Annotated in this window: 50 protein-coding genes, 4 tRNA genes and 1 pseudogene; 20 read left to right on the top strand and 35 right to left on the bottom strand. The window is 68.7% G+C overall.

The window, feature by feature from the left end:
* Positions 1 to 1,010 (top strand): M48 family metalloprotease (locus ITI46_RS06835; protein ID WP_247745574.1); only part of this gene is annotated, 1,010 nt, incomplete at its 5' end.
* 101 nt (positions 1,011 to 1,111) lie between these two features.
* Here ITI46_RS06835 and ITI46_RS06830 read toward each other — a convergent pair.
* The 10 genes from ITI46_RS06830 to ITI46_RS06785 form a co-directional block, all read right to left on the bottom strand.
* Positions 1,112 to 5,011, bottom strand: a complete 3,900-nt coding sequence (locus tag ITI46_RS06830) for a DNA-directed RNA polymerase subunit beta' (protein WP_209238487.1) — start codon at positions 5,009 to 5,011, stop codon at positions 1,112 to 1,114.
* 95 nt (positions 5,012 to 5,106) lie between these two features.
* Positions 5,107 to 8,589 carry a DNA-directed RNA polymerase subunit beta gene (gene rpoB, locus ITI46_RS06825; protein WP_209238486.1) on the bottom strand — a complete coding sequence of 1,161 codons (3,483 nt, stop codon included), beginning with the start codon at positions 8,587 to 8,589 and terminating at the stop codon, positions 5,107 to 5,109.
* A gap of 530 nt (positions 8,590 to 9,119) precedes the next feature.
* A complete protein-coding gene (gene rplL / locus ITI46_RS06820) occupies positions 9,120 to 9,509 on the bottom strand; it encodes a 50S ribosomal protein L7/L12 (protein ID WP_209238485.1) in 390 nt (129 codons plus the stop codon).
* Positions 9,510 to 9,640: 131 nt separating this feature from the next.
* The gene (gene rplJ / locus ITI46_RS06815; RefSeq protein WP_209238484.1) at positions 9,641 to 10,213 is read right to left on the bottom strand and encodes a 50S ribosomal protein L10; all 573 of its coding nucleotides are present in this window, start codon (positions 10,211 to 10,213) and stop codon (positions 9,641 to 9,643) included.
* A 289-nt stretch (positions 10,214 to 10,502) separates the two neighbouring features.
* Entirely contained in the window at positions 10,503 to 11,381 is an 879-nt protein-coding gene (locus ITI46_RS06810; protein WP_209238483.1) for an SCO4651 family lipoprotein, read from the bottom strand.
* A gap of 192 nt (positions 11,382 to 11,573) precedes the next feature.
* Entirely contained in the window at positions 11,574 to 12,296 is a 723-nt protein-coding gene (gene rplA / locus ITI46_RS06805; protein ID WP_209238482.1) for a 50S ribosomal protein L1, read from the bottom strand.
* Positions 12,297 to 12,381: 85 nt separating this feature from the next.
* Positions 12,382 to 12,816 carry a 50S ribosomal protein L11 gene (rplK, locus tag ITI46_RS06800; protein ID WP_070017400.1) on the bottom strand — a complete coding sequence of 145 codons (435 nt, stop codon included), beginning with the start codon at positions 12,814 to 12,816 and terminating at the stop codon, positions 12,382 to 12,384.
* 185 nt (positions 12,817 to 13,001) lie between these two features.
* Positions 13,002 to 13,883 (bottom strand): transcription termination/antitermination protein NusG, encoded by an 882-nt coding sequence (gene nusG, locus ITI46_RS06795; RefSeq protein WP_209238481.1) that lies wholly within the window; start codon positions 13,881 to 13,883, stop codon positions 13,002 to 13,004.
* A 72-nt stretch (positions 13,884 to 13,955) separates the two neighbouring features.
* Positions 13,956 to 14,237, bottom strand: a complete 282-nt coding sequence (gene secE, locus ITI46_RS06790) for a preprotein translocase subunit SecE (RefSeq protein WP_209238480.1) — start codon at positions 14,235 to 14,237, stop codon at positions 13,956 to 13,958.
* Between the two features lie 112 nt (positions 14,238 to 14,349).
* Positions 14,350 to 14,422, bottom strand: a tRNA-Trp gene (locus ITI46_RS06785).
* Positions 14,423 to 14,636: 214 nt separating this feature from the next.
* Between ITI46_RS06785 and ITI46_RS06780 the strand changes: the two genes are divergently transcribed.
* The gene (locus ITI46_RS06780; RefSeq protein WP_209238479.1) at positions 14,637 to 15,875 is read left to right on the top strand and encodes a pyridoxal phosphate-dependent aminotransferase; all 1,239 of its coding nucleotides are present in this window, start codon (positions 14,637 to 14,639) and stop codon (positions 15,873 to 15,875) included.
* Between the two features lie 165 nt (positions 15,876 to 16,040).
* Positions 16,041 to 17,078 (top strand): adenosine deaminase, encoded by a 1,038-nt coding sequence (locus ITI46_RS06775; protein WP_209238478.1) that lies wholly within the window; start codon positions 16,041 to 16,043, stop codon positions 17,076 to 17,078.
* A gap of 69 nt (positions 17,079 to 17,147) precedes the next feature.
* On the opposite strand, the gene ITI46_RS06770 is transcribed toward ITI46_RS06775, so the two are convergent.
* From ITI46_RS06770 to ITI46_RS06745, 6 genes are all read right to left on the bottom strand, one after another.
* A complete protein-coding gene (locus ITI46_RS06770) occupies positions 17,148 to 18,170 on the bottom strand; it encodes a UDP-N-acetylmuramate dehydrogenase (protein WP_247745583.1) in 1,023 nt (340 codons plus the stop codon).
* A 155-nt stretch (positions 18,171 to 18,325) separates the two neighbouring features.
* Complete coding sequence (locus ITI46_RS06765) at positions 18,326 to 18,760, bottom strand: MaoC family dehydratase (protein ID WP_209238494.1); 435 nt, start codon at positions 18,758 to 18,760, stop codon at positions 18,326 to 18,328.
* Between the two features lie 5 nt (positions 18,761 to 18,765).
* On the bottom strand, positions 18,766 to 19,245 hold the full coding sequence (locus ITI46_RS06760; RefSeq protein WP_209238476.1) for a MaoC family dehydratase N-terminal domain-containing protein: 480 nt from the start codon (positions 19,243 to 19,245) through the stop codon (positions 18,766 to 18,768).
* Between the two features lie 220 nt (positions 19,246 to 19,465).
* Positions 19,466 to 19,630 (bottom strand): 50S ribosomal protein L33, encoded by a 165-nt coding sequence (gene rpmG / locus ITI46_RS06755; protein ID WP_019354206.1) that lies wholly within the window; start codon positions 19,628 to 19,630, stop codon positions 19,466 to 19,468.
* Between the two features lie 90 nt (positions 19,631 to 19,720).
* Positions 19,721 to 19,793, bottom strand: a tRNA-Met gene (locus ITI46_RS06750).
* A 40-nt stretch (positions 19,794 to 19,833) separates the two neighbouring features.
* Positions 19,834 to 19,906, bottom strand: a tRNA-Thr gene (locus ITI46_RS06745).
* Between the two features lie 271 nt (positions 19,907 to 20,177).
* On the opposite strand from ITI46_RS06745, the gene ITI46_RS06740 reads away from it, so the two are divergent.
* Entirely contained in the window at positions 20,178 to 21,497 is a 1,320-nt protein-coding gene (locus tag ITI46_RS06740) for an amidohydrolase family protein (protein WP_209238475.1), read from the top strand.
* A 96-nt stretch (positions 21,498 to 21,593) separates the two neighbouring features.
* Positions 21,594 to 22,274, top strand: coding sequence for an NAD(P)H-binding protein (locus ITI46_RS06735; protein ID WP_209238474.1), 681 nt, complete (start codon positions 21,594 to 21,596; stop codon positions 22,272 to 22,274).
* A gap of 133 nt (positions 22,275 to 22,407) precedes the next feature.
* On the opposite strand, the gene ITI46_RS35415 is transcribed toward ITI46_RS06735, so the two are convergent.
* A complete protein-coding gene (locus ITI46_RS35415; protein WP_280634728.1) occupies positions 22,408 to 22,533 on the bottom strand; it encodes a hypothetical protein in 126 nt (41 codons plus the stop codon).
* A gap of 289 nt (positions 22,534 to 22,822) precedes the next feature.
* Between ITI46_RS35415 and ITI46_RS06730 the strand changes: the two genes are divergently transcribed.
* Both ITI46_RS06730 and ITI46_RS06725 read left to right on the top strand, forming a co-directional pair.
* Positions 22,823 to 24,511 (top strand): protein kinase domain-containing protein, encoded by a 1,689-nt coding sequence (locus ITI46_RS06730; RefSeq protein WP_209238473.1) that lies wholly within the window; start codon positions 22,823 to 22,825, stop codon positions 24,509 to 24,511.
* Between the two features lie 845 nt (positions 24,512 to 25,356).
* A complete protein-coding gene (locus ITI46_RS06725; RefSeq protein ID WP_247745572.1) occupies positions 25,357 to 27,264 on the top strand; it encodes a pentapeptide repeat-containing protein in 1,908 nt (635 codons plus the stop codon).
* Positions 27,265 to 27,307: 43 nt separating this feature from the next.
* On the opposite strand, the gene ITI46_RS06720 is transcribed toward ITI46_RS06725, so the two are convergent.
* Positions 27,308 to 27,568: a hypothetical protein gene (locus ITI46_RS06720; RefSeq protein ID WP_209238472.1), complete on the bottom strand. Its 261-nt coding sequence runs from the start codon at positions 27,566 to 27,568 to the stop codon at positions 27,308 to 27,310.
* A gap of 172 nt (positions 27,569 to 27,740) precedes the next feature.
* A complete protein-coding gene (locus ITI46_RS06715; RefSeq protein ID WP_209238471.1) occupies positions 27,741 to 27,965 on the bottom strand; it encodes a hypothetical protein in 225 nt (74 codons plus the stop codon).
* 820 nt (positions 27,966 to 28,785) lie between these two features.
* On the opposite strand from ITI46_RS06715, the gene ITI46_RS06710 reads away from it, so the two are divergent.
* Positions 28,786 to 29,547, top strand: coding sequence for a GntR family transcriptional regulator (locus ITI46_RS06710; RefSeq protein WP_209238470.1), 762 nt, complete (start codon positions 28,786 to 28,788; stop codon positions 29,545 to 29,547).
* Between the two features lie 100 nt (positions 29,548 to 29,647).
* Here the strand turns inward: ITI46_RS06710 and ITI46_RS06705 are convergent, their stop codons facing one another.
* Positions 29,648 to 30,193, bottom strand: a complete 546-nt coding sequence (locus ITI46_RS06705) for a hypothetical protein (protein ID WP_209238469.1) — start codon at positions 30,191 to 30,193, stop codon at positions 29,648 to 29,650.
* Between the two features lie 309 nt (positions 30,194 to 30,502).
* Here ITI46_RS06705 and ITI46_RS06700 point away from each other — a divergent pair, with 309 nt between their 5' ends.
* A complete protein-coding gene (locus tag ITI46_RS06700; RefSeq protein ID WP_209238468.1) occupies positions 30,503 to 30,796 on the top strand; it encodes a hypothetical protein in 294 nt (97 codons plus the stop codon).
* 366 nt (positions 30,797 to 31,162) lie between these two features.
* Here ITI46_RS06700 and ITI46_RS35725 read toward each other — a convergent pair whose 3' ends face one another.
* The 4 genes from ITI46_RS35725 to ITI46_RS06685 form a co-directional block, all read right to left on the bottom strand.
* Positions 31,163 to 31,633 carry a cytidine/deoxycytidylate deaminase family protein gene (locus ITI46_RS35725; RefSeq protein WP_307808080.1) on the bottom strand — a complete coding sequence of 157 codons (471 nt, stop codon included), beginning with the start codon at positions 31,631 to 31,633 and terminating at the stop codon, positions 31,163 to 31,165.
* Positions 31,630 to 32,313 carry a RibD family protein gene (locus ITI46_RS35720; RefSeq protein ID WP_307808079.1) on the bottom strand — a complete coding sequence of 228 codons (684 nt, stop codon included), beginning with the start codon at positions 32,311 to 32,313 and terminating at the stop codon, positions 31,630 to 31,632. Before ITI46_RS35720 ends, ITI46_RS35725 begins: the two co-directional genes overlap by 4 nt.
* 48 nt (positions 32,314 to 32,361) lie before the next feature.
* A complete protein-coding gene (locus ITI46_RS06690; RefSeq protein WP_209238467.1) occupies positions 32,362 to 33,786 on the bottom strand; it encodes a helix-turn-helix domain-containing protein in 1,425 nt (474 codons plus the stop codon).
* 164 nt (positions 33,787 to 33,950) lie between these two features.
* Complete coding sequence (locus ITI46_RS06685; protein WP_209238466.1) at positions 33,951 to 34,310, bottom strand: GntR family transcriptional regulator; 360 nt, start codon at positions 34,308 to 34,310, stop codon at positions 33,951 to 33,953.
* Positions 34,311 to 34,602: 292 nt separating this feature from the next.
* Here ITI46_RS06685 and ITI46_RS06680 point away from each other — a divergent pair, with 292 nt between their 5' ends.
* The 10 genes from ITI46_RS06680 to ITI46_RS06635 all read left to right on the top strand — a co-directional run bounded on the left by ITI46_RS06680 (position 34,603) and on the right by ITI46_RS06635 (position 43,911).
* Positions 34,603 to 34,956 (top strand): hypothetical protein, encoded by a 354-nt coding sequence (locus tag ITI46_RS06680; protein ID WP_209238465.1) that lies wholly within the window; start codon positions 34,603 to 34,605, stop codon positions 34,954 to 34,956.
* A gap of 99 nt (positions 34,957 to 35,055) precedes the next feature.
* Positions 35,056 to 35,334, top strand: coding sequence for a hypothetical protein (locus tag ITI46_RS06675; protein WP_209238464.1), 279 nt, complete (start codon positions 35,056 to 35,058; stop codon positions 35,332 to 35,334).
* Between the two features lie 35 nt (positions 35,335 to 35,369).
* Positions 35,370 to 36,389 (top strand): DUF2637 domain-containing protein, encoded by a 1,020-nt coding sequence (locus tag ITI46_RS06670; protein ID WP_307808078.1) that lies wholly within the window; start codon positions 35,370 to 35,372, stop codon positions 36,387 to 36,389.
* A gap of 101 nt (positions 36,390 to 36,490) precedes the next feature.
* On the top strand, positions 36,491 to 38,677 hold the full coding sequence (locus ITI46_RS06665; RefSeq protein WP_209238463.1) for an FtsK/SpoIIIE domain-containing protein: 2,187 nt from the start codon (positions 36,491 to 36,493) through the stop codon (positions 38,675 to 38,677).
* Positions 38,678 to 38,817: 140 nt separating this feature from the next.
* Positions 38,818 to 39,069, top strand: coding sequence for a hypothetical protein (locus ITI46_RS06660; RefSeq protein WP_209238462.1), 252 nt, complete (start codon positions 38,818 to 38,820; stop codon positions 39,067 to 39,069).
* Between the two features lie 21 nt (positions 39,070 to 39,090).
* Positions 39,091 to 39,285: a hypothetical protein gene (locus ITI46_RS06655; RefSeq protein WP_209238461.1), complete on the top strand. Its 195-nt coding sequence runs from the start codon at positions 39,091 to 39,093 to the stop codon at positions 39,283 to 39,285.
* Positions 39,286 to 39,538: 253 nt separating this feature from the next.
* Entirely contained in the window at positions 39,539 to 39,925 is a 387-nt protein-coding gene (locus tag ITI46_RS06650; RefSeq protein ID WP_209238460.1) for a hypothetical protein, read from the top strand.
* An 88-nt stretch (positions 39,926 to 40,013) separates the two neighbouring features.
* Positions 40,014 to 41,987 carry a DUF3987 domain-containing protein gene (locus tag ITI46_RS06645; RefSeq protein WP_372451856.1) on the top strand — a complete coding sequence of 658 codons (1,974 nt, stop codon included), beginning with the start codon at positions 40,014 to 40,016 and terminating at the stop codon, positions 41,985 to 41,987.
* A 353-nt stretch (positions 41,988 to 42,340) separates the two neighbouring features.
* The gene (locus tag ITI46_RS34610) at positions 42,341 to 42,544 is read left to right on the top strand and encodes a helix-turn-helix transcriptional regulator (protein WP_247745571.1); all 204 of its coding nucleotides are present in this window, start codon (positions 42,341 to 42,343) and stop codon (positions 42,542 to 42,544) included.
* Positions 42,541 to 43,911 carry a tyrosine-type recombinase/integrase gene (locus ITI46_RS06635; protein WP_209238459.1) on the top strand — a complete coding sequence of 457 codons (1,371 nt, stop codon included), beginning with the start codon at positions 42,541 to 42,543 and terminating at the stop codon, positions 43,909 to 43,911. Before ITI46_RS34610 ends, ITI46_RS06635 begins: the two co-directional genes overlap by 4 nt.
* Positions 43,912 to 44,077: 166 nt before the next feature.
* On the opposite strand, the gene ITI46_RS06630 is transcribed toward ITI46_RS06635, so the two are convergent.
* Positions 44,078 to 44,159 (bottom strand) — tRNA-Tyr (locus ITI46_RS06630).
* A gap of 283 nt (positions 44,160 to 44,442) precedes the next feature.
* On the opposite strand from ITI46_RS06630, the gene ITI46_RS06625 reads away from it, so the two are divergent.
* Positions 44,443 to 44,931 (top strand): YajQ family cyclic di-GMP-binding protein, encoded by a 489-nt coding sequence (locus tag ITI46_RS06625; protein ID WP_209238458.1) that lies wholly within the window; start codon positions 44,443 to 44,445, stop codon positions 44,929 to 44,931.
* A 145-nt stretch (positions 44,932 to 45,076) separates the two neighbouring features.
* Here the strand turns inward: ITI46_RS06625 and ITI46_RS06620 are convergent, their stop codons facing one another.
* The 10 genes and pseudogenes from ITI46_RS06620 to ITI46_RS06575 all read right to left on the bottom strand — a co-directional run.
* Positions 45,077 to 45,481, bottom strand: coding sequence for a YccF domain-containing protein (locus ITI46_RS06620; protein WP_209238457.1), 405 nt, complete (start codon positions 45,479 to 45,481; stop codon positions 45,077 to 45,079).
* Positions 45,478 to 46,344 carry a zinc metalloprotease HtpX gene (gene htpX, locus ITI46_RS06615; protein ID WP_209238456.1) on the bottom strand — a complete coding sequence of 289 codons (867 nt, stop codon included), beginning with the start codon at positions 46,342 to 46,344 and terminating at the stop codon, positions 45,478 to 45,480. Before htpX ends, ITI46_RS06620 begins: the two co-directional genes overlap by 4 nt.
* A gap of 154 nt (positions 46,345 to 46,498) precedes the next feature.
* Complete coding sequence (locus ITI46_RS06610) at positions 46,499 to 48,079, bottom strand: NADH-quinone oxidoreductase subunit N (RefSeq protein WP_209238455.1); 1,581 nt, start codon at positions 48,077 to 48,079, stop codon at positions 46,499 to 46,501.
* Complete coding sequence (locus ITI46_RS06605; protein WP_247745575.1) at positions 48,076 to 49,638, bottom strand: complex I subunit 4 family protein; 1,563 nt, start codon at positions 49,636 to 49,638, stop codon at positions 48,076 to 48,078. The genes ITI46_RS06610 and ITI46_RS06605 overlap by 4 nt, the downstream gene beginning before the upstream one ends.
* A 25-nt stretch (positions 49,639 to 49,663) precedes the next feature.
* A complete protein-coding gene (locus tag ITI46_RS06600; RefSeq protein ID WP_209238453.1) occupies positions 49,664 to 51,748 on the bottom strand; it encodes an NADH-quinone oxidoreductase subunit 5 family protein in 2,085 nt (694 codons plus the stop codon).
* Complete coding sequence (gene nuoK / locus ITI46_RS06595; protein ID WP_209238452.1) at positions 51,745 to 52,197, bottom strand: NADH-quinone oxidoreductase subunit NuoK; 453 nt, start codon at positions 52,195 to 52,197, stop codon at positions 51,745 to 51,747. Before nuoK ends, ITI46_RS06600 begins: the two co-directional genes overlap by 4 nt.
* Positions 52,197 to 52,772, bottom strand: coding sequence for an NADH-quinone oxidoreductase subunit J family protein (locus ITI46_RS06590; protein ID WP_209238451.1), 576 nt, complete (start codon positions 52,770 to 52,772; stop codon positions 52,197 to 52,199). The genes nuoK and ITI46_RS06590 overlap by 1 nt, the downstream gene beginning before the upstream one ends.
* Complete coding sequence (locus tag ITI46_RS06585; RefSeq protein ID WP_209238489.1) at positions 52,769 to 53,416, bottom strand: 4Fe-4S binding protein; 648 nt, start codon at positions 53,414 to 53,416, stop codon at positions 52,769 to 52,771. The genes ITI46_RS06590 and ITI46_RS06585 overlap by 4 nt, the downstream gene beginning before the upstream one ends.
* Positions 53,417 to 53,547: 131 nt before the next feature.
* The gene (locus ITI46_RS06580; RefSeq protein ID WP_372451855.1) at positions 53,548 to 54,504 is read right to left on the bottom strand and encodes a complex I subunit 1/NuoH family protein; all 957 of its coding nucleotides are present in this window, start codon (positions 54,502 to 54,504) and stop codon (positions 53,548 to 53,550) included.
* Positions 54,504 to 54,876, bottom strand: a pseudogene (locus ITI46_RS06575) (hypothetical protein); the annotation flags it as partial. The gene ITI46_RS06580 and the pseudogene ITI46_RS06575, both read right to left, overlap by 1 nt.

The following is a 54,876-nucleotide window of genomic DNA, read 5'->3' as shown; positions in this document are numbered from 1 at the left end:
CACCCGACCCGTCCCAGCAACCGCACCCCCACGAAATGGAGTTCGCCCAGCGCCGCATCCACGTAGCCGCGCACCAGCGCGGCATGGACGCCACCGCGGTCGGCGGACTGCTGCTCTACATCCCGCACGTACTGTGCAGCCTGGTTGCCGTCCTGCTGATCTCGCTGCTGCTCGGGGAGCTGTGGTTCCTGCTCCTGCTGGCCTGGCTGGCCAGTGGGGCGCTGGTGTTCCACCGGCCCACCGAGTCGGTGCTGGCTCGCTGGCTCTTGCGGCTGCGCTACCCGACGCCGGAGGAACACGCCCGGTTGGAACCGGTGTGGCGGGAGGTGACGGCCCGGGCAGGCGTCGACGGCCGCAACTACCAGCTGTGGGTGGAGGACAGCCGCGATCTCAACGCCGTCGCCGCCGCGGGGCACATCGTCGGTGTGACGAGCTTCGCACTGCACCGCATCCCCTCCGGCCAACTCGCCGCCGTGCTCGCGCACGAGCTGGGCCACCACGTCGGCGGCCACGCGTGGTCTTCGCTGCTGGGCTACTGGTACTCGCTGCCGGGTCACGCCGCGCTGCGCCTGTGTCGGGCATTGCTGCGCCTGTGCGGGGCTGTGCTGTATGGGGTGCTGAGGGCCTTCCCCTTCGCCGGCCTCATCTGCGGGATCGTCCTGTTGGTGCTGTTCACCGGGCTAGCCTGGGCCACGATCGCCACCCTGTACGGGCTGCCGCTGCTGATACCCGCCGTCCCTTACCTGCTGGCAGCGGTGGGCCGTCGGTCCGAACTGCGCGCCGACCAGCAGGCAGCGGCGCTCGGATTCGCTCCGATGCTCGCCGAGGTGCTGCGCCAGAGCATGCCCGTGGCCCAGCCCGCCCAGGGCCAGTACGGCACGGCGGCCCTGACCCCGGCCAGCGGTCTCCCGCCGGACCAGCGGGGCACGCTCGCCCGGCTCCTGGACACCCACCCTCCATACCACGTCCGGCTGCATCACCTGCGGCCGTATCTGGAGCCCCGGAGCTGACCCGGTGGTGGCGCAACCGTCCGGTAATACGCCGAAGGGCGGCCACCCGTGCGGGGTGGCCGCCCTTCTCAGAAGGCTCGCGCACTCAGGCGCAGGCCGACTCAGGCGTTGTACGGCCCGTAGTCGTAGTCCTCCAGCGGGACCGCCTGGCCGGAGCCGGTGCCGAAGGGCGAGTAGTCGATGTCGTCGTAACCGACGGCCGAGTACATCGCTGCCTTCGCCTCCTCGGTGGGCTCGACCCGGATGTTGCGGTAGCGGGACAGGCCCGTACCGGCCGGGATGAGCTTACCGATGATGACGTTCTCCTTGAGGCCGATCAGGGAGTCCGACTTGGCGTTGATCGCCGCGTCGGTCAGAACCCTGGTCGTCTCCTGGAAGGACGCCGCCGACAGCCACGACTCGGTGGCCAGCGACGCCTTGGTGATACCCATCAGCTGCGGACGGCCGGAGGCCGGGTGGCCGCCCTCCTGCACCACGCGCCGGTTCTCACCCTCGAACTTGGTGCGCTCCACCAGCTCGCCCGGCAGCAGCTCGGCGTCGCCGGACTCGATGATCGTCACGCGGCGCAGCATCTGCCGGATGATGATCTCGATGTGCTTGTCGTGGATCGACACACCCTGCGAGTTGTAGACCTTCTGGACCTCGCCCACCAGGTGCACCTGGACCGCGCGCTGGCCGAGGATACGGAGCACGTCGTGCGGGTTCTCTGTACCGACGGTCAGCTTCTGGCCGACGGCGACGTGGTCGCCCTCGCCCACCAGCAGCCGGGCGCGCTTGGAGACGCTGTAGGAGGTCTCGTCCGAGCCGTCGTCGGGGGTGACGATGACCTTCTTGGTCTTCTCCGTCTCCTCGATACGGACCCGGCCGGCCGACTCGGAGATCGGCGCGACGCCCTTGGGCGTACGGGCCTCGAACAGCTCGACCACACGCGGCAGACCCTGGGTGATGTCGTCACCTGCCACACCACCGGTGTGGAAGGTACGCATCGTCAGCTGGGTGCCGGGCTCACCGATCGACTGGGCCGCGATGATGCCGACGGCCTCGCCGATGTCGACCAGCTTGCCGGTGGCCAGCGAGCGGCCGTAGCACATGGCGCAAGTGCCCACGTGCGACTCGCAGGTGAGGATCGACCGCGTCTTGACGATCTCCACACCGTGCCGGACCAGCTCGTCGATGAGCACGTCGCCCAGGTCGGTGCCGGCCGGGGCCAGCACCATGCCGTCCACGACGATGTCCTCGGCGAGGCAGCGCGCGTACACGCTGGTCTCGACGTCCTCCGCCTTGCGCAGCACGCCGTCCTCGCCCTTGGAGGCGATCCGCAGCTTGAGGCCGCGGTCGGTGCCGCAGTCCTCCTCGCGGATGATGACGTCCTGCGAGACGTCGACCAGACGACGGGTGAGGTAACCCGAGTCCGCGGTACGCAGGGCTGTGTCGGCGAGACCCTTACGGGCACCGTGCGTGGAGATGAAGTACTCCAGCACGGAGAGACCCTCACGGAACGACGCCTTAATGGGCCGCGGGATGGTCTCGTTCTTCGCGTTCGACACCAGACCACGCATACCGGCGATCTGACGCATCTGCATCATGTTCCCTCGGGCGCCCGAGTCCACCATCATGAAGATCGGGTTCGTCTTCGGGAAGTTCTCGTTCATCGCCTCGGAGACCTCGTTGGTCGCCTTGGTCCAAATGGCGATGAGCTCCTGCGTGCGCTCGTCCTTAGTGATCAGACCGCGCTCGTACTGCTTCTGGACCTTCTCGTCCTGCGCCTCGTAACCGGCGATGATCTCCGGCTTGGCGTCCGGGACGACAACGTCCGTGATCGCGATGGTCACACCCGAACGGGTCGCCCAGTAGTAACCGGCCGACTTCAGGTTGTCGAGCGCCGCGGCGACGACGACCTTGGGGTAGCGCTCGGCCAGGTCGTTGACGATCTGGGAGAGCTGCTTCTTGCCCACCGTGTAGTCGACGAACGGGTACTCCTCGGGCAGCAGCTCGTTGAAGAGCGCACGGCCCAGCGAGGTCCGCAGCCGGAACGGGTCACCGGGCTGCCACTCGGGCTCGCCCTCCTCCGGCGCCGGCGGGGTCCAGCCCAGCGGCGGGGTGGTGCCGGCCGGGAAGCGGATGTCGATCTTCGCCTGGAGCGACAGCTCCCCGGCGTCGAACGCCATGATCGCTTCCGCGGTGGAGTTGAACGAGCGGCCGTCGCCCTTGGTGACGCGCTGCTCCTCGTCCGTGGTGAGGAAGAACAGACCCAGGACCATGTCCTGCGTCGGCATCGTCACCGGCCGGCCGTCGGCCGGCTTGAGGATGTTGTTCGAGGACAGCATCAGGATGCGGGCCTCGGCCTGCGCCTCGGCGGACAGCGGCAGGTGCACGGCCATCTGGTCACCGTCGAAGTCCGCGTTGAACGCGGTGCACACGAGCGGGTGGATCTGAATGGCCTTGCCCTCGACCAGCTGCGGCTCGAACGCCTGGATGCCGAGGCGGTGCAGCGTGGGCGCACGGTTCAGCAGAACCGGGTGCTCGGCGATGACCTCTTCCAGCACGTCGTAGACGACCGTGCGGCCGCGCTCGACCATCCGCTTGGCGCTCTTGATGTTCTGCGCGTGGTTGAGGTCCACCAGCCGCTTCATCACGAACGGCTTGAACAGCTCCAGCGCCATCGCCTTGGGCAGACCGCACTGGTGCAGCTTGAGCTGCGGGCCGACGACGATCACGGAACGGGCCGAGTAGTCGACGCGCTTACCCAGCAGGTTCTGCCGGAAGCGGCCCTGCTTGCCCTTGAGCATGTCGCTGAGGGACTTCAGCGGACGGTTGCCGGGACCGGTAACCGGACGGCCGCGACGGCCGTTGTCGAAGAGGGCGTCAACAGCCTCCTGAAGCATGCGCTTCTCGTTGTTGACGATGATCTCCGGGGCACCGAGGTCCAGGAGCCTCTTGAGACGGTTGTTGCGGTTGATGACCCGGCGGTACAGGTCGTTCAGGTCGGAGGTCGCGAAGCGGCCACCGTCCAGCTGCACCATCGGACGCAGGTCCGGCGGGATCACCGGCACGCAGTCGAGCACCATGCCCTTGGGGCTGTTGCTGGTCTGCAGGAACGCGGAGACGACCTTCAGCCGCTTCAGCGCACGGGTCTTCTTCTGGCCCTTGCCGGTACGGATGATCTCGCGGAGCCGCTCCGCCTCCTCGTCCAGGTCGAAGGTCTCCAGGCGCTTCTGCAGCGCGGCAGCGCCCATGGAGCCGTCGAAGTAGGTCCCGAAGCGGTCGCGCAGCTCGCGGTAGAGCAGCTCGTCGCCCTCCAGGTCCTGCACCTTGAGGTTCTTGAAGCGGTTCCAGACCTCGTCCAGCCGGTCCAGCTCACGCTGGGCGCGGTCGCGGATCTGCTTCATCTCGCGCTCGGCGCCCTCGCGCACCTTGCGGCGCACATCCGCCTTGGCGCCCTCGGCCTCCAGCTCGGCCAGGTCGCTCTCCTGCTTCTTGGCGCGGGCTTCCAGGTCGGCGTCGCGGCGCTGCTCGATCTGCTGGCGCTCCACACCGACGTGCGCCTCCAGGGAGGGCAGGTCGCGGGTGCGGCGCTCCTCGTCGACGTACGTGATCATGTACGCCGCGAAGTAGATGACCTTCTCCAGGTCCTTGGGCGCCAGGTCGAGCAGGTAGCCCAGGCGGGAGGGAACACCCTTGAAGTACCAGATGTGGGTCACGGGAGCGGCAAGCTCGATGTGGCCCATCCGCTCACGGCGCACCTTGGCGCGGGTCACCTCGACGCCACAGCGCTCACAGATGATGCCCTTGAAGCGGACGCGCTTGTACTTGCCGCAGTAGCACTCCCAGTCCCGGGTCGGACCGAAGATCTTCTCGCAGAAGAGTCCGTCCTTCTCGGGCTTGAGGGTGCGGTAGTTGATGGTCTCCGGCTTCTTGACCTCGCCGTGCGACCACTGACGGATGTCGTCAGCGGTGGCAAGGCCGATTCGCAGTTCGTCGAAGAAGTTGACGTCGAGCACTCTCGTCAATCCCTCTCAGGGTCGTATGTCAATGGTCTGAACGGGTCGCGGGGCTGGCCGGGGCGTACGCGGGGTGTGCACCCCGGCCGACTCCGTCAGACCTCTTCGACGCTGCTCGGCTCGCGCCGGGACAGGTCGATTCCGAGCTCCTCCGCAGCGCGGAAGACGTCCTCGTCGGTGTCGCGCATCTCGATCGACATGCCGTCCGAGGACAGCACCTCCACGTTGAGGCAGAGCGACTGCATCTCCTTGATGAGCACCTTGAAGGACTCGGGGATGCCCGGCTCGGGGATGTTCTCGCCCTTGACGATGGCCTCGTAGACCTTCACGCGGCCGGTGACGTCGTCGGACTTGATGGTCAGCAGCTCCTGCAGTGCGTACGCGGCGCCGTACGCCTCCAGGGCCCACACCTCCATCTCGCCGAAGCGCTGGCCACCGAACTGGGCCTTACCACCCAGCGGCTGCTGGGTGATCATGCTGTACGGACCGGTCGAGCGCGCGTGCAGCTTGTCATCGACCAGGTGGTGCAGCTTGAGGATGTACATGTAGCCGACCGAGATCGGGTCCGGGAACGGCTCGCCCGAGCGGCCGTCGAACAGCTGGGCCTTGCCGGAGGGCTGGACCATACGGTCGCCGTCCCGGTTCGGCAGCGTGGACTCGAACAGACCGGCGATCTCGTCCTCGCGGGCACCGTCGAAGACCGGCGTCGCCACGTTGGTCTTCGGCGCCACGTCGTCCGCGCCGATCGCCTGCAGGCGCTGCATCCACTCCTCGGAGCCCTCGACCTTCCAGCCCTGGGAGGCCAGCCAGCCCAGGTGGATCTCCAGGACCTGGCCGGGGTTCATCCGGGAGGGGACGCCCAGCGGGTTGAGGATCACGTCGACCGGGGTGCCGTCCTCCAGGAACGGCATGTCCTCGACCGGCAGGATCTTCGAGATGACGCCCTTGTTGCCGTGCCGGCCCGCGAGCTTGTCACCGTCAGTGATCTTGCGCTTCTGGGCGACGTAGACGCGCACCAGCTGGTTGACGCCCGGAGGCAGCTCGTCGCCCTCCTCCCGGTCGAAGACGCGGACGCCGATGACCTTGCCGGTCTCGCCGTGCGGCACCTTCAGCGAGGTGTCACGGACCTCGCGCGCCTTCTCACCGAAGATCGCGCGGAGCAGCCGCTCCTCGGGGGTCAGCTCGGTCTCACCCTTCGGGGTGACCTTGCCGACCAGGATGTCGCCCGCCTCGACCTCGGCGCCGATGCGGATGATGCCGCGCTCGTCGAGGTCGGCCAGCACCTCTTCGGAGACGTTCGGGATGTCCCGGGTGATCTCCTCGGGGCCCAGCTTGGTGTCGCGGGCGTCGACCTCGTGCTCCTCGATGTGGATCGAGGAGAGGACATCGTCCTGCACCAGCCGCTGGGACAGGATGATCGCGTCCTCGTAGTTGTAGCCCTCCCACGGCATGAAGGCCACGAGCAGGTTCTTGCCGAGCGCCATCTCACCTTCGTCGGTGGACGGGCCGTCGGCCAGCACCTGGCCCTCCACGACGCGGGCACCCTCGTCCACCAGCACCTTCTGGTTGAAGGAGGTGCCCTGGTTGGAGCGGGTGAACTTGGCGACCCGGTAGGTGGTGTAAGTGCCGTCGTCGTTGGCCACCGTGATGTAGTCCGCGGAGACCTCCTGGACGACACCGTCCTTCTCGGCCTTGATGACGTCACCGGCGTCGACCGCGCAGCGGTACTCCATACCGGTGCCGACCAGCGGCGCCTCGGCCTTGATGAGCGGCACGGCCTGCCGCATCATGTTCGACCCCATCAGCGCGCGGTTGGCGTCGTCGTGCTCCAGGAACGGAATCATGGCCGTGGCCACCGACACCATCTGGCGCGGTGAGACGTCCATGTAGTCCACGTCGTCGCCCGGGATCAGGTCGACCTCGCCGCCACGGCGGCGGACCAGCACCCGGTCCTCGGCGAACCGCATCTCCTCGGTGAGCGGCGCGTTCGCCTGGGCGATGACGAAGCGGTCCTCTTCGTCGGCGGTGAGGTAGTGCACCTCGTCGGTGACGACGCCGTCGACCACCTTCCGGTACGGCGTCTCGACGAAGCCGAACGGGTTCACGCGGCCGTACGAGGCGAGCGAGCCGATCAGACCGATGTTCGGTCCTTCCGGCGTCTCGATCGGGCACATCCGGCCGTAGTGCGAGGGGTGCACGTCACGGACCTCGAAGCCGGCCCGCTCACGGCTCAGACCACCCGGGCCCAGCGCGTTGAGGCGGCGCTTGTGGGTGAGACCCGAGATCGGGTTCGTCTGGTCCATGAACTGCGACAGCTGGCTGGTGCCGAAGAACTCCTTGATGGAGGCGACGACCGGCCGGATGTTGATCAGCGTCTGCGGCGTGATCGCCTCGACGTCCTGCGTCGTCATCCGCTCCCGGACGACCCGCTCCATACGCGCCAGACCCGTACGGACCTGGTTCTGGATCAGCTCGCCGACGTTGCGCAGACGGCGGTTGCCGAAGTGGTCGATGTCGTCGGTCTCGATGACGATCGTGTCGCCCTCGGCGGACTGCGACTCGGTCTCGCCGGCGTGCAGCTTCACCAGGTACTTGATCGTGGCGATGATGTCGGCGTTGGTCAGCACGCCGGAGTCCAGCGGCTCGTCACCGCCGAGCTTCTTGTTGACCTTGTACCGGCCGACCTTGGCCAGGTCGTAGCGCTTCGGGTTGAAGTAGAGGTTCTCCAGCAGCGTCTGCGCGGCCTCGCGCGTCGGCGGCTCGCCCGGACGCAGCTTGCGGTAGATGTCCAGCAGCGCGTCGTCCTGCCCCTGGGTGTGGTCCTTCTCCAGGGTGGCGCGCATCGACTCGTACTGGCCGAACTCCTCGAGGATCTGCTCGGTGGTCCAGCCGAGCGCCTTGAGCAGTACGGTCACGGACTGCTTACGCTTGCGGTCGATGCGCACACCGACCATGTCGCGCTTGTCGATCTCCATCTCCAGCCAGGCACCCCGGGACGGGATGATCTTGGCGGAGTAGATGTCCTTGTCGGACGTCTTGTCGATGGAGCTGTCGAAGTAGACACCCGGCGAGCGGACGAGCTGCGTGACGACGACACGCTCGGTGCCGTTGATCACGAAGGTGCCCTTGTCGGTCATGAGCGGGAAGTCGCCCATGAAGACCGTCTGGGACTTGATCTCACCGGTCTCGTTGTTCGTGAACTCAGCGGTGACGAAGAGCGGAGCAGCGTAGGTGAAGTCGCGCTCCTTGCACTCGTCGATGGAGTTCTTCGGGGGCTCGAAGCGGTGGTCGCGGAAGGTCAGCGACATCGACCCGGAGAAGTCCTCGATCGGCGAGATCTCCTCGAAGATCTCTTCCAGACCGGACTTGGTGGGGACGTCCTGTCCACTGTCCAGCGCGGCCTCGACGCGAGCCTTCCAGGCGTCATTGCCGAGCAGCCAGTCAAAGCTCTCGGTCTGGAGCGCGAGAAGGTTCGGAACCTCGAGGGGCTCCTTGATCTTCGCAAAAGAGATACGCAGCGGGGCAGTGCTGGCGCCGTTGTTCGAATTGGCAGTCGAGGCAGTGCGCGAGGCGGCCAAGAGGGGGTCCTTCCGAGGGCTCGGACTCTCTACACGCATACCGGTCCCCCTGGTGACGGGCAGGGGGCAGCTAATAGGCAGCGCAAAGGGTCAGTGTAGCCCCATGGCCCACTGATGTCCAGAAAGGATTACGGGAAACCGGCTCACGCCCCGGTCTCCACCTCCTGTGATTGTTCTTCTCGTTTCCGCCCCCGTCCCCGGCGGCCTCGATACGCCGGGACGGACGTGCTGTGCTGCGGCTCGTCGTGCCTGCCGCAACCATTCCCGCTTCGCCGCCGATCCATGCCTCGGAGTTCGGATCGATGTGACGACGCGTCCCGAGAATTGCGCGCTGTGTGCCGTTCGTCAAGGCCCCCAGGAGCAACGAAGATCACCATACCCGCCGTCGCCCACCCCGGACGCGACCGTCCAGCAACGGCGAAGGGCGACCACCCGTCTGGGTGATCGCCCTTCGCTGCACAGCTACCCGCGCGGGGTAGCCCGCGGTCTACCGCGATGACTCCGCGAGCCGGTGGCTCATCGGGCCTGCGTCACTTGACCTCGACCGAGGCGCCGGCGCCCTCGAGGGACTCCTTGGCCTTGTCGGCGGCGTCCTTGGCGACCTTCTCGAGGACCGGCTTCGGGGTGCCGTCCACGAGCTCCTTGGCCTCCTTCAGACCCAGCGAGGTCAGCTCCCGCACGACCTTGATGACCTGGATCTTCTTGTCGCCGGCGCCGGTCAGGATGACGTCGAACTCGTCCTGCTCGGGCTCGGCCTCGGCGGCGGCACCGCCACCACCCGGGGCGGCGACGACGGCGGCAGCCGGGGCGGCGGCCTCGACGTCGAACTTCTCCTCGAACTTCTTCACGAAGTCGGAGAGCTCGATGAGGGTCATCTCCTCGAACTGGGCAAGCAGTTCGTCCTGGCTGAGCTTCGCCATGGTTTTGGTCCTTCCACTTCAGTCGGCTGGTGCCGGATCAATATGTCGGCGGGCTTACGGCCCGCTGTGACCGAGTGCGGTCGGTTGCCGTGTCATCGGTCACCCGCGGTGAGGGTGGCCGGGGACGGCACTTACTCGGACTCGGCCTCGGCGGGAGCCGTGGTGTCGGCACCGCCCTGCTCTTCGACCTTGCTGCGAAGCGCATCCGCGGTGCGGACGAACTTCGAGAGCGGGGCCTGGAAGGTCGCCGCGGCCTTCGCCATGGACGCCTTCATGCCACCGGCCAGCTTGGCGAGCAGCACCTCGCGGGACTCGAGGTCCGCGAGCTTCTTGAGGTCGTCGGCGCCGTACAGCGCGCCGTCGACGATGCCGCCCTTGATCACCAGGGCGGGGTTCTCCTTGGCGAAGTCACGAAGACCCTTCGCCGCCTCGACCGGGTCACCGGTCACGAAGGCGACAGCCGAGGAGCCCGACAGGAACTCGTCGAGCTCGTTGATCCCGGCCTCCTTGGCCGCGATCTTGGTCAGCGTGTTCTTCACCACTCGGTACTGAGCGTTGTCACCGAGCGCACGGCGCAGCTCCTTGAGCTGGGCCACGGAGAGTCCGGTGTACGCGGTGACCACAGCCGCGTTGGAACCACGGAACTTGTCCGTGATCTCGTTGACGGCTGCGATCTTGTCGGGAGCGATCTGGTCCCTCGCCATGGGCCTCGGCCTCCTTCCGGGTGATGAGGACCGCTCGGAAGGGGCTGAACACGGCAAACGCCCCAGCGCAGGCGCATGGGGCGTCGACTCGACCGAAATGCGTGCGGCACCTCGGGAGTTCTTCCTCAGTCACCTGCGCGGGTCGTCCGCAGCGAGCGGATCCTTCGGCCGTCGGCGCTCTGTGCGCGCACGACGACGACCAGCGGTCTTTGGCTTCGTAGGGAGAGTACGCGAACGGGCCCGGGACCGGCAAATCCGGCCCCGGACCCGCTGGAGGTCCCTGCTGAGGTCAGCTGAGGCCGCCGCCGCTCTTCATCAGCTGCGCGGCGTCCGACGTCTCGCCGACGGGGGGAGCGGTCACGTTCACCGGCGTGCCGTAGTCCGAGTAGTAGTTGGTGGCGTCGACGCCGGTGGCGCCGTCGGTGCTCTTGGCGACCTCGTGCTTCTTGACCAGCAGATCGTTCTCATCGATCCACAGATCGATCTTCTCCTTCTTCAGCCCCTGCTGCTTGAACTGCTGCTCCAGCGACTGCAGGTCCTCCTCCGAGAGGTCCTTCGACTGCATCCGGGTCAGCTCGGAGACGGAGATCGTGCCGGAGTAGTGCGTGGTCTTCTTGCCGCGCACCGTCTCGGTGCCGAGCGCCTTGACCTTGCCCGAGGCCAGGACGAGCTGGACCGAGCGGGCCGGGTTGTTGTTCTGCATCTGGTCCTTGAGCATGGCGCCCGAGGCGCCGCCCTTCTCGGCCAGCGCGTCGTAGTCGTACTTCATCCACTTCTTGCCGCCGGGGGCACCGGTGGAGGGGGCCACGTACATCGCGTCGGGCAGATAGCGGGCCTTGGCCGTCTGGCCGCCGGCGGTGCCCATGGTGAGGTCCGCCTCGCCCTTCATTCCGCCGCCGGACCAGTCGAAGGCGCCGTTCATCCTGGTCTCCATGGTCCTGCCCTGGCTCGTCTGCTCGTTGACGCCCTCGACCTTGGCGGAGTTCTGCTTGTCGGTGGCCGTCGACGCCTTCTTCAGGGCCGTCAGAGCGCCCTGCAGGGCCGAACCGCCCCCCTTGCCGTCGCCGCCCTTGCTGCCGCCGCCGTCGGCCTTCTCGGTGCCGCAGGCCGTCAGGCCCGCCATCAGCGCGATGCCCGCGGCAGCCGCCGCCATCCGTGTCCTGCGCATGGACTCCCCCTCGTGTGGGCGGGCCCCGACGGGCCCCCGTTTATCGGCTTATCCGCACCTTATGCAACGAGGGAGACGACGTGTGCACCGGGACGGGTTCCCCGGCGCCCGGTCGTGCGGAGAACGGCGAAGGCCGGTGCCCGCCCCATGGGGAGCGGACACCGGCCTTCGGACAGCTGCGCCGGTCGCGGATCAGACCGCGGCCGGGTCCTCCTCGACCAGGAGGTTGCGGGTGCGGTTCGGGTCGACCGGGATACCGGGGCCCATCGTGGTGGTGAAGGAAGCCTTCTTGATGTACCGGCCCTTCGCCGCCGCTGGCTTCAGCCTGGTGATCTCCTCAAGGGCAGCGGCGTAGTTCTCGACGAGCTGCTCCTCGCCGAAGGACGCCTTGCCGATGATGAAGTGCAGGTTGGCGTGCTTGTCGACGCGGAACTCGATCTTGCCGCCCTTGATGTCGCCGACGGCCTTGGCCACGTCGGGGGTGACGGTGCCGGTCTTCGGGTTCGGCATCAGACCACGCGGACCGAGCACGCGGCCGAGGCGGCCGACCTTGCCCATCAGGTCCGGGGTGGCGACGACGGCGTCGAAGTCGAGACGGCCGCCCGCGACCTCCTCGATGAGCTCGTCGGAGCCGACGATGTCGGCCCCCGCGGCCTCCGCCGCCGCAGCACGGTCGCCGGTCGCGAAGACCAGGACCCGGGCGGTCTTACCGGTGCCGTGCGGGAGGTTGACGGTGCCGCGGACCATCTGGTCCGCCTTGCGCGGGTCGACGCCCAGACGCATGGCGACCTCGACGGTCGCGTCGAAGTTCTTCGTGGAGGTCTCCTTGGCGAGGCGGACGGCCTCCAGCGGCGCGTACTGACGCGTCCTGTCGATCTTCGTGTCCGCTTCGCGGAGAGTCTTGCTGCGCTTCACTGCTGCTCCTGACGGTATGGAGTCGTGGTGCGGGCCAGCGCTTGGCCCTGCCACGGGGGTGGGGAGAGGTGCCGGTGCCGGGGGCTCAGCCCTCGACGGTCACACCCATGGAACGGGCGGTACCGGCGATGATCTTCTCCGCCTGGTCCAGGTCGTTGGCGTTGAGGTCGGGCATCTTCGTCGTGGCGATCTCGCGCACCTGGTCACGGGTGATCTTGGCGACCTTGGTGGTGTGCGGGGTGCCGGAGCCCTTCTCGACGCCCGCGGCCTTGAGGATCATCTTGGAGGCCGGCGGCGTCTTGGTGATGAAGGTGAAGGAGCGGTCCTCGTAGACCGTGATCTCCACCGGGATCACCCAGCCACGCTGCGACTCGGTCGCCGCGTTGTACGCCTTGCAGAACTCCATGATGTTGACGCCGTGCTGACCCAGCGCCGGACCGACCGGCGGAGCCGGGTTGGCTGCGCCGGCCTGGATCTGGAGCTTGATCAGCCCAGCGACCTTCTTCTTCTTGGGAGGCATGTTCTCTCCGGGTCCTGGTGAGTTGCGACTCTCCCCCACCCTTCACCCGGGCGGAGGCATACCGCACAACGATAGCCCGTACCGTTACGCGGCTTGAAACCGAGCAGGCCAGGAGAGCGCGAGCGCCTTCCTGACCTGTCCGGAAGCTGGTGTTCCCGCCCCTGGATTTCCGCCGGGGCCGGGGGTCAGTTTTTCTGGATCTGGTCGAAGCTCAGCTCGACCGGGGTCTCGCGGCCGAAGATCTCGACAAGGCCCTTGACCTTCTTCGAGTCGGCGTTGATCTCGTTGATGGTCGCCTGGAGGGTGGCGAACGGGCCGTCGGTGACGGTGACCGAGTCGCCGACCTCGAAGTCGAGCACCTGGACCTCGACCTTGCGGCCGGGCGCGCCAGCCGGCTTGCCCTCCTCCTCGGCGGCGGCGGCCTTGGCGGCCTTCTCCTCGGCCTCGGGGGCGAGCATCTTGACGATCTCGTCGAGGGTCAGCGGGTACGGGTCGTAGGCGTTGCCGACGAAACCGGTGACGCCCGGCGTGTTGCGGACGACGCCCCACGACTCGTTGGTGAGATCCATCCGGACCAGCACATAGCCGGGCAGCTTGTTCTGGCGCACGGTGCGGCGGTCGCCGTTCTTGATCTGGACGACCTCTTCCTGCGGCACCTCGGCCTGGAAGATGAAGTCCTCGACATTGAGCGAGACGGCGCGCTGCTCCAGGTTGGTCTTCACGCGGTTTTCGTAGCCGGCGTAGGTGTGGATCACATACCACTCGCCGGGCAGGAAGCGCAGTTCCTCGCGGAGCTGGGCGACGGGGTCGGCCTGCTCCTCCTCGGCTTCCTCGGCCTCTTCGCCCTCGGCAACCTCTCCGGCCCCGGCCTCGGCCTCGGTCTCCTCGGCGGACTCGGCTGCGGCCTCGTCCTCCTCGTGGACGGCGGCCTCCTCGGCGGGCTCACCGGCAGCGGCCTCGGCGGCTTCCGCCCGGTCGACGCTGCTGTCCGCTGCCTCGACGATGTCGCGCGCCGTGTCATCACCCTCTGCGGGCTCGACGGCATCGTTCATGTTCGGCTCAGACACGGTGGCTGCTTCTTCCTGGCTTCAAGGGGTCGAACATGCGGAAAGCCCCGCGGAGGGGGCTCTGCGCGGAGGTCAGCCGAAGACGTGTTTCATGACTTCGGTCAGCCCATAGTCAATCACGAACACCAAAGCGATGATGATGATGACGAAGACGATCACCACGCTCGTGTACGTGGAGAGCTGCTGCCGCGTCGGCCAGACGACCTTCCGGAGCTCCGCGATGATCTGGCGGTAGAAAAGGGCGAGCCGGGCCATCGGCCCCTTCTTCGCCCGCTTTCCGCCCTTTCGGGGCCTCTTGCCTTCGGACGACCCTCCGGGCTCGGGGACCTCGGTGGTATCCGTGATCTCCGTCACTCGTCCTCACCTGATCCGGGTCGTGGCCCTGCGGCGTCCGGCCCGGCCGCACGGCGGTGCAATTCAGTGCATTCTACGTACGCAAGCACACACCTTGGCGACGTGTGTGTAGCAGGGCCGGAGGGACTCGAACCCCCAACCGCTGGTTTTGGAGACCAGTGCTCTTCCAATTGAGCTACGACCCTTTGTGTCCGCCTCAACCTACCGCATCCACGCCGTTGCATGGAGTGCGCACCAAGAGTGCGCTATCAGTGACGGTTGAAGGCCAACGACGTGAAAGTGTACGTGCTCCGCGGCCGGGCGTCGAACAGGATCAGCCCCGCCCGCCGCAGCCGAGTGTGATCCGGTCGCCGCCAAACCCCGGTGCCCTGGTACTGCCGGGTCTGGGAACATGCCTGTATGACCGCAGCGACTCCCTCTGCACAGTCCCCGTCCGAGCGACGTCTGTCGGCCCGTATCAGCGCGATCTCCGAGTCCGCGACGCTGGCCGTGGACGCCAAGGCAAAGGCGCTGAAGGCCGCCGGGCGCCCCGTGATCGGGTTCGGCGCCGGCGAGCCCGACTTCCCGACGCCCGGCTACATCGTCGAGGCGGCCGTGAAGGCAGCGCACGACCCCAAGAACCACCGCTACTCCCCCGCCGGCGGACTCCCCGAACTCAAGTCCGCGCTGGCCGACAAGACGCTCCGCGACTCCGGCTACGAGATCGACGCTTCCCAGGTGCTCGTCACCAACGGCGGCAAGCAGGCGATCTACGAGGCGTTCGCCGCGCTGCTCGACCCGGGCGACGAGGTCATCGTGCCCGCGCCCTACTGGACCACCTACCCCGAGTCCATCCGGCTCGCGGGCGGCGTCCCGGTGGACGTCGTGGCGGACGAGACGACCGGATACCGGGTCTCGGTCGAGCAGTTGGAGGCCGCGCGCACCGAGAAGACCAAGGTGCTGCTGTTCGTCTCGCCCTCCAACCCGACCGGCGCCGTCTACCCGCGTGAGCAGGTCGAGGAGATCGGCCGCTGGGCGCTGGAGCACGGGCTGTGGGTGCTCACCGACGAGATCTACGAGCACCTGGTCTACGGCGACGCGCAGTTCACCTCGCTGCCGGCCGTCGTGCCCGAGCTGCGCGACAAGTGCGTGGTCGTCAACGGCGTGGCCAAGACGTACGCCATGACGGGGTGGCGCGTGGGGTGGCTGATCGGCCCGCAGGACGTCATCAAGGGCGCGACGAACCTCCAGTCGCACGCCACGTCCAACGTGAGCAACGTCTCGCAGGCCGCCGCGCTGGCCGCCGTATCCGGCGATCTGGACGCCGTGGCGGCGATGCGCGAGGCATTCGACCGGCGCCGCCGCACGATCGTGCGGATGCTGAACGAGATCGACGGCGTGCTCTGCCCGGAGCCCGAGGGCGCGTTCTACGCCTACCCGTCGGTCAAGGCACTGCTGGGCAAGGAGATCCGCGGCAAGCGGCCCGCGACCACCGTCGAGCTGGCCGCGCTGATCCTGGAGGAGGTCGAGGTCGCCGTCGTACCGGGCGAGGCCTTCGGCACCCCCGGCTATCTGCGGCTGTCGTACGCGCTGGGCGACGAGGACCTGGTCGAGGGCGTCTCGCGGATCCAGAAGCTGCTGGCCGAGGCACGCGACTGACGCGACCGCTCCTGCGCGGTCCTTCCGCGAGGCTTCCGCGCAGCGACGAAGCGGGCCCGGGCTCACTGCCCGGGCCCGCTCGCGTTTTCGGAGTGTCCCCTTGATGAGAACCGGTTGAGGGGAACCGGCTACCTTCCCGGCCGGGAGATACGGCAGGATCTGGGGATGTTGCACTCTTCCGGAGAGCGGGATCTGCGTACGCTGCCGAAAGCCCATCTGCATCTGCACTTCACCGGGTCGATGCGCCCCTCCACGCTGCTGGAGCTGGCCGACAAGTACGGCGTGCACCTGCCGGACGCGCTCAGCGGGGGCGAGCCCCCGAAGCTGCGGGCCACCGACGAGCGGGGCTGGTTCCGGTTCCAGCGGCTGTACGACATCGCGCGGTCCTGTCTGCGGGAACCGGAGGACATCCAGCGACTGGTGCGGGAAGCCGCGCAGGAGGACGTACGGGACGGTTCGCGCTGGCTGGAGATCCAGGTCGACCCCACCTCGTACGCACCGCGGCTCGGCGGACTCACACCGGCGCTGGAGATCATCCTGGACGCCGTGGAGGCGGCCTCCCGCGAAACCGGGCTCGGCATCCGCGTACTGGTGGCTGCGAACCGGATGAAGCACCCGCTGGACGCCCGCACGCTGGCCCGGCTGGCGGTGCGCTACCGGGACCGGGGCATCGTCGGTTTCGGGCTCTCCAACGACGAACGGCGCGGCTTCGCCCGCGACTTCGACCGGGCCTTCACCATCGCCAGGGAGGGCGGGCTGCTGGCGGCGCCGCACGGCGGCGAGCTGTCGGGGCCGAGCAGCGTACGGGACTGCCTGGACGATCTGCGCGCCACCCGGGTCGGCCATGGGGTGCGCGCCGCAGAGGACCCCTGGCTGCTGGCGCGGCTGGCCGAACGGCAGGTGACCTGCGAGGTCTGCCCCGCCTCCAATGTGGCGCTGGGCGTCTACGACAAGGCGGAGGACGTGCCGGTGAGGGCGCTGTGGGACGCCGGTGTGCCGATGGCGCTCGGCGCCGACGACCCGCTGCTGTTCGGCTCCAGGCTGGCGGCGCAGTACGAACTGGTGCGCCGCGAGCACGGTTTCTCCGACGCGGAGCTGGCGGAGCTGGCCCGGCAGTCGGTGCGGGGCGCCTCGATGCCGCGCGACGTACGCGACGAGGTGCTGGCCGACATCGACGCCTGGCTGGACACCGAGCCGGGCTGACGCGCTCCGCGACGGTCCGTCGCCCGCGGTCGCCCTACAGCGCGCGGTCGCGCTACAGCCTGCGTCGCCCTACAGCGTGCAGCCCACCATCACCGGCTCGTTGGTGAGGGTGACGCCGAAGGCGGCCCGCACGCCCTCGCGCACTTCGCGGGCGAGCGCGAGCAGGTCGGCCGTGGTCGCCGAGCCGCGGTTGGTGAGCGCCAGGGTGTGCTTGGTGGAGATGCGGGCCGGGCCCTGGCCGTACCCCTTGGTGAAGCCGGCCTTGTCGATGAGCCAGGCTGCCGAGGTCTTGGTCCGTCCCTCCCCCGCGGGGAAGGCCGGGGGCGCCACCTCGGGCCCGAGCCGCTCGGTGACCCGGTCCACGAAGGCGGCGAACTCGGCGTCGTCCAGGATCGGGTTGGTGAAGAAGGACCCGGCCGACCAGGTGTCGTGGTCGGCCGGATCGAGCACCATGCCCTTTCCGGCGCGCAGCCGCAGCACGGCCTCCCGCGCGGTGGCGGCCGGCACCCGGTCGCCCGCCTCGACTCCGAGGACGCGCGCGGTCTCCGGATACTTGATCGGCGCGGAGAGCCCTTCCGCGTCCTCCAGCTCGAAGCGCACCCGCAGCACGACATGGCGCGCGGGGTCGGCCTTGAAGCGGCTGTGCCGGTAGGAGAAGCCGCACTCGGCGTTGGTGAGGGTGACCGTCTCGCGGGTCTGCCGGTCGTAGGCGACGACCTCGGTGAGCGTGCTGGAGACCTCCTGGCCGTACGCGCCCACGTTCTGGATCGGCGTGGCGCCGGCGGAGCCCGGGATTCCGGCCAGGCACTCGATGCCCGCCAGCCCTGCCTCGACGGTACGGGCCACGGCGTCGGACCAGTTCTCGCCCGCCGCCAGCTCCAGGCTGGTGCCGGAGAGCGAGAAACCGCTGGTCGCGATGTGCAGGACCGTTCCCTCGAAGCCCTCGTCGGCGATGACGAGATTGCTGCCGCCCGCGATGATCAGCAGCGGGGTGCCGCTGTCGTCGGCCTCGCGGACCGCCTCGATCACCTCGTCGTCGGTGGTCGCCGTGACCAGCCGCTGCGCCGGCCCGCCGAGACGCAGCGTCGTCATCGGGGCGAGCGAGACCAGAGGGACACCGGAGTCAACATAGAGTTCCTGCACGCGCTCCAGAGTACGGGTGAGCGCCCGCCGCTCTGCCGCAGGCCGGGCGGAAGGCAGGGCCTGGAGGGCTCAAGGGGCCGAGAGCGCGAGGGGAGCCGAGCGGGTCAGGCCAGCTCGACCACTGCGCGGGACATGCCCAGCACCTTGGTGCCCGCGCTGGTGACCGTCAGATCCACCTGGACCGTACGGGCCTCGTCGTCCAGCTTCTTGGCGACCTTCGCCGCCACCTCGATGGCCGCGCCCTTGTCGTCGTCCGGGACCACGACCGGCTTGGTGAAGCGCACGCCGTACTGCAGCAGCGCGCCCGGGTCGCCCGTCCAGTCGGTGATCACCCGGACGGCCTCGGCCATGGTGAACATGCCGTGCGCGATGACGTCGGGCAGCCCGACGTCCTTGGCGAACCGCTCATTCCAGTGAATGGGGTTGAAGTCCCCGGAGGCCCCGGCGTACCGCACCAGCCGGGCACGGTCCACGGGGAAGGTGCGGGAGGGCAGCTCCGTGCCCACCTCGACGTCGGCGTAGGCGACCCGCGCTGTCATCTCCGTCACTTCCCCTCTACCGCTTCGGCCGCTTCGGCCGCTTCTACGGCACGCGCCACCAGCTTGGTGTGCACGGTGACCACCGGCGCCCCGGCCGCGTCCTGGACATCACCGCGGACGTCGAGCACCTCGTTGCCCGCCAGCGACTTGATGGACTCGATCGTGGAGGTGACCGAGAGCACGTCACCGGCCCGGACGGGGCGGTGGTAGGCGAACCGCTGGTCGCCGTGGACCACCCGGTCGTAATCCAGCCCCAGCTTCGGGTCCCGCACCACGGCGGACGCCTCCTGGAAGGTGACGGAGAAGACGAAGGTGGGCGGTGCGATCACGTCCGGGTGGCCGAGCGCCTTGGCCGCCTCGACGTCGGTGTAGGCGGGGTTGTCGTCGCCGATGGCCTCCGCGAACTCGCGGATCTTCTCCCTGCCGACCTCGTACGGCCTGCTGGGCGGGTACGTCCGTCCGACGAAGGACTGATCGAGTGCCATCGGCGGCGCCTCCTGCGGCAGTGTGGCGGTTTCACGACGAGTGTTCACGGCGGGTGTTCACGGCGGGTGTTCACGGCGCGAACGGCTGCTTCGCGGATACCCGTTTCTTCGCGGCGGATACGCGCCGCGAATGCGGCTTCGCGGGCGCCCGGAACCGGGAGCCGGACACAGCACGAGGCCGACCCCGACTGGCGGGGACGGCCTCAGAGCATGAGAGGAATCAGCGCGTCTCGCGGTGCACGGTGTGCCGGTTGTCGCGGGGGCAGAACTTCTTCATCTCAAGCCGGTCCGGGTTGTTACGCCGGTTCTTCTTCGTGATGTAGTTCCGCTCCTTGCACTCCACGCAGGCCAGCGTGATCTTCGGGCGGACGTCTGTGGCAGCCACGTGAGTGCTCCTTGACGAACGGACGGGTTTTAACGCAGAAAGAGTAGCCGATCGGAGGACCGACCCCACAACCGGCTACTGTCGGTGAAGTAGCGGTGACCGGACTTGAACCGGTGACACAGCGATTATGAGCCGCTTGCTCTACCGACTGAGCTACACCGCCACGATGCGGCGACCTCCCGACGGAAGATCTCTCACATCAGAGCCCCAAAACGGAATCGAACCGTTGACCTTCTCCTTACCATGGAGACGCTCTGCCGACTGAGCTATTGGGGCGAGCGGTGAAGACATTACACGTCCCGCCGCCAAACGTGAAATCGGTATTCGCGCCGCCGACGCTCCCCGATCCCGCCCCGGATCATGCCCCGGGACGCCCCCGCGCATGCCCGGTATCACCCGGGATCCCGCCGGTCACGTCCACACCACGGGTACCGCGCAACGGCCGCCTCAACCGGCTCCGGCACCACACCAGTACGACTATTCGCCTCCTCCCGGCCGCCGGTCACCGGGCGTCCTACGCTCGTCCCAGATGCGATGTGGGAGCCAGATGACCGACAGCGAGCCGCAGGAACCGGGAAAGGCGGAGCGGGATTTCCGCGACGCCGGCGCCCGGCATTCCGCCCGCCCGGCGCGCTCCCTCGTGCTGTGCGGCGCACGGCTCGCGGACGGCCGCACCGTCGACGTACGGCTCGTCGGCGAACGCATCGAAGCCGTCGGCACGGCCGGCAGCCTCGGCACCGGGCAGGACAGCGCCACCCGTATCGACCTGTCGGGCTATCTGCTGCTCCCCGCACCCGCCGAACCCCACGCGCACTACGACACCGCGCTGACAGCCGAACCCCCGGCCCGGCCAGAACCCGGGCGGCACAGCAGCAGCGCCGGCCCCGGTGACCCCGCAGCGGAGGACGTGCAGCGGCGTACGACGGAGGCGGCGCTCCTCCAGCTCAGTCAGGGCGCCACCGCGCTGCGTACGCATGTGCACATCGGCGACGTCGCAGGGCTGCGCTCCCTGGCCGCTGTGCTCCAGGCCCGCAGGGCGCTGCGCGGTCTGGTGGACCTGAGCGCCGTCGCCGTGCCCCGGCTGCTGACCGGCGCTGCGGGCGCCGAGGGGCTGTCGATGCTGCGGGACGCGGTGAAGATGGGCGCGGCGGCGGTCGGCGGCTGCCCCGATCTCGACCCCGATCCTGGCGGCTATGTGGAAGCGGTGCTGGAGGTCGCCGCCGAGCACGGCTGCCCGGTCGATCTGCACACCGACGGAAGCGACCCTGCGCGCCTGGCCCGGCTCGCCGCCGCGGTGGGCGGGCTGCGGCCCGGCGTCACGATCGGCCCGTGCGGCGGCCTCGCCCGGCTGCCGCACCAGGTCGCACAGCGCGCCGCTGGGCAACTGGCCGCGGCCGGGGTCACCGTGGTGTGCCTGCCGCAGGGCAACTGCGGTGTCCTGGAGCGCCCCACCCCCACCGTTCCTTCCCGGACGGCGCCCGTACGGGTGCTGGCGGCGGCCGGGGTCGCGGTGGCCGCGGGCAGCGGCGCGCTGCGGGACGCCGCCAACCAGGTTGGCCGGGGCGACCCGCTGGAGGCCGCCTATCTGCTGGCCTCGCACGGTGAAGCCCGCCCCTACAGCGCCTATGAGGCCGTCAGCTCCCGGGCACGTGCCGCCATGGGGCTGCCCGAAGTGCGGGTGGAGGCAGGCTTCCCCGCCGAGCTGCTCGCGGTCCGCGGCACCGAACTGGCCGGCGCGCTCTCGCTCGCCTACAGCCGGATCGTCGTCCACCGGGGGCGCGTGGTGGCGCGCACCAGCGCCGTACGCGAGTACTGCGACCTGGTCGGAGTACGCGAGTTGGGGCTGCCGCGCCAGTCGCAGGGGTGACCGGACTCGCCGGCGCGCGGCCCCTGGCGGAAGGGTGCTCCCCTCCCGGCGGGCCGGGTGCGCCGCTGACCGGCGCGGTGGGCGTACGGTCGAGGGATGCGCACAGTTATCGCTGGTGGACACGGTCAGATCGCGCTGCGGCTGGAGCGGTTGCTCGCCGGGCGCGGGGACAGGGCGGCGGGCATCGTGCGCCGCCCTGAGCAGGCGAGCGACCTCCTGGCGGCGGGCGCCGAACCCGTCGTATGCGACCTGGAGACGGCGGGCGTCGAGGAGGTCGCGCGGCATCTGGAGGGCGCCGACGCGGCCGTCTTCGCGGCCGGGGCCGGGCCGGGCAGCGGCAGCGCACGCAAGGAGACGGTGGACCACAAGGCTGCCGTCCTGTTCGCCGACGCCGCCCAAGCGGCGGGCGTACGGCGCTATCTGATGGTCTCCGCCATGCGCGCCGACGCCTCCCTGCAGGGCACGCCCGAGGGCATGGACCCCGTCTTCGCGGACTATCTGCGCGCCAAGGGCGCCGCGGACGACGACCTGCGGGCCCGCGACGGTCTCGACTGGACGGTGCTGCGCCCCGGCCGGCTGACCGACGACCCCGGCACGGGCCGCGTCCACCTCGCACCCGAAACCGGCCGCGCCGAGGTGACGAGGGACGACGTGGCAGCGGTCCTGATGGCGCTGCTGGACGAGCCGCGTACGTCCGGACTGACGCTGGAGCTGGTGGGCGGGAACATGCCGATCCCCGAGGCGATCGACGAGGTCGCCGGGGTGACGGGGGCCTGATGCTCCGTCGCGGGCACCGGCTCGCCGGGGCTTCCGCCTGCCGGGCGGGGTGAGCGGCACGGGCCGCCCCTGGAACAAGGGGCCGCTCCGGGGGCGGTGTCCGTGCCGCTCGTCGGACTGCTGTCGCCAGTCCTCAAAGATCGCGACGGAACAGCTCCACTATCACCGCCCACAGGGCGCGAGCGCCCAGGGAAACAGCGACTCGCTTCGCCATCTCACGCGCGACCTCCGCCCGCATGGACGACTTTTTGTCGGCCATCTGCATCTCCTCCTCCCTTTCCCGGCCTTCCCAAGGCATGGCGCCCCGGGGAAGCCGGCCCCCAGAGGAGAGGGAGACCGGTCCAACGTAGCGGCATGGGCGCCTACTTGTAAGAGCCGCTACTGGTGCGGCAGCGGCCGAAGGCATGGACGTGCCTCTCGGGCGGCAGGGGCTTGGGAACTCGCCGGCCGGGCCCCGAAAGAGCGCCTGATTCGTGCTGTGCGGGCGCGCGAAGCGCGTGAGACTGTGTCAATTGTCAAAGGGGGCAGGCGCAGAGGGGGAAGCGGCTGTGACAGAAGCGTTCGGGATGGGCGTGTTCGCTCTGAGTGGTGAACTTCGCCGACTCGGTCCGTACCGGCTGCTCGCCCAACTGGCCACCGGCGGCATGGGCGTCGTCTACCTCGGACGGGATCCGGCCTCCGGCCGCATCGTCGCCGTCAAGACGCTGATGGCTCCGGGCGGCGTGAGCACGGAGGCCCGTAGGCGTTTCGGCCGCGAGGTCCGGCTCGCCCGCCGGGTCAGGAGCACGCACACCGCCCGGGTTCTCGACGCCGACACCGAGGCCGAGCTGCCCTGGATGGCCATGGAGTACATACCGGCGCCCTCGCTGGAGGCGCTCGTCGTACAGCAGGGGCCGCTGGAAGCCGAGGACGCGGTGCGCTGGATCGCCCCGGGGATACTGCGGGCGCTCGCCGAGCTGCACAGCAAGGGGATCGTGCACCGGGATGTGAAGCCGCTCAACATCCTGCTGACCGCAGACCGGCCGAAGGTCATCGACTTCGGCATCTCCCATGCCAGCGACCTCACCAGCACCAGGCTCACCCTCGGGACCATCGCCTTCACCTCGCCCGAGCAGGCCGACGGGCAGCCCAGCAGCGCCGCCTCCGACATCTACGCATTCGGCGTGACCCTCTATTACCTGGCCTGCGGACGATTGCCGTACCCGGAGACCCAGGAACCGCTGCAGCAGCTCAACTATGTGCGGCGCGGCGCCACCAGTCTGAGCGGGCTGCCCGAAGGGCTCACCGGTCTGATCGGTGACTGTCTCGCAGTGCGGCCCGAGGACCGGCCGACCGCCGAGCAGCTCATCCGGCGCTTCGTCGGGGGCGGGGCCCGGGTACTGCCCAGCGGCTGGACGTCGTTGATCAACCAGTACGCCGAAGAGGGCAGCCGTCTCCAGCGCGCCGCCGACCAGGCCGAGGCCGAGACAGTCACCCGCAGCTGGACGTCGGGCGCTCCGGGGCGCACCAGACGCATGACGCAGGAGCCGCCGGCCGGCAACGGCAACGGGCAGGGGCGCAGGAGCGGGAGTGGGAGCGGGAGCAACCAGTCTCCGCGCCCCGGGCGCGGAAGTCCGGGAAGCGCCCCCGCCGACCCGGCCACCCGACGGGCCGGCCAGATCGCGACCGGTGTCGCAGTCGCGATCGGGGCGGTGATCCTTGCGGCAGTGATGGCGCGGAGCAGCGACACACCACCCGACTCCGGCTCCGCGTCCTCCCCGCAGCCGACCTATTCCAGCAGCCGGCTCCTGCCGGACAACGAGGCCGAGCACCCGACCGGCCCGCCGTCCTACGACACCGGCCCCACGCGTACGGAGCCCACCGAGGAGGCGGCCGAGACCGAGGACGCATCCGACCCGACGGACACGGACGACGGTGCCGCCACCGACCGGGCACCCGCCCCGAACCCACCGCGGACCTACTACGGCGCCATAGCCGTGGGGCGCGACGGCAGCAACGGTGAGTCCTGGGACTACGGCTCGCGCAGCGCCGCCGAACGGGGAGCGATGAGCAGGTGTTCAGGCCCCGGCTGCAAGATCCTCGTCTCCTTCCACGACGGCTGTGGCGCGGTCGCCTACAACCCGAACACCAACCGCTACGTGGGCGCGCTCGGCACCACGCGGGCCGGAGCGGAGCAGGCCGCGCTCTCCCGCGCGGGCGGCGGGCGGCCGGTCGCCTGGGCGTGCACCCGACGCTGAGCCGGTCGTATGTGTGACCAGGGCCCTGCGCGGTCCGGAGCACACCAAAGAGCCCGTGACCAACGTTTCCGCTGGTCACGGGCCCTTTCAAGGCTGTGGCGGCGCTAGGATTCGAACCTAGGAAGGCTGAGCCGGCAGATTTACAGACCCCTGACCCGGAAGACGGGAACAAGGCGCTGACTAGTGCCTTTGCCCTTCCTCATTCGGCCGCTGTGCCGCTGGGTCCACGCCTGGTCCACACGCCTCGATGGTGGGCTCGCCTGGACCACGCCGGGCTACAACGCAAGGCTCTCTCTCCTCTAGCGCCGTGGGAGGCGAGAAGCATGCCTCAACTTCTCCCTGCAGCCTCAGTGATCGTCGCCCTCTGTCACCCCGGAGCTGGAACTCATGCTGACCCACGGGGGTGGCGGCGCGGCGGGTAGCGGTTTGGTGTTCATTTTTTACTGGGTCCCGTGCTGCCGTATCGAGCCTGGCAGGCTTGTGGCCAGTGGTGGGTGACTGGTCGGGGAAGTTCCGTCGGACGCAGGGCATCGGCCCTTTGGTGGGCTGCGTAGTAGCTGACGCAGGACGGGGAGGAACGGGGCTGGACGCTCATAGTCGTGGGGCCGAAAGGTTACCGATACGGACGGCTGCGGAGGCGGCCAGGCTGTCGCTGGCCTGGGGACGCCACCAGGGCGCGCAGTCCGGACCACCTACCAGTCCCGAACCCCCAACACTGCGGGGGAAACAGTCATGGGCCGCTACACCGCCAGTAATCCCATCCGTGAGGTCAGGCCCTGACCAGCGAGGGGCCAGCACGCACCCCGTTCGCCCTTTGACGCCAGAGATCATGGAGCCGCCACGCGATGAGCACATCCGCACAGCCCATGCCCGGGGCGCCGTCCTGGCCGCACTGCGCCCACGGCGCAGACCCTGCTACCGACCCGGTCGGCTGCCCCGGCGTTCACGTCCCCGGGCATACCGCATGCCTCGCCCACCTGGCAGACGCCGACCGCGACGCCTACCTGGCCGACCTGAGCCCAGGCGCCAACGTCGACCACCGCGGCACCACCTTCACCGAATCCCTTCTAAATGCTCTTCTCGACGCCGTCCGCGACCCTGCCACAGGGCACCCCCGGCTCGGCGAAGCCTACTTCGACTCGGCAACGTTCCTCGGTAAAGCCTGGTTTGGCTCCACGACCTTCGAACGGGGTGCGTGCTTCCCCTCAGCGACCTTCGCGGGCACCGCCTGGTTCGAATCGACGACCTTCCACGGCGGTGCCTGGTTCTCCTCAGCGACCTTCGCAGGCACCGCCTGGTTCGACTCGACGGCCTTCCATAGCAATGTCTGGTTCAGATCGACAGCCTTCCAGGACGCTGCTTGGTTCAGGGCAGCAGCCTTCCGGTGCCTCGCCGAGTTCGAATCGTCAACCTTCGAAGCATCCATTTCGTTCAACGAGGCAAACTTCCAACAGGTCGCCGGTTTCGGATCGGTGGTCTTCCAGGGCACTTCTAGTTTCCAGTCGACAATCTTCCAAGGGCACGCCTGGTTCAAGTCAGCAACCTTCCGGCAGCTCGCCTGGTTCGAGTCGGCTACCTTCCAGAGCGTCCCCGGATTCGAGGAGGCAGCCTTCGAGGACACCGCCTGGTTCGAGCAGGCAGTTTTCGAACAGCCGGTCAGTCTCGGGCCGTTCGTGTGCGCAGAGTGGGTGAAGTTGTCCGGGGCAGTGTTCAACGGCCCGGCGACCCTCTCATTCGCCACTCGCCACCTTGAATGCCAGCGGACCCTTTGGTCGTCAACGGCCGAGTTGCGCTTGCGATACGCAATGGTGGACTTCGCCCACGCCGTCTTCGAGTACCCCCTGACGATCATCGGGGAGGCCGTCCCTTTCGTACTCCACGGCGAACAACTGGCAGAGCAGGCTCTTGCTGACGTGCCCGACGCCACCGTGCGGATCACGTCGCTGCGGGGGGTGGACGCAGCTCATCTTGTCCTCGCCGACATCGACCTGTCGAGGTGTCTGTTTACCGGCACCGTGCACCTTGACCAACTACGGCTGGAAGGCGCGTGCTCCTTCAGCACCGTCCCGCCCGGTACAACCTGGCGACGCTGGCACCCGATACGGTTCACCCAGCGTCGCGTCCTCGCCGAAGAACACCACTGGCGCGCGAACCAGCCATCAGCAGTCCAGGGATGGAACGCGGCGGTATTCAACACCGACCACGTCGGGCCAACGCAACTGGCGCCGGTGTACCGGGCGCTGCGCAAGTCGTTCGAGGACGGCAAAAACGAGCCGGGTGCAGCAGATTTCTACTACGGCGAGATGGAGATGCGCCGCCACGACCACACCGGCACTACCCGCGCGGAACGCGGACTATTGCACGGCTACTGGGCGCTGTCGGGCTATGGCTTGCGCGCCTCCCGTGCTCTGGGGTGGCTCGCTGTCGCCATGCTAGTCACCATCATGCTGCTGATGGGCTTCGGACTCCCTCAGGACTCCCCAAAGCAGCAAGCGACTGGCACCGTGCCGCCCGGCGGAGGCAGGGTCACCTTCGAGATAGAAAAGGACGACCCCCGCAACCCCACCGGGGACAGATTCACCGGCAAGCGCTTCGAGAAAGCCGTGAACGTCACGCTCAACTCAGTGGTGTTCCGATCCAGCGGACAGGATCTCACCACCGCCGGCACCTACATCGAGATGACCTCCCGCCTCTTGGAACCCGCCCTGCTCGCCCTTGCTGTTCTCGCCGTCCGCGGACGCATCAAGCGCTGAGCAATGCTGAATGCGTGGTCCTGAATTGGTCTTCTGCCAGCCGTCAGCCGAACGCATCCGCACGAAGGTGCGGATCGTCGCCATCCTGGCTGCCCCGCTCTTTGTCGTCGCACGAGCTTGCAACGTCCTCATAGGCCGCCAGGCGGTCACCCCTGCTGTCAGCAACGCGGAGAACGTCATTCAGTGCCCGGTTGGAGGCTTCGAGCGCCTGGCGGAGCGCGTCCGCGTCTGTCGCGCTGTTGCCGAGCACTGCCTGTCCATGCCTGCGGGCCGCATCAGCGTCGTCCAGTTGCTCCTCTTCCACCGCGTCGGCGAGCAGGGTAAAGACGCTGGCCCCGCTTTCCGGGCTGAGGAAGCAGGGAGTGCCCTTCTCAGACGCCCATGGCAGGAGGCGAAGCCCTGAGCGGGGCGGGGTCGTGCTCTCTCGGTCGTAGGTCAACGTGCTCGCCCCCCGACGTGGAATCTCGTGGTTGCGGTCAGCATGGTCCGTCCCATCCTTTGGCCGTCCGGAGAACGGTGAGCGTGGTCCTGGGAGTGATGATCAAGGTCTCGCCGCTGGTGAACGTGACCCGTTTGCAGCCGCCAGAGAGGTGGACAAGGTCCAGCACACTCAGGGCTCGACCGCCTATCTGGATCTCGTCGCCGAGGAGGACCGAAGCCGCGTCGACCTCGATGGCGACCTGCTTCTCACTTCGCGCCATGCTTGGGCCTCTCGTCGGGAGTCGGCCTCTCGGCGCCGGCACGGTGACACGGGCAGTCGCAGGGTTCGTAGAAGACGCCCGCCGCCACCTTCGACCGTTGCGCGTGGTCGGCGTGGCGGCATTTCTGGTGTTGCCCGACGTGACAGACAGGGGATCGGTAGCTCATGCCTGGCCACCGCCCGGATATGCCGTGCCGGAGCGAGCCCAGATGAGGAGCGCTCGACGAGGTGTGTAGTTCTGCCGCGTACATGCTTCGTGCGCCAGGAAGTACGGGCGAACGAGCGCGCTGGGCTGCTCTTCCGTGAACGTTGGTGGCCTGTAGAGCCTTGGGGAGGCATCGAGGTGCCCACTGGCCACTGGAGGCGGAACCGGCCGGTGGCGCCCGGTGGCAGGGAAGAGCCAGCGGGCTGTTCGCTCCAGGGCTCGAACGAGGTATCGGGTCATGACATGCGGCTCCCTACGCCAGAGGCCCGGTTCCCGGTGGAGTGGCAGCGGGTTCGTCCGGAGGCGCGCCTGTGAGGACGGCGGCCCACGCCACGGAGCCCTGAGCACTGACTTCCATCCCAAAGCGATCACCTCTGCCCAGCGCAGCTAAGAGCGCGTTCCACGTCTTCGCCGGCATGGCTTCGGGGATGACCACCTCGATACGGATGGAACCGGTTTGGCGTTTGATGTGTGGGGTGAGCCCAGCCACGGTGATCGCTGAAGCGATCGAGTGGGCCACGGCCTCTGGTTGGGGCATGGTGATCCTCTGCCAGCTAGGGCTCACGTTGAGTGAAGCTAGATATCTAGATTAAAGCTGGTGAGCTAGATTTTCCACATGCCTGAGCAGCCGCCCTATCTCCACATCGCTGACCTGCTCCGGCGCCGCATCTCGGACGGCGAGTGGTCGCCGGGTCAGCGGCTGCCGTCTCGGGCGCGTCTCGCTGCTGACTACGGCGTCGGCGACGCTGTTGTTCGTCGCGCTCAAGAACTGCCGATCTCTCAGGGCCTCTTGGAAGGCCGTGCTGGCTCGGGCACCTATGTCGCCGAACCGCGTGAGCGCTTGCGCATGGTCCGCTCGCTCCGACGCGCACGGCGGGACGGCTCACCCTTCCGGGCGGACATGGCCGACCTCGGGAAGACAGGAACCTGGGAGGCCCAGAGCGAGGCCAAGGTGCCGGCGCCACCCGGCATCGCCGCCCGTCTCCGATTGACTGAGGGTGACCTCTGCGTCCGTACGGATTACGAGTTCCTGGCTGAGGGCAAGCCGGTACAGCTCTCGACCAGCTGGGAACCGCTGAGCATCACGGGTGGCACGATCATCGTGCTCCCGGAAGGCGGCCCACATGCGGGCCGTGGCGTGGTGGAGCGCATGGCCTTGATCGGCGTCGAAGTGAGCCGCGCCGTCGAGCAGCCGGAACCCGGCGAAGCGTCAGCCCGGGAAGCGCAGATGCTCGGCATTCCGCGCGGAGCTCTCGTCACGCGCATTGAACGGACGTACTACTCCGAGGACGGGCGGCCGGTTGAGACTGCCGACATCGTCGTACCGGCCGCACGCGCGGAGATTGTCTACGAGTTGGAGATAAGCCCCGGAGACTGAGGGGGGCTTGAGGGGAAAGCGTGGCAGCCAACACCCTGTCCGAGATGTGGCGCTGGGCGGCACTCCCCTTCCCAGCCGTGCCAGAAGTGCAACCGGAGTGCTAAACAAGATCCATGTTTAGGATCTGTGATGCGAGCGCCCCCAATTTCGTAATCGCCTGGCTTGCTACTTCTCGGACTTGCTTGTATTCCTCCTCTTCCTCTCGCCCCCATGAATATCCACATATTGCCGAGTGGAGGCACTCGAATTCATCGTTTAGGGCGTCAATGACTGGACCAGCTTGAATTGCCAACTCTATTGGCCCAGCCAACAGAAGGTCAGTGGACTGAACTTTCAGCTCTTTTATTTGATCACTCAAGTCGTCAGTTTCACTGAATTTCTCGACCCATACTTCCGGAGCGGCCCCATCCAGTTGAAGGCGGATCAATCCGAGCCTTGCGAGGTCGACATTCCGCTCAAACCTTGAAACTTCCATGAGGAAGCCGCGATAAGCCTCTCGGCGTTCCGCACGAATTGTCTTCTTGTGCTCAGTCTTGCCTTGCTCGCGCACCTGATGTCGAGCCGCCACATATGCCGACACAGCTGCACCTAGAGTCCCAACCATACCGACGCATGCTCCGAGTACTGCCGCCGTTCCCTGGTCCATGCGAGGAATCATGCCCGAGCCCGTGCCATTCCAAAAACCCGAGATCATTGTCACAGTGAGAGCCGTCGTTAGCTCCAAGCCAGATGGTCAATGAACTGACACTGGACCACACCGAGACCAGCGCGGACAAACTTGCAAAGCGAGTTGCTTGGACTCGGTTCCTCTTCTCGCCCGACGCACGTATACACGACGGCCGCCACCTGCGTGAGTCCACACGATCCTCACCCGATGAGATCAAGCGATCGCTCGTCGGAATGCCCCAGCATCCGGTGTAATGGGGCACGGCCTACTTACAATGGAGGACGCGCAATGGCCATGTCTCACGCGGAGATCTTGGTACCGGCGGGAAGCGCCGGTGGTTCGTCGACGCAATGGCAACTCAATTGCCCGGCCTGCGGCAACGAGGAGGTGGAACAAGCTGACGTAGGTAGTGACCATGAGGCGGTGACCGTGCAGCCTGACCGAGACTCCTACGAGAGCCCGTTGGGGACCCGTGGCGGGTACGTGCGCGTCGACCTCACGTGCAGCAATGGACATGGCTTCGCCTTCATCATGGGCAACCACAAGGGGGCGGAGTTCGTCGGCGTCGTTCCTCGCGTCTGAGTTGAGACCTCGTTCTGAGGCGTTCGTTGTCCTAGCCTTTGTCCAGCGCACTGACAGACGCCACCGTTCATCGGCGTTACGCGGCCCCATCTGACCTGCGGCGTGAACCTTCACGGACGCCCCGTATGGACATACGGACAGTTGGACTGCAGGCCGTCGGACGATTCGAAGGCGGTCTTCCCGAATTCGAGGAGTTGTTCGATGCCAGCAGACATTTGTGCCGGTATCTGGACTCTGCTGATACTCCAGTTGCACTTCGCTATTGCGCCTGGTCAGAGGCTGCTTTCTGCAGCCTATCGAGCTGACGCCTCGTCATATGACGCCCGCAAGCCCCCGGCGACCTCACCGCACCCACTAGCCACACGCTCACCCAGCGATGCCGGGCAGGTGCGCGTTCACCTCACGAGCTGCTGGGGACAGGTGAGGCAGCTCGGGGACCGATACCCCCGAGCCACGCAGAATCTCGACTCCGTCCACGTCGGTCACGAACAGGTCTGGCTCGCGCCAGGCGATGACGACCCGGGGAATGCCAGCAGCCAGAATCAGCTCGGTGCACGTCTGCGGCCGGGAACGTCGTTTTGCGCAGGGCTCCAAAGTGCTGTAGATCGTCGCGGAGCCGAGACGAGGATCCTCGTCCGCCAGCTTTGCCAGAGCCGACTCCTCCGCGTGGACATGCGGGCCCGTCTCCCGCGAGTAGCCGTTCGCGATCTCGTTGCCGTCCGCGTCCACGATGACCGCGCCGACGGAGAACGCCGTCTGGCTCGGCGGACAGAGGCGGGACAGCTCGATGGCCCGCCTCATCCAATATTCGTCGGATTCGGACGGCTCGGCACTCATGCGCGGCTCTCCTGTTTGGGCAGGTAGCGCATGAACACCACGTCGCCAATCGGTCGGGCCTCGGCGAGTGTCATGCGCCGAGTGGAGGCCCAGGGGTAGTCGGCGGGGTGAAGGAAGCGGGGAGCGTCGGCCTGGCCGACGACGAGCGGGGCAACGGCGAGGTGGATTTCGTCAACGAGGTCTTGGGAGAGGAACGCGGTGTGGATCTGGCCGCCGCCCTCGACCATGAGGCGCTCGATGCCGCGCTCGCCGAGGTCGTCCAGGAGGGCGCCGAAGTCCAGTTCTTCGCCAGTGGAGACGACGTCGGCGAGGCCCTTCAAGCGCTCCCGCAGCTTGTCCTCGGCGGCGTCCGTTGTGTACGCGACCTTCTCTCCGCCGTGGTGCCAGAACTTCAGCTCACGCTCCAGGTCGCCGGTCTTCGTCACCGTGACCTTGAGCGGGTACGCGGGCTTGCCGGCTGCTTCGCGCGCCGCGCGTCGCTCCTCGCTGTTCACCAGCAGCCGCGGGTTGTCGGCCCGCATCGTTCCGGCCCCGATCAGGATGGCGTCGGAATCGGCGCGAACCTGGTCGACGCGGTCGAAGTCGTCAGCGTTGCTCAGCAGGAGGCGGGAAGGGCTGGTGTCGTCGATGTAGCCGTCTATCGAGGTCGCGACGCTGAGCGTGACGTACGGGCGGGGCACTGGGCATCTCCTTGGTGGCTGAGCGGACTGAGGCAGACGATACGAGGCTCACGCTTGCTTGAGCACTGCGTCCCTCATGGCGTCCTTGAACTCGTTCACGGTGATGACGCTATGCCACTTGCCGAGGTCTTCATCGAGGCGGGCCAGCTCTCGCGTGATGCGGCCGGAGCCGGTTTCCACGCCGATGCGGAGGGCCTGCATGCCTGTGCGTCCAGCCTCCTCGGCTTCACCCGCTCCCGCTAGAGCGACAGCCTGGCGGGCCAGGTAGACGCCCCGGTCGCGGTGGAAGCCGGCCGGAAGGTTGGTGATGGCGCGGCCGAAGCTCTCGGCGGCCGCCTGGTGGTCGCCGAGGACGTTGAGGCTCTGAGCCCGGTGCACCTCGATGTATGCGGCGTCGAGCCAGACCCCCCACGGGGAAGCTGGGTCGGGATCCATGGACTCACGCAGTTCGTGGGCGTGGTCGTAGGCGCGCTTGCAGGCGTCCGCGTCGCCCTGGAGCGCGTACCCATGGGCGCCGTAGGTCGCGGCCACGGCGGCGAGACGGCTGCCAGGCTCCGCGCGATCTTCGGCGGCTTCCGCCACGTCCAGGGCCTCGATGGGGTCGCGCATGTCGCCGGCGAGCTGGCTGCGGCGCGCGAGGATGAAGGTGGTGAGCTCAGCGTCCCCGGTCAGGTGAGAGAGCTCCAGTGCTTCGCGCGTCCAGTGCTGGGCTGCGCGGAAGTTGCCCGCATCCTGGTGGAACCAGCCGGCCAGCTCGGCGTACTGCGTGTGGAGCTGGAGGAGCTGCCGTCGGTCCTCGCCCCGAAGCTCTCGCCGCAGCGACCTCATGGCTGCCATCTGCCGCTCAACGATCGGGATGCTCTGGTACGGCCCGAACATGTTGTCGTTGTCGATCAGCACGCGACGTGTGGCCTGTAGGTGCTCGATCGGGTTCATGGCGGGCAACGTCCCAGGTGTCGGCGAATTGGCGGCAGCCGGAGCATCCGAGAGTGCGGCGGCTGCCGCCGCAGTGCCGAGGGTGCCGAGCAGCGCTCGGCGCGATATCGACACGAAGATGATCCTTCCGTCGTCGGTGCGGGCAGGGACGGAAATCCCCTCCGACGACGTTGCCTCACCCGCTGAGCTGTCCTCCAGAAGGACAGAGGTGTTGGACACATCAGGGCCCTGATAGGACACATGGTCACGGGGTTGGTCACGTGTCTCACAGCTTGATGAAGCTGCGGCTTGAATACGCCTGTACTTGCGAATCAGTGCGCCCTCGGCGCGAAGTTCGTGGTCGTAGGCCGTCACCAGGTCGGCCGAGGCGGCTTGGTCCCCGCGCTCCACTCGGGCCATGTAGCTGGGGCTGTAGTTGATCCGGGCGCTCAGTTTGCCGAGCGAGCGGCCTCGATGGTTGCGCCACTCGCGCATCTCCGCGCCCAACTCGTGCTGAGGCCCTGCCTCCGGCGTCAGCGCTTTGGGCTTCTGTCCCACAGCGACTCCCCCTTGTGTCCTTCGTGGCAGCTCCATCGAGGCCACATGGACAGTCTTTTGACGGCCCGCCAGCAGCCGTACAACAGATGCACAAGCAGCACACAGCCTATCGACGCTGAGTGCTCACCGCAGCGACAAGGACGGGAGGAGAGGAGGTGAGGATGCTACGAGTCGGCGCGGTCGGCCTGTTGCTCTTCGAGGGCCTGGAGCCGCTTGGACAACTCCGAGACCTGAGCCTTGAGTTCGGCGAACTGTTCAGCAGTGACCGGCGAAGCAGTGGGGCTGTACGGCGACTCGGGGTCATAGGCGAAGCTCCCGCGCCCCGTGGTGAAGATCCACCCTTCACTGCGAAGGAGGCTGAGGGACTTCTGAACCGTCACCGGAACGAAGCCGGACTCCTCGGCCAGCTTCCGCACGGAAGGCAGTTTTTCCCCGGGCGCGATCGCACCGCTCTTGATCCGTTCCCGCAGGTCATCGGCTAGTTGCTCGAAGGGTGCTCTGGGGTCGTTCTCAGCTCTCGTCACACTCCGAGCCTACCCACCGCTAACACGTACCAGCACGAAAAGCGCCTCAAGGGGCTTGCGCAATGTAACGTGACAGCACAAGCTGTCACGTGCTGGAACCGCCCGGAGGGCCCGGTGAAAGGGGCCCGAAGGAAGCGGCCGTTCTTTGAGAACTCAACAGTGTGTCCAAGCCGAGTGATTTTGGTCCGCGATGCCGCCTGAGCTGCGGCGTCGCGGGTCACGACCACTCGTCTGTGACGAGCGGTTCGCAGCCAGGGGATTCCTGGCTCCCCGACTCGGAAGGAGAACGATCATGTTGCTCGCCATTGGTGACGTCGTCCGCGACCGCCAGGACGACGCTTTGGGCACGGTCGCCGGCATGGCCTCCGGGGTGGTGCTGTTGCGGCTCAACGACACGGTTCGCCCGGTGCCCTCGGCGAACGTCGAGATGGTGGCGCGTGCGGTCAAGCCACGGACGCCGACGCTAGACGTCGCCAACCTCTGCTTCATCGCGGTTGGGCTGGTCATCGGCGTCGTCATGGGTACCGCCGTCGCTCAGCTCGGCGGGGGCATGTTCCTTATCGCGTCGGTCACCTTCGCCTCCACCGTGACCGTCATCTCCGGGCTGACCGGCCTTTTTCTGCGTCCTCGGCGCATTCGCGTCTGACCTGCGCGCGCTCAGCAGCAGGTGACGGCGGCACTCCCGACCAAGTAGCGCCCGCCGTCGCTGTCTCCCTATCCCAACCAGGAAGCAGGAGTCCGGATCATGACCATGAAGTCCTTCATCGCCGGCCATGAGGTCGTCACCGAGAACGACGCCTTGGAGCTGGCGCTCGGCACGCCGCTGGAGCTGTGGCTCGGCGTGTCAGACGAGAGTGGCGAGGAGCGCGCGGCTCGCCTGGACGCAGCGCGCGACATCCTTGCCGAAGAGCCTGAGCTGTACGACCGAGTCACGGCGCTCGTCGCCGAGGGACTGGCAGCGATGGTCTCGGGTCCCTCGACCGTCCGCTCTGTCGGTGCGCTGCTGAGCGGTGAGGCGGCTTGAGTACGGCTTCTGGACCGCACCGGACAGGAGCTGGCGTGCGGCTCTCCACCATGAGCGCGAGCCAGATCCGTTCCGCCGAGCGAACGCTGTCGGCCGGCACGTGGAGCATCACCTTCGGCGCGATCCTCTACTCCGTTCTGACCGTCACGCCGCTCGTTCGCAGCGTGACCCCGGATGGGTGGGAGCCGACGGCGCCGGTACTGCCGTTGGTGGTCGACGCGGCGGTCGTGATTGTCGTACGTCTCGACTCCACCGTTGCCCGCCTCGGCGGCTCCGCCGGACCCTGGCCGACCGTGCTGCGCTGGCTGACCGGCGTCATGACCCTCGCCCTCAACATCGGCGACTCGGCGCTTCATGGCGACCTGGTCGGCGTGGCTGTTCACGCGGTCGCGCCAACCCTGTTGATCGTCACCGCCGAGGCAGGGCTGGCCTACCGGCGCGCGATCGCTGCGGCGCTTGAACGCATCGAGCGTGAGCAGCGTGAACAGGCCGAGCGCGCAAGAGCCGAGCGCGATGAACAGGCGCGTCTGGCGCGTGAGGAGCGTGAACAGCAGCGCGAAGCTGCCGAGCGCCGTGAGCGGGAGGCCCGTGAGCACGCCGCCCAGTTGGAACAGCAGCGCGCCGAGCGGGAAGCTGCCGAGCGTCGCGAGCAGCGTGAGCACGAAGAGCGGCTTCGCCGCTTGGAAGCGGAGCGCGAGGAGCGCGAGCGGCGTGAACAGCGAGAGTTCGAGCTGGCCCGCGAGGCGCGCGAACGGGCCGACCGCGAGCGCCGTGAACAGCAGGAGCGCCAGCGGCGTGAACAGCCCAAGCAACAGCGCTCCGTTCATGAACACGCAGGGCACGCCACTCGGGAACGCCAGCCGCAGCCCGGCCCAGCGGACAAGCAGTCATCGCCGAAGCGCGGCAATGCGCCCGCGAAGCTGAGCGAGGAGGAGGCCTTGGAGGCCATCCGTACCGCCAACCCGGATCACACCGTGCGACAGCTCGCGGAGCGCACCGGCTGGTCCGTCGGCTGGATCAGCGCGCGCATGCGCGAACTCCAAGGTGTGGCCTGAGAGCTGGCCACCACACCCCCAGTGAGCCCAGGGGTCCGGTCACGAACCGACCAAAGCAGCGGCCGGACCCCTGGTTCCTCCCAACCAGGAAGGAATTGTCAGTGAACCACGAGGACGAGAACGAGCTGTTCAGGCGGCTCGAATCGGAGATGGCCGAGGGAGAGCCGGGCAGGGTGCTCGACTTCGACAAAGCTCGGTCGGCCCGTACCGCCTCGGCCGAGGCGGACAGCGTCCCACCGACCGACAGGTCGGAGGAGGCTGAGTCGGGCGACACGCCCGTGATGGTGGACCCGCCGGCGATCTCCGGCCCTGGGCTGATGGAGCGCATCCGAGGCGCGCGGCGAAACGCGTTGCTGCCCGGCTGGCTGCGCTCCAAGCCCGAGTTGCTGGACGCGGCCGGCTGGCTGGTCGGGTACGTCGGCCACACCGCCGCGTACCACGCCATCCGCACCCCCTACTACGCGGCGAACCTCGCGGCCCGTTCTCCGTTGGGCGCGGCCAAGGTCGTCGGGGGGACGCTGCGGTGGGTGTCCGACGCCGAGGGTGAGCCGCTGCGGCAGGCAGCCGCAGCGAGCGAGGACATCGGGGAGTATCTGAAGCTCTCCCGGCAGCGTGACCGGCGCGTGCGGTGGCGCGGCGCTGTGGTGGCGCTCTCGCTGCTGGTCGGCTTCCCGGCTGCACTCGCCTGCTACGTCCTGGCGCCCACGGGACTGCTGGCCCTCTCGGGTACTGCGCTGGTACTCGTTCTCGGCCGCGTAGGGGCGCCCGCCGACAAGCCGATCATCTCGCAGGCCGTGGTGCCCACACATGTGGAGCGGCTGACCTCCCCGATGATCGAGCGCGCTCTGGGCGCGCTGGGCATCGCCGAGATCAACAAGGCGCTCGGCAAGGGCGGGGAGGGCATCACCTTCCCGCACCCGATCCGGCAGGACGGCCCCGGATGGCGCGCGGACGTCGACCTGCCGTACGGCGTGACGGTGGCCGACATCCTTGACCGCCGCGAACGCCTCGCCTCCGGGCTGCGCCGCCCGCTGGGCTGCGTGTGGCCCGAGCCGGTGCCGGACGAGCACGCCGGCCGCATGATGCTCTGGGTCGGACATCAGGCGCTCAACAAGGGCAAGCCCAACCCCGGACCGCTGCTCAACAGCGGGGCGCTCTCGCTGTTCAAGCCCGTCCCGTTCGGCACCGACCAGCGTGGCCGGGGTGTCGACCTGACGCTGATGTACGACAACGTACTGATCGGTGCCATGCCGGGCATGGGCAAGACCTTCGCACTGCGCAACCTGCTGCTGGCCGCCGCGCTGGACGTGCGTGCCGAGCTGCTGGTGTGGGAGCTGAAGGGAACCGGCGACCTGGCGCCGCTGGCCAAGGTCGCGGCCGACTACGGCAGCGGGCCTGATGACGCCACGGCCGCCGCTGCTCTGGAGTCCTTGCGCTACGTCTACCGGGACTTGGAGCGTCGGGCGAAGGTCATCGCCTCGCTGCCCAAGGACAAGTGCCCGGAGAACAAAGTCACCGCCGAACTGGCCAAGACCAAGAGTCTGGGCCTGCACCCGCTGGTCCTGGCCATTGACGAGTGCCAAGAGCTGTTCATGCACGACAAGTACCGCAAGGAAGCGGCGAACCTGTGCACGGCCATCATCAAGCGCGGCCGCGCTCTGGGCGTCATCCTGCTGCTGGCCACTCAGCGCCCGGACAAGGACTCGCTTCCTACGGCCATCAGCGCCAACGTCGGTACCCGCTTCTGCATGCGCGTGATGGGGCAGACGGAGAACGACATGATCCTCGGCACCTCGATGTACAAGAGGGGCATCCAGGCCAGCACCTTCACCAAGTCCGACAAGGGCATCGGCTACCTCGTCGGCGCCGTCGACGAGCCGCAGATCGTGCGAGGCTACTACCTCGACAACCCCCAGGCCGACAGCGTCTGTGAGCGCGCCCGCCAGGCGCGCATCAAGGCAGGCACCCTCAGCGGCATGGCCGCTGGCGAGGAGCCGCAGCGCGAGGGGCGCAACGAGACGCTTCTCGCTGACATCCTCGCCGTCGTTCCGCCCAAGGAAGCCAAGGTGTGGAACGAGACGGTCATCGAGCGCCTGGCCGAACTGCGCCCCGAGACCTACGAGGGCTGGGGCGCCGAGCAACTGACCGCCGCGCTCAAGCCCTTCGGCATCGAGACAACCCAGATCGGCCGCCGCATCGACGGCAAGGTCGTCAACCGGCGCGGCATCATCCGCGTCGACATCGCCCGCACTGCTGCGGAGCGTGACGACAAGCGCGACGCCGGATGAGCGTCCGGGGCCGCTGGCGCTAGCGGCAGCCACCGCTAACGTTAGCGGCCCCGCTAGCGCCCCATATCCCACCTGATCAGGCCGCTAGCGGATAGCGGCCCTCTCCTCGCACGCCCGAAAACCCGCCCTGGGAGGGCTCCATGACCGACATCCTGGCCGCTATACCCGGCCTCCTCTTCCTCACCCTCTGTTACGCCGCGCTGTGCGCGATCTCCCCGTTCGGCACCTGCCGCAAGTGCCGAGGCTTCGGCTTCCACCTCAAGACCAACCGGCGCGGCCAGCTCTGGCGCGGCAAGGACTGCCGCCGCTGCGACGGTCACGGCAAGCGCATCCGCCTCGGCCGCTGGCTCTACAACCGCGCCTCCCGACTCCACGACCAAGGCACCCGCTGACCCCACCGAAAGGCTCATGCCATGACCCTCACGGTTTCCGTCGTGCTCGTCCTCGGCGTCCTCGTCGCCGTCGCGCTGAAGTTCCGCGCCATCGGCGTCGGCGCCTTCATCCTCGTCGCCCTCTTCGGCTTCAGCCTCTCCGAGACCGACGCGGCCCCCACCATCACCCAGTTCATCGGCGCCCTCAGCGACGCCATCGCAGACATCGGCAACTGACCAGAACGGAGAACGCTTTGAACGCCATAGCACCCCTCCCGCAGCGCATCTCACTTATGGCCGTCGGGCGAGCTGCGCGACGCCTTCACTGCCCTCGAACGCGGCGACCGAGGCACCGCCGTCGCCAGCCTCATGGCCATCGACCCCGAGTCCTGGCAGGCCATCGAACACCGGCTCACCGCTCTCGGCGGGAGCGTCGCGGAGCTGATCAAAGCGCTCGAAACCCAGCAGTGAGCCAACCCCAGGAGGCGAAGTGATCCCCGACCCCAATGCCGCGATGTGCCCGTCCCCCGCGTCCGCGTACGCGGACGCGCCCCGCATCACCCGAGAGATTTCGTGGGTGGCCGGCGCGGCAGCCGACAGGGAATTCGGCGTGCCGATGGGACGCGAATTCTGGCTCCGCAAGGCCGCCCTACTCGACCGCATCGCTCTCGACCAGGTCGAGAAGCACGCGCCCGAAGTCGCTGCCGCAGCAGTCGAGACGGCGGAAGAGGCGGCCGGACGGCTCGCCGACTTCGACCACACCCACTACACGACGCGCGGCCCCATCAAGCCGCTGCTGAACCCGCCCGGTCGTTCCTACCGGCCCTACGTCCGCCAGGAGTACCTGGCCTGGCTCAAGGCCCGTACCGACTCCTAGCTACGCCCGGAGGCGGCGGCACTCCCGACCAAGGTCGCCCGCCGCCTCCGGTCTCCCTATCCCAACCAGGAAACAGGAGGGCACCAGCATGCCATCTGAATCCATGGACGCGCCGTACAGCAATGTGCGCGCACTGTTCGATCAGTCCGAAAACAGCGGCCCGCCGAGCGACGTGGAAGCCGAGGCGGCCGTACTGGGGGCGATGATGCTCCGCGGCGAGGCCATCTCGGACGTGGTGAAGTCCCTGAGCCCGGAGGACTACTACCGGCCCGCCCACGAGACGATTCACCGCGCCATCCTCGCCCTGCACGAAGAGGGCCAGCCGGTCGACCCGATCACCCTCGCGCACCACCTGGGCCGCCTCGGCGAGCTGCGTCGCGTCGGCGGCCCTGGCTACGTCCAGTCCCTCGTTCAGGCCGTCCCAACCGCCGCGCACGCCGCGTACTACGCCGAGATCGTTCACGAACTGGCCGAGCGGCGCCGCCTCATCGAGGCCGGAACGCGGCTCGTCCAGGCCGCGTCGACCCCGGACGCTTCGGCGGCCGAGGTGCGCGAAGCGCTCGCTCTCGGCGACGAGAAGCTGCCGGACACCTGGACGGAGCCCATCCCCCTCAACACCCGCCCGACGCTCCCGGCCTTCCCTCTGCACACCTTCCCCGGCTGGCTGCGCAACTTCGCCGCCGGCATCGCCGAGGAAACGCAGACGCCCGTCGATATGGCGGGCTCCCTGGCCCTGTCCGTCCTGGCGACGGCTGCCGGTGGTCGCTGCGTCGTGCAGGTGCGCGGCCGGTGGCGCGAGCCGACCAACCTGTACGTGGTCGTCGCGCTTCCACCCGCCAACCGGAAGAGCGCCGTCTTCGCCGCGATGACCGGACCGCTCTACGAAGCAGAGAAGTCGCTCGCGGAAGAGATGGCCGGACGCATCGTTGAGGCCGACCTGACGCGGAAGATGGCTCAGGAAACTGCCGACAAGGCCGCCGCCCGCGCGGCGGCGGCCGAGGGACCCGAGCGTGACTCGCTCGTCGCCGAAGCGATCGGCCTGGCACAGCAAGCCGAAGGGCTCACCGTGCCCGCACGGCCCCGGCTGCTGGCCGACGACTCCACGCCGGAGACGGTCACCTCCCTCATGGCTGAGCAGGGCGGGCGCCTGGCCGTCATGTCGGCCGAGGGCGGCATCTTCGACATCATCGCCGGCCGCTACTCCGGCACCCCCAACATGGAAGTCTTCCTGAAGGGGCATGCGGGAGACCGGTTGCGCGTCGACCGCCGCTCCCGCGAGGAGTCCATCGAAGCCCCGGCGCTGACCATGGGTCTGGCAGTGCAGCCGACCGTCCTGGAGGACATCGGCAAGCACCGCGGATTCGACGGGCGCGGCCTCCTCGCCCGCTTCCTCTACTCCATGCCGGAATCCCTGGTCGGCTACCGGAACAGCGACCCCGCTCCGGTCCCGGACGCTGTCGCTGCCCGATACGAGCGCAACATCATGGCGCTCACGCTCTCCCTGGCGGACTGGACAGACCCGGCCGTACTCCAGCTCACCCCGGCGGCCGACAAGGCGCTGAAGAGCTACCAGGAAGAGCTGGAGATCCAGCTCCGCCCCAAGGGCGGCAAGCTGGGCCACCTCCAGAAATGGGCGGGCAAGCTGGTCGGCGCCATCGCCCGCATCGCCGGACTGCTGCACCTGGCCGCGCACCTGCACGACGGGTACGGCAAGCCGATCGATGACACCACCATGCTGGCCGCCATCGAGATCGGCGAATACTTCGCCGACCACGCCCTGAACGTCTTCGACCTCATGGGCGCCGACGCCGCCCAGTCGCGGGCTCGGACCCTGCTGGAGGTGCTGGCCGCGAACGGCTGGGAGACGGTCAGCCGGCGCGACCTGTTCGCCAAGCTCTCCCGCTCGGAGTTCCCCACGGTCGCCGACCTTGAGCCGGCCGTCGCCCTCCTGGAGGAACACGGCTACCTGCGCATCCACACACCGCCCCGGAACGGCAAGCGCGGCCGTCCACCGGCCCCGCGCTACCTCGTCCACCCCCAGGTGCGGGAGGGGCTGGCATGACCACACGCACAGCCACCCGCGCCGCCGCTCGGCCGCACAAACCGCAGAAACAACAGAAACCCCACGCCATGCACGCTGACCAGCAGCGCAGCCCCCTCGGCGCCGCGTCGGGCCAGCCGCCGCAGAAAGCAACGGAACCGCCGCACAAATGCCCGCGCGCCGCCTCCGACAGCGCGGAGGGCCTGGCCGCTCCGTATTTCTGCGGCACATCCCGCGCTTTCTGCGGCGCCCACCCTAGTAACCACAACACCCCAGGTCAGCAGCCAAGTTCGCGGGTTTCTGCGGATTCTGCGGTTTCTGCGGCAGGGGTTCCGTCCAGCCAGTCCGCCCGTAAGCCCCGAAGGAGGAGCACCTTGGCCAACCGTCGCGCCACGGGACCCACCGACGAACTGCTCCCGCTGACCGCTGTCCTGGACGAGCTCGGGATCACTCGCGCTACCTGGTACCGCTGGCGGAACCGAGGTTGGGGACCGCGCGCGCGGCGGCTGCCGAACGGACACCTGCGGGTGCGTCGGAGCGACCTGGACGAGTTTCAGGCAGAGCTGGAGGCGGCGTGAACGAGTGGAGCTACACCGTCAAGATCTGGGCCATCCGCAAGCGCGAGGGACGGAAGCACGCCTTCCAACTGCGCTGGAAGGTAGGCACGCGCCCGCACTCGGAATCGTTCCTCACGCTGGGTCTGGCGGAGAGCCGACGAGCCCAGCTCATCACGGCTTCTCGCGAGGGCGAGCCGTTCGATGTGGAAAGCGGCCTGCCGAAGTCCATGATCGTCAAGACGCGGGACCTCTCGTGGTACCAGCACGCCCGCAACTACATCGAGATGAAGTGGACCGACTCCCCCGCCTCCACACGGCGAACCCTGGCCGAGGCCATGGCCACTGTCACGCCCGCACTGGTGAAGGACACGAAGGGCATGCCCGACGCCAGAACCGTCCGCACGGCCCTCTATAGCTGGGCCTTCAACAAGAATCGCTGGGAGGAGGAACCGCCGGCGGATGTGGCCAGGACGCTGGACTGGTTCAAGCGGAAGTCGCTTCCCACGTCAGCGCTCTCAGATCGTTTGCGCGTCCGAGCCGCCCTCAACGCGCTGTCCAGGAAGTTGGACGGCAAGACAGCCGCCGCAGGGACCATCAGCAGGAAGCGCGCGATCTTCCACAACGCCCTGGAGTATGCGATCGAGGCGGAACTTCTCACCGAGAACCCCCTCACCCGCATCAAGTGGAAAGCGCCCGAAAAAGTGGACGAGGAGGTTGACCCCGCATGCGTGCCTGACCCGAAGCAGGCGGGCAAGCTCTTGGCCGGAGTGCGGGAGCAGAGCGCGCGTGGTCGCCATCAGGCGGCGTTCTTCGGCTGCATGTACTACGCCGCAGCCCGGCCGGCCGAAGTCATCGGGCTGCGCCTGAGCGACTGCGACCTTCCTCGGCGAGGCTGGGGCGTCCTGCGGTTGCATGACACCTGGCCGCGCTCAGGCTCTTCTTGGACCGACAGCGGGGAAGCCCACGAGAAGAGCGGGCTCAAGCATCGGCCGCGCAAGACCGTGCGGCCCGTTCCGATCCCGCCAGAGCTGGTTGCCATGCTGCGCTGGCACGTCACCGCGTACAGCACTGCTCCGGACGGGCGACTCTTCCGCACGTCACGTGGTGGGCTGATCCAGGACACCGGATACGGCGAGGTCTGGGCCGAGGCTCGGCGCCGAGCCCTCACGGCTGCCCAGCTCGGCACCGCACTGGCGAAGCGCCCGTATGACCTCCGTCACGCTGCGGTGTCCACGTGGCTCAGCTCGGGCGTGGAACCCCAACTTGTCGCCAAGCGGGCGGGACACAGCGTCGCTGTGCTCTTCCGCGTATACGCCAAGTTCCTCACGGACGGTGATGAGGCCGCCAACGCCAAGATCTCAGCGCGCCTCCAAGGCCCGCAAGGGTGAGTCGGCGAAGCCCCGCCGAAGCCGGTCCACGCGTGGTCCACACACACCGAGAAACAGCGGTTCACAGCGAGACAGTGTGAGACGGCGCGTCCAGCTCGGCGGGGAAACATGAAATGGGCCCCTGACCTGGCCGAATGGCTGGTCAGGGGCCCATTTCTTTGCCCTGTGGCGGCGCTAGGATTCGAACCTAGGAAGGCTGAGCCGGCAGATTTACAGTCTGCTCCCTTTGGCCGCTCGGGCACACCGCCTGGGTTTGCTGCCGGGCACCCCGCTCGGGGCGGTGCGCCGTGGCAACGGTGTAAACCATACCCGATGGCCGGGGGTGGTTCGCCACCCGGTTGATCAGCCGCGGACGAGCCGCCGGAGGGATCCGGTGGAAGGGCCGGCGGACGGTTCCGGGGGCTCCCGGGCGTGCTTCGGCGCGACGCCTCTCGCGGCCGGGGCCGGGTGGCTGTTGTGGGTGGCTAGGCTTTGCGGACGGCCCTCGTGGGCCGTTTTCTGCCGGATCTATGTACGAGGAGCCAACTCACCATGGCCGACTCCAGTTTCGACATCGTCTCGAAGGTCGAGCGGCAGGAGGTCGACAACGCGCTGAACCAGGCCGCGAAGGAGATCTCCCAGCGCTACGACTTCAAGGGTGTGGACGCTTCCATCGCGTGGTCGGGCGAGCGGATCGAGATGCGGGCCAACTCGGAGGAGCGGGTCAAGGCCGTGCTGGACATCTTCCAGTCCAAGCTGATCAAGCGCGGCATCTCGCTCAAGGCGCTGGACGCCGGGGAGCCGCAGGCCTCCGGCAAGGAGTACCGCATCTCCGCGTCGCTCCAGGAGGGCATCTCCCAGGAGAACGCGAAGAAGGTCGCGAAGGTGATCAGGGACGAGGGGCCCAAGGGCGTCAAGGCGCAGGTGCAGGGCGACGAACTGCGGGTGACCTCCAAGAGCCGGGACAGCCTGCAGGAGGTCATCGCCCTGCTGAAGGGCAAGGACTTCGACTTCGCGTTGCAGTACGTGAACTTCCGCTGAGGTTCGCGCGCACGCACCCGCGCGGTCGACACCACGGTCGTGGTGTCCGAACGGTCGGGGCGTGTGCACAGTCACCGACCCGCTCGGCTCCGTCGCAGGCCGCAGCCGAGCGGGGTGGGTGCTCAGCGGCGGGGTGGGCGGGCGTTCACCAGCGGTAGCCCGGGTAGGCCGCAGGGGCGCTGGTGGAGACGATCTCGCGGCCGAGCGGCATCAGCGAGACCGGGACCATCTTGAAGTGGGCCAGGCCGAAGGGGATGCCGATGATGGTCGCGCAGAGCCCCACACCCAGGGTGATGTGGCCGAGCGTGAGCCAGATGCCCGCGAAGACGAGCCAGACGATGTTCCCGGCGCCAGACGCGGCTCCGGAGTCCTGGCGCTGCACCACCGTTCTGCCGAACGGCCACAGGGCGTATGCGGCGATGCGGAAGCACGCCAGGCCCCAGGGGATGGTGATGATGAGCACGCAGCAGATGAGCCCGGCGAGGACGTAGCCGAGGGCCATCCACAGGCCGGAGAAGATCAGCCAGATGAGGTTGAGGAGGGTCTTCACCCGCGCCAGCCTGCCATCTTCTCCAGCCTGGCGACACGTTCCGCCATTGGTGGGTGGGTGGAAAAAAGTTTCGTCATGCCGCCCTCGCCCCTGCGGAACGGGTTGGCGATCATCATGTGGCTCGCCGTCTCCAGCCGGGGCTCGGGGGGCAGCGGCAGCTGCGCCGTGCCCGCCTCCAGCTTGCGCAGCGCCGAGGCGAGGGCCAGGGGGTCGCCGGTGAGCTGCGCCCCGGAGGCATCCGCCTCGTACTCGCGCGAGCGGGAGACGGCGAGCTGGATGAGGGAGGCGGCGAGCGGGCCCAGCAGCATGATCAGCAGCATGCCGACCAGCCCAGGACCCTCGTCGTCGTCGGAGCGCCCTATGGGGACCAGCCAGGCGAAGTTGACGAGGAAGAGCACCACGGAGGCCAGGGCGCCCGCGGTGGAGGAGATGAGGATGTCCCGGTTGTAGACGTGGCTCAGCTCATGGCCCAGGACACCGCGCAGCTCCCGCTCGTTCAGGATCCGCAGGATGCCGTCCGTGCAGCACACTGCCGCGTTGCGCGGGTTGCGGCCGGTGGCGAAGGCGTTGGGGGCCTGGGTGGGCGAGATGTAGAGCCGCGGCATGGGCTGCCGCGCTGCCGTGGACAGCTCGCGGACCATGCGGTACAACTGCGGGGCCTCGAACTCGCTGACCGGCCGGGCACGCATGGCACGCAGCGCGAGTTTGTCGCTGTTCCAGTACGCATAGGCGTTGGTGCCCAGCGCGATCAGCAGCGCGATGACCAGGCCGGTGGTGCCGAAGAAGCTCCCGATGACGATGATGAGAGCGGACAGCCCTCCCAGGAGCAGAGCTGTCCTCAGCCCGTTGTGCCGGCGGTGCACGGTTCGCCCTCCAGATGGTGCTGCGGAGCCCTGAGCCGGGCAGACCTTCCGCCCTCAGCAGCCCCGTCCAGTGGACCCTCCCTTTTGCGTCAACGGAGGGTGGGCGTTCTCAGTTCCCCCGGTAGCGGCTGCCCGGAGGAAGGGCACGAACCGCTCAGAACAGCGCGGTGCCGGCGAACCGGAGGACCAGTTGCGGCGCACCGGACGCGGCCAGGGCGAGCACCCCGGTCAGTGCGACGGTCGCGGTCAGGGAGGCGGAGAGCCGCGGGAGGGCCGGGGCGGCGGGCTGCCGGCCGGTCGCGGGGCGGAAGAGCAGCGCCGTCCAGGTGAGGTAGTAGACGAGGGCGATCACCACGTTGAGGGCCATGACGACGGCGAGCCAGCCCAGCCCGGCGTCCACGGCCGACTGGAAGACGGTGACCTTGGCGAACAGGCCGACGATCCCCGGGGGCAGCCCGGCCAGGCACAGCAGGAAGAACGCCAGCGCCGCTGCGGCCAGCGGGTGCGTGCGGACCAGGCCGCGGTAGTCGTCGAGACGGCCGGGTGATCCGGGCCGCTGGAGGGCCGCGACGACGGCGAAGGCGCCCAGGTTCACCACGGCGTACATCAGCGCGTAGGCGAGGGTCGCGCCGACCGCCCGGTCGGGCTCCTCCGTGTATCCGGCGGCGGCGATGGGGACGAGCAGATAGCCCGCCTGTCCGACCGACGACCAGGCGAGCAGGCGGACGGCGCTGTGCGCGCGGTCGGTGCGCTGGCGCAGCGCGCCCAGGTTGCCGACGCTCATGGTCAGCGCGGCGAGCACCGCGAGCGCGGGCCCCCAGGCGTCCGCGTACGAGGGGAAGGCCCGCACGGTGACCAGGATCAGCCCGGAGAAGCCCGCGGCCTTGCCGATGACCGACAGATACGCGGCGACCGGCACCGGCGCGCCCACATAGGTGTCGGGCACCCAGAAGTGGAACGGTGCGGCAGCTGTCTTGAAGGCGAAGCCGACCAGGGTGAGCGCCACACCTGTGGCGGCGAGGGTGTGCAGTCTGCTGTCCACTCCGGGCAGGGCCTGCGCGACAGTGCTCAGATGCATGCTGCCGGTGGTGGCGTAGACGAAGCTGACGCCCAGCAGCATCACGGCTGTGGCGGCGACGGACGACAGGAAGAACTTCAGCGCCGCCTCGGACGAGAGCCGCTCTCCGCGCCGCAGACCGACCAGCGCGAATGCCGGAAGGGAGGCCACCTCCAGGGCGACCACAAGCGTCGCCAGGTCGCGCGAGGCGGGCAGCAGTGCCGCACCGGAAGCCGAGGCGAGCAGCAGGAACCAGAACTCCCCTGCGGGCAGCCGCTCCTGGCGCACCGGCGCCATCGACAGCAGTGCCGTGACAAAGGCGCCGCCCAGTACGAGAAATTGAACGGTGAGGGTGAAGGGGTCGGCCACATAGCTGCACGCGCGCGTGCCGGCAGTGAGACAGAAGGTGGCGCGGTCGTCGCCGATGAGCGGCACGAGTGCCAGCCCGGCGAGCGCGAGTGCGGCGGCGGTCAGGCCGCCGAGCAGGCCCTTGTGGCGCTCGGCCAGGAACAGGTCGGCCACCAGGACGACGAGCGCGGCGACAGCGGCGATGGTGGGCGGCGCGATGGCGGCCCAGTCGATGCTCTGGACGAGATCGGCGCCCTTGGCGAGGTCCACGCGCTGCGCGGCGCCCTCGGCGAGGTGGTGCGCGCCCTGCGGGGCGGTGAGCGCAGTCATCGGGTCACTCCTGGAAGGAGGCTCTGCACGGCCGGGTCCATCAGCCCCAGGAGGGCCCCGGGCCACAGTCCGGCGACGACGGTGAGGACGACCAGGGGCGTCCAGGCGGCGAACTCGTAGGGGCGCATGTCCGGCACCGTTGCGAGGCGTTCGGGGCGGGTCTCGGCCGGGTCGCCCATGCAGACGCGGCGTACGACGAGCAGCAGATACGCGGCGGTCAGCAGGGTGCCGAGGGCGCCGAGCGCCAGGAACACCGAGAAGGCGGGCCTGCTGAGCCCGGCTGCCGGGTGGTAGGCGCCCAGCAGCGCCAGCAACTCGCCCCAGAAACCGGCCAGTCCTGGCAGCCCCAGGGAGGCGACGGCGCCGAAGGCGAGCAGCCCGCCCAGCCGCGGCGCCCTGCCGTAGAGCGCGCCCCCGGTGGTGCCGGCCAGGGTGTCGAGGTCGCTGGTCCCCGTGCGGTCCTTCAGCGCGCCGACGAGGAAGAACAGCAGGCCGGTGATGAGGCCGTGCGCGAGGTTCGCGTAGAGGGCGCCGTTGACGCCCGTGTGGGTGAGCGTGGCGATGCCCAGCAGGACGAAGCCCATGTGGCCGACGGAGGAGTACGCGATCAGCCGCTTGAGGTCACCCTTGGCGCCTTTCCGCGCCAGGGCGAGGCAGGCGAGCGACCCGTAGATGATGCCGGTGACGGCGAACGCCGCCAGATACGGAGCGAACGTGTGCGCACCGTCCGGAACGGCGGGCAGCAGGATACGGACGAACCCATAGGTGCCCATTTTCAGCAGCACGCCTGCCAGCAGGACGGAGCCCACTGTGGGCGCTGCCGTGTGCGCGTCCGGGAGCCAGCTGTGCAGTGGCCACATCGGTGCCTTGACGGCCAGCCCGACACCGATGGCCAGTGCGGCGATCAGCTGGGTGGTGTGGCTGAGCCCTGCACCGTGCGCCTCGGCGAGCCGCACCATGTCGAACGTACCGGCGTTCAGGCCGACCACCAGCAGCCCGAGCAGCATCACCACGGAGCCGAGCAGGGTGTACAGGACGAACTTCCACGCTGCGGGTCCCCTGCCCTCGCCGCCCCACCGGGCGATGAGGAAGTACATCGGGACGAGCACCGTCTCGAACGCCAGGAAGAACAGCATCAGGTCGAGCACCGCGAAGGTGGCCAGCGTGCCGCACTCCAGCAGGAGCAGCAGCGCGACGAACGCCTTGGGGCTCGGTCCCTGCGGCATTCTCGCGTAGCTGTAGAGCGCGCACAGGAACGTCAGCAGGGCGGTGAGGACGAGCAGCGGCAGCGAGACTCCGTCGGTGCCGAAGTGCAGCCGCACCCCCAGCGCAGGGATCCAGCTGAGGTCCGACTCGGCCTGCATGGTGCCGGGGCGGTCGTGGTCGAAGCCGACTGCCAGCAGCACGGTGAGGGCGAACACGACTCCGGTGACGGTCACGCCGTGCCGCAGCACCGCCTGTTCCGGGCCGCGGCCGCGCAGTCCCGGCGGTGCGGGCAGCAGTGCGGCGAGCGCGCCCAGCAGCGGCAGGACGACAGCGGCGACGAGGAGCGCCTGCATGACGGTGTCGTCGAGCGGGATCACGTCACGCCCCTCCGTTTCCGGTCACGGCGACCACGGCGATGACGGCGAGCACCAGGGAGCCGGTCAGCAGCGCGCCGAGGTAGGTCTGCACGTTGCCCGTCTGGGCGCGCCGGACAGCCGCACCCAGCAGCCGCGAACCGCGCCCGGCGCCTGCCACATAGCCGTCGACCACCTCACGGTCCAAGAAGCGCACCAGCCGGGCGGCTGACCGGACGGGACGTACGACAGTGGCGCTGTAGAGCGCGTCCAGGTGGAAGCCTGCTGCCGCGTGCCGGTGCAGCGGTCCGAGCAGCAGCACGCCGGGGTCGGCGTCGTGTTCCGGGTGGAGCGCGGCGAGCGCGCTGCTGTGCCGCCATGTCGCGTAGGTCAGCAGACCGCCCACCAGCGTCACGCCGGTGGCGAGTACGGAGGTGGTCAGCGTGGGTGTGAGGGAGGCGCCGTCGAACCAGTCGGGCAGTACGAGAAAAGTGAGCCCCAGTACGAGGGACGGCAAGGCGAGCACCCATAGGACGACGGTCATGACGGCGGGTGCGGGGTGGTGCGCAAGTGCGTCGGAGTCGGCTGCTTCTTGCTCGGCCCTGTGCGCGGGTCGGTGTGCGGGTCCCGGGTGGGCGAGCTCCGTCTCGGGGGCCTGCTGCGGCACCTGCTCGGGTACGTGCTCGGCGGCTTTCTCGCTCCGCACGGCGAGCGGTGCGACCGCAGGGGTGCCGCGGAACGCCAGCAGCCACAGCCGGGCCGCGTAGGCGGCGGTCAGCAGTGCGGTGACCAGACCCGCGACGAGAACGATCCAGCCGGCGCTCACGGGGGCGGCGTGCGCTCCCTCGAACGGGGCGTGTGCGTTGCCGAAGGCGGCGTGTTCGGCCCCGGCCAGCACGGCTTCCTTGGAGAAGAACCCGGAGAACGGCGGAACGGCCGCCAGTGCCAGCAGCGCGATGGTCATGGTCCAGAAGGCGTCCGGCGCACGCTTGGCGATGCCGCCTGAACGCGCCATCACCGTCAGCGAGTTGGTACCGGCGGTGTGGATGAGAACCCCGGCGGCGAGGAAGAGCAGCGCCTTGAACGCGCCATGGGTGAGCAGATGGAAGACAGCGGCGCCCCGGTCGGCGACAGCGAGCGCGGCGGCCATGTAGGCGAGCTGGCTGATGGTCGAGTAGGCGAGCACGCGCTTGATGTCGTCCTGGGCGAGCGCGGCGAGTGCCGAGCCGGTCATGGTGAGCGCCGCCAGCACCGCGAGGACGACGAGTGCCGCGGCTGAGGCGGTGAAGACGGGCAGCAGCCGGGCCACGAAGTAGATGCCCGCCGCGACCATCGTGGCCGCGTGGATCAGCGCGGAGACCGGCGTCGGGCCCGCCATCGCGTCCGGCAGCCAGGAGTGCAGCGGCAGCTGCGCCGACTTGCCCGCGACCCCGGCGAGCAGCAGCAGCGCGATCAGCGTGGGGTGCGTCAGTTCGAAGCCGGAGAGGCTGGAGGTGAGGCGGGTGACGACGGTGCTGATGCGGAAGCTGCCCGTCTCGGAGGCGAGCGCCAGGATGCCGATGAGGAACGGCACATCACCCAGCTTGGTGACCAGGAACGCCTTGAGGGAGGCGGCGCGCGCTGCTGGTGTCTCCCAGTAGTGGCCCACCAGGAAGTACGAGCAGATGCCCATGACTTCCCAGCCGACAAGCAGCACGATCAGATCGTCGCTGTAGACGACGAGGAACATCGCGGCCGTGAAGAGCGAGACCAGTGCGGCGTACGAGGCGTAGCGCGGGTCGTCGCGCAGATAGCCGGTGGAGTAGAGCTGCACGCAGGTGGCGACCACACCGACGAGGACGGCGACCAGCACCGCGAACCCGTCGAGGTTGAGCGCGAGCTGGATCGGCAGCGCCTCGTTGCCGGTTGGCGCCAGCTCGGTGGCCGCGCGCACCGGGGTGCCGCCGCCCTGACGGACCGCCACGGCGACGGCGAGAGCCGCTGCGGCGAGCGTGGGCAGTACCGCGAGCGGGCGTACGAAGCCTGGGGCACGGCGGCCGAGGAGCAGCCCGGCGAGGGCACCGAGCGCCGGGAGAGCGGGGACGAGCGCTGCGAGTGTCGTCGTGCTCACGCGTGCCGCCTCCCTGCGGCAGGACCCTGAACCTGCTGGTCAGAGCCGCTTTCGGCGTCGTTGTCAGCGTCGTTGTCAGTGGCGGGTGCCACACTCTTCTCATCGCGTGAACCGCCGCTGGAGTCGCCCCCTGGTGGGCCGCCGCTCTCGCGGAGGTCCCTGAGTCTGTCGATGTCGGAGCTGCCGCGGTTGCGGTGGACGAGCAGGACGATCGCCAGACCGATGCCGATCTCGGCCGCGGCGATCGCGATGGTGAAGAGGGTGAGCGCCTGGCCCGCGTGCAAGGTGTCGCGGAGCCAGACGTCGAAGGCGACGAGGTTGAGGTTGACGGCGTTGAGCATCAGCTCGACGGCCATCAGGACGAGGATGGCGTTCCTGCGCGCGAGGACGCCGTAAAGGCCGACGCAGAAGAGGAGGACGGCGAGCACGGCGGGGTAGGCGAGATGCATCAGCGCTCACCGGCCTTGTTCCGCTTGGAGAGGACGATGGCGCCGACGAGTGCGGCGAGGAGGAGGACGGACAGCACCTCGAACGGCAGCACCCAGTGCCGGAAGAGGGCCGTGCCGGTCACCTCGGAGGAGCCGCTTCCAGGTCCGGTGGGCTCCTGGACATTGATCCAGGTGGACCGGAAGGCGTCCACGACGACGGTGACGAGGGTGGTCGCCGCCGCGAGGGAGACGGCCAGCGCGATCCAGCGGTTGCCCGAGTCGGCGTCGGGTGAGCGCCCGATGGGGGCCTTGGTGAGCATGAGGCCGAAGAGGATGAGGACGACGACGGAGCCGACGTAGATCAGCACCTGCACCCAGGCGATGAACTCGGCCGTCAGAAGGAGGTATTCGACGGCGATCCCGCCGAGCGCGACCACCAGCCACAGCGCGGCGTGCACGAGCTGCCTGGTGGCCACGGTCACCAGCGCGGCGCCGAGGGTGACGATCCCGACCAGTACGAAGACGATCTCCACCCCGGAGGGCGAGAGGAAACCGGGGTGACCGGCGGCGAGGGGCTGGGCGAGGAGAACGCTCACTCGGTACCGCCGCCCTGCGCGTCCTGGCCGGGGCGCCGCTTCGGCTTCGGCTCGGTGGCCTCGTTCCGCCTGGTGGTCTCGCTCGGCTCGGTGGTCCCGTTCCGCTCGGTGGTCCCAGGTGCCTCGGCGGTCTCCTGGGCCGGCTGTTCACGGTGTGCGGCGAGCATGTCGGTCCCGGCCGCCTGGGCTGCCTTGTCGGCGGCTTTGCGGGCCGCGGCCAGCTCCTTGGCCTCCTCGGCGGCCTCGTCCAGCGGTGCCGGCTCCGGCACGGTCCACATCCACTCGCGGAGCTTGTCCCGCTCGTGGGTCAGCTCACGGATATCGGTCTCCGCGTACTCGAACTCGGGCGACCAGAACAGCGCGTCGAAAGGACATACCTCGATGCAGATACCGCAGTACATGCACAGGGCGAAGTCGATGGCGAACCGGTCCAGGACGTTACGGCTGCGCTCGCGTCCGCCCGGCGCGGCCGGAGGCACCGTCTCCTTGTGGGAGTCGATGTAGATGCACCAGTCAGGGCACTCGCGGGCGCAGAGCATGCAGACGGTGCAGTTCTCCTCGAACAGCCCGATGACGCCCCGGCTACGGGGCGGCAGTTCGGGCTGCACATCCGGATAGTGCTCGGTGACCGAGCGCCGGGTCATCGTGCGCAGGGTGACGGCCAGGCCCTTGGCCAGCCCGGAGCCGAACACTCCGCGCTTCGAGCCGGGCCGCTCGGCGGGCGCGCCGGCAAAGTGGGCACCCTCCGAGCGGCCTGGGTGCGCGTGGGACACGGCTACATCACCACCTTGACGACACCCGTGAGGGCGATCTGGAAGAGGGCGAGCGGGACGAGCGCCGTCCAGGCCAGCCGCTGGATCTGGTCCTCGCGCAGCCGCGGATAGCTGACCCGCAGCCAGATCACACCGAAGGCGAGGAGGCCGGTCTTGAGCAGCATCCACAGCCAGCCCAGACCGTCGGCGGCGGGTCCGTGCCAGCCGCCGAGGAAGAGCACGGCGGTGAGCGCGGAGAGCACGACGATGCCCGCGTACTCGGCCAGCAGGAAGAGCGCGAAGCGCAGTCCGGTGTACTCGGTGTACGCGCCGAAGATGATCTCGGAGTCGGCGATCGGCGCGTCGAAGGGCGGACGCTGCAGCTCGGCGAGGCCGGCGGTGAAGAAGACGACCGCGCCGACCAGCTGCCACGGCAGCCACCACCACTCCCACACCCCGAGGATCCCCGGCAGCGAGAGGGTGCCGGCGGCCATGGCGACCGAAGCGGCGGCGAGCAGCATCGGCAGCTCGTACGCCATCAGCTGGGCAGCGGTGCGCAGGCCGCCGAGCAGGGAGAACTTGTTGGCCGACGCCCAGCCGCCCATCAGCGAGCCGAGGATGCCGACGCCCATCACGGCCAGCACGAAGAAGATTCCGGCGTCCAGCGCCTGCGCGACGCCCCCGCCCGGGGCGACCGGGATCGCGACCAGAACGAGGAGGTACGGGATCAGCGCGAGGGCGGGCGCCAGCTGGAAGACGCGGCGGTCGGCGCCGTCGGGGACGATGTCCTCCTTCTGCGCGAACTTCACCCCGTCGGCCACCAGCTGGGCCCACCCGTGGAAGCCGCCCGCGTACATCGGGCCGACGCGGCCCTGCATATGGGCCATCACCTTGTGCTCGGTCTGCCCCACCAGGAGAGGCAGCAGCAGGAAGGCGACCAGCACGGCGAGGATGCGGACAGTGACATCGAGGGCGTCCATCAGGCTCCGCCCCCCTGTTCGCGGTCCTCGGTTGTGCCGTCGTTGGTCTTGTCGTCCTTGGTCGGGTCGTCCTTGGGCGCGCTGTCGCCTGCCGTGCCGTCGCCGGCCGTCTGGTCGCCGGTCGTGTCGTCACGGCTCGCCTGGTCGCCGGCCGCGCCGGCGCCGGTCCCCTTGCCGCCGGTCGGGCCATCGCCAGTCGTCCGGCCGCCAGCCGTACCGCCCCGGTCCGTCCGGCCGCCGGTCGGTGGGGTCTGGTGCCAGGGGGCGTCGGTGGAGCGTGGGGTCCGGGGGCGGGAGCCGGTTTCGGGGCGCTCATCCGCAGTGCGGCCCTGGTCGCCCGCCTCGACCGCCGGGGGCGCCTCCGGTGAGGGC

The sequence above is a fragment of the Streptomyces oryzae genome (assembly GCF_017676365.1).
GTDB classification, from domain to species: Bacteria; Actinomycetota; Actinomycetes; order Streptomycetales; family Streptomycetaceae; genus Streptomyces; species Streptomyces oryzae.
This window is presented reverse-complemented; position numbering and strand designations above follow the sequence as displayed.

Bases quoted from the DNA above. Each gene is read 5' to 3' on its own strand.
- ITI46_RS06680 (WP_209238465.1), top strand. From the start codon at position 34,603: ATGTTGCTCGCCATTGGTGACGTCGTCCGCGACCGCCAGGACGACGCT.
- ITI46_RS06655 (WP_209238461.1), top strand. From the start codon at position 39,091: ATGACCCTCACGGTTTCCGTCGTGCTCGTCCTCGGCGTCCTCGTCGCC.
- rplK (WP_070017400.1), bottom strand. From the start codon at position 12,816: ATGCCTCCCAAGAAGAAGAAGGTCGCTGGGCTGATCAAGCTCCAGATC.
- rplL (WP_209238485.1), bottom strand. From the start codon at position 9,509: ATGGCGAAGCTCAGCCAGGACGAACTGCTTGCCCAGTTCGAGGAGATG.
- ITI46_RS35725 (WP_307808080.1), bottom strand. From the start codon at position 31,633: ATGAGTGCCGAGCCGTCCGAATCCGACGAATATTGGATGAGGCGGGCC.
- ITI46_RS06585 (WP_209238489.1), bottom strand. From the start codon at position 53,416: ATGACCCGGCGCTCGGTCACCGAGCACTATCCGGATGTGCAGCCCGAA.
- ITI46_RS06625 (WP_209238458.1), top strand. From the start codon at position 44,443: ATGGCCGACTCCAGTTTCGACATCGTCTCGAAGGTCGAGCGGCAGGAG.
- ITI46_RS06765 (WP_209238494.1), bottom strand. From the start codon at position 18,760: ATGACAGCGCGGGTCGCCTACGCCGACGTCGAGGTGGGCACGGAGCTG.
- ITI46_RS06760 (WP_209238476.1), bottom strand. From the start codon at position 19,245: ATGGCACTCGATCAGTCCTTCGTCGGACGGACGTACCCGCCCAGCAGG.
- ITI46_RS06645 (WP_372451856.1), top strand. From the start codon at position 40,014: ATGCCATCTGAATCCATGGACGCGCCGTACAGCAATGTGCGCGCACTG.
- ITI46_RS06780 (WP_209238479.1), top strand. From the start codon at position 14,637: ATGACCGCAGCGACTCCCTCTGCACAGTCCCCGTCCGAGCGACGTCTG.
- ITI46_RS06660 (WP_209238462.1), top strand. From the start codon at position 38,818: ATGACCGACATCCTGGCCGCTATACCCGGCCTCCTCTTCCTCACCCTC.
- ITI46_RS06775 (WP_209238478.1), top strand. From the start codon at position 16,041: ATGTTGCACTCTTCCGGAGAGCGGGATCTGCGTACGCTGCCGAAAGCC.
- ITI46_RS06810 (WP_209238483.1), bottom strand. From the start codon at position 11,381: ATGCGCAGGACACGGATGGCGGCGGCTGCCGCGGGCATCGCGCTGATG.
- ITI46_RS06715 (WP_209238471.1), bottom strand. From the start codon at position 27,965: ATGGCGCGAAGTGAGAAGCAGGTCGCCATCGAGGTCGACGCGGCTTCG.
- ITI46_RS06610 (WP_209238455.1), bottom strand. From the start codon at position 48,079: ATGACTGCGCTCACCGCCCCGCAGGGCGCGCACCACCTCGCCGAGGGC.
- ITI46_RS06740 (WP_209238475.1), top strand. From the start codon at position 20,178: ATGACCGACAGCGAGCCGCAGGAACCGGGAAAGGCGGAGCGGGATTTC.
- ITI46_RS06605 (WP_247745575.1), bottom strand. From the start codon at position 49,638: ATGCAGGCGCTCCTCGTCGCCGCTGTCGTCCTGCCGCTGCTGGGCGCG.
- ITI46_RS35415 (WP_280634728.1), bottom strand. From the start codon at position 22,533: ATGGCCGACAAAAAGTCGTCCATGCGGGCGGAGGTCGCGCGTGAGATG.
- ITI46_RS06725 (WP_247745572.1), top strand. From the start codon at position 25,357: ATGAGCACATCCGCACAGCCCATGCCCGGGGCGCCGTCCTGGCCGCAC.
- ITI46_RS06700 (WP_209238468.1), top strand. From the start codon at position 30,503: ATGGCCATGTCTCACGCGGAGATCTTGGTACCGGCGGGAAGCGCCGGT.
- nuoK (WP_209238452.1), bottom strand. From the start codon at position 52,197: ATGCATCTCGCCTACCCCGCCGTGCTCGCCGTCCTCCTCTTCTGCGTC.
- ITI46_RS06580 (WP_372451855.1), bottom strand. From the start codon at position 54,504: ATGGACGCCCTCGATGTCACTGTCCGCATCCTCGCCGTGCTGGTCGCC.
- ITI46_RS06675 (WP_209238464.1), top strand. From the start codon at position 35,056: ATGACCATGAAGTCCTTCATCGCCGGCCATGAGGTCGTCACCGAGAAC.
- ITI46_RS06710 (WP_209238470.1), top strand. From the start codon at position 28,786: ATGCCTGAGCAGCCGCCCTATCTCCACATCGCTGACCTGCTCCGGCGC.
- rplJ (WP_209238484.1), bottom strand. From the start codon at position 10,213: ATGGCGAGGGACCAGATCGCTCCCGACAAGATCGCAGCCGTCAACGAG.
- ITI46_RS06705 (WP_209238469.1), bottom strand. From the start codon at position 30,193: ATGGACCAGGGAACGGCGGCAGTACTCGGAGCATGCGTCGGTATGGTT.
- ITI46_RS06770 (WP_247745583.1), bottom strand. From the start codon at position 18,170: ATGACGACGCTGCGTCTCGGCGGGCCGGCGCAGCGGCTGGTCACGGCG.
- ITI46_RS06735 (WP_209238474.1), top strand. From the start codon at position 21,594: ATGCGCACAGTTATCGCTGGTGGACACGGTCAGATCGCGCTGCGGCTG.